This is a genomic window from Streptomyces sp. NPDC026500, from assembly GCF_055567635.1.
On record NZ_JBVHQB010000001.1, the window covers coordinates 112,415 to 170,085 of the forward strand.

The following is a 57,671-nucleotide window of genomic DNA, read 5'->3' on the forward strand; positions in this document are numbered from 1 at the left end:
GCTGGATAGAACGGTCCCCCGACCCGGCCGACAAGCGCTCACGCATCCTGCGCCTCACCGAGGCCGGCCAGGAGCGGCTCGACGAGCTCTCCCTGCGTACGTCGCGGCTGCTGGCCGACCGGCTCAGCCACTGGTCCGACCACGAGGTCGGACTGCTCATCGAGCTGATGGGCCGGCTGCGCGAGAGCTTCGGCGACTGCCGCTCCCCGCAGCGGACGCCCGCGCACCCTCCCCCGTATGCGACAGACGTATCAGAACTGACCACCCGTACACCCGCGTAAGTACGTAAGAAAAGGAACCCCATGGCAACGACCACACCAGCCGGTGTGCGGGGCTCTCACGCCAAGCACGGAGGCGCCGCCGACGGCACTCCGATGACGCACCGGCAGATCATGGAGGCCCTCTCCGGGCTGCTGCTCGGCATGTTCGTCGCGATCCTGTCGTCGACGATCGTCACCAACGCGCTCCCCGAGATCATCGGCGACCTGGGCGGCGGCCAGTCCGCCTACACCTGGGTCGTCACGGCCTCGCTGCTGGCCATGACCGCGACCACGCCTCTGTGGGGCAAGCTCTCCGACCTGTACAGCAAGAAGGCGCTCGTACAGATAGCCCTCATCATCTACGTGTTGGGATCGGCCGCCGCCGGGCTGTCCCAGAACCCCGGCATGCTCATTGCCTGCCGTGTGGTCCAGGGCGTCGGCGTCGGCGGTCTGTCCGCCCTCGCCCAGATCGTGATGGCCGCGATGATCTCCCCGCGTGAGCGCGGGCGCTACTCCGGCTACCTGGGCGCGACGTTCGCCGTCGCGACCGTCGGTGGCCCGCTGCTCGGCGGGGTCATCACCGACACGAGCTGGCTCGGCTGGCGCTGGTGCTTCTACGTCGGTGTGCCGTTCGCGGTCATCGCGCTGATCGTGCTGCAGAAGACCCTGCACCTGCCCGTCGTGAAGCGGGACGTGAAGGTCGACTGGGGCGGCGCGTTCTTCATCTCCGCCGCGGTCTCGCTGCTGCTGGTCTGGGTCACCTTCGCCGGTGACAAGTACGACTGGGTCTCGTGGCAGACGTACACGATGGTCGGCGGCGCGATCATGCTCGGCCTGCTGTTCGTACTGGTCGAGTCCAGGGCGAGCGAGCCGATCATCCCGCTGCGGCTGTTCCGCAACCGCACCATCACCCTCTCCTCCCTCGCCTCGCTCTTCGTGGGTGTCGCGATGTTCACCGGCACGGTCTTCTTCAGCCAGTACTTCCAGCTGGCGCGGGACAAGTCCCCGACGATGTCGGGCGTCATGACCATCCCGATGATCGGCGGCCTGTTCATCTCCTCCACGGTCTCCGGCCAGGTCATCACCAGGACCGGACGGTGGAAGTACTGGCTGGTCGGCGGTGGCTTGCTGGTCACCGCGGGCCTGGGCCTGCTCGGCACGATCCGCTACGACACGACCTACTGGCACATCGCGATCTTCATGGCGCTGCTGGGCCTCGGCGTCGGCATGATGATGCAGAACCTGGTGCTCTCCACGCAGAACCAGGTGGCGCCGTCGGACCTGGGCTCGGCCAGCTCCACGGTCACGTTCTTCCGTTCCCTCGGTGGTGCGATCGGTGTCTCCGCGCTCGGCGCGGTCATGGCCACCCGGATCACCGACTACGTCAAGGACGGGCTGACCGACCTCGGCCCCAAGTACGCCGCCCTCGGCTCCGGTTCGGACTCCAGCTCCACCATCCCGGACATGGACAAGCTGCCCGCGCCGCTGCGCACAGTGATGGAGAGCGCGTACGGCCACGGCATCGCGGACGTCTTCCTGATCGCGGCCGGCATGGCGCTGGTCGCCTTCCTCATCGTGCTGTTCATCAAGGAGGTCCCGCTGCGGACGTCCGGCGCGATGGCCCAGGCCGCCGCGGAGAAGTCCGGGGAACCGGTCTCCGAGTCCCCCGTGGCCGAAGCCGTCGAGGCCGCGGCCACCGCGACCCTCGCCCCGGCCGTCGTCGCCGTCGCCACCGCGACACGGGAGAGCGCCGCGCAGCCCGCGTCCGGCGGCATCAGGGTGCACGGTCACGTCCGCGGCACCGAGAGCGCGCCCGTCCCGCAGGCCGCGGTCACGCTGATCTCACCGGCGGGACGCCAGCTCGGCCGCTCGGTCGCCCAGGCCGACGGCTCCTACGCGGTGGACGCGCCCGGTGTGGGCTCCTACGTCCTCATCGCCTCCGCCGACGGCTTCCAGCCGCAGGCCTCGACGATCGTCGTGAACGACGAGCCGCTCGCGTACGACATCCTGCTGAGCGGTACCAGCGGGCTCAGCGGAGTCGTCCGGGCCGCCGAGGGCGCTGCCCCGGTCAAGGACGCGATGGTCGTCGTGACCGACGTCCGCGGTGATGTGCTGGCCTCCGGAACCACCGGTGAGCAGGGCGAGTTCGCCTTCGCCGAGCTGGTGCCCGGCGTCGTGACGGTCGCGGTGAACGCCGCGGGCCACCGGCCGCGGGCCCTGCCCGTCGAGGTCGGCGGTACCGGCGTCACCCGGATCGAGGTCGACCTCGACTCGGGCGCCCAGGTCCAGGGTGTCGTACGGGCGCCGCACGGCCCTCTGTCGGACGCCCGCGTGACGCTGGTGGACGCGGCCGGCAACGTGGTCGGCACGGCCAGGACCGGCAGCGACGGCGCGTACGCGTTCACCGACCTGGACGGCGGCGAGTACACGGTCATCGCGGCGGGCTACCCGCCGGTTGCGACCGCGCTGACCGTCGGCGGCCGTGGCGTGGACGACCACCACATCGAACTCGCCCACCCCGGCGAGTAGTCCGAGCCCCGGCCCGTGGGGTGCGCGCGCTCTGAGCGGAGGTGCGCCCCCCACGGGCCGGTTTTCATTGCTGCATCGCAAGGAGTTACTGCCATGGGACTGACCGCGAAGATCCGGACGCGGGACGGATGGGCCGTGTCGCACGCGGTCGTCACGGTGACCGACGCGGCCGGCGCGCAGGTGCTGCGGGCCGAGGCGGACGCCGACGGGGCCGTGCACGACACCACGAGCCTCGCGCCGGGCGCCTACACGGTGATCGTGACCGCGCTCGGGTACGCGCCCGCCGCGGCCGGCGCGATCGTCACGGCGGCCGGCCGTGCCGAGGTCGGCCAGGTGACGCTGGCCCGCCAGGGCGGCACAGAGCTGCCCCCGCCGGGACCGTGGACCATCGACCCGGCGCACTCCTCCGTCGGCGCGGCCGCCCATCACCTGGGCATCTCCAGCGTGCACGGCCGCTTCACGGACTTCGCGGGCCGTATCGAGATCGCCCCGGACGAGGTGGCCAAGTCCCGGGTGGAGGCGACGATCACGGCGGCCTCCATCGACACCGGCAACGGGATGCGCGACGGACACCTGCGGTCGCCGGACTTCCTCGACGTCGAGAAGTACCCGCTGATCACCTACCGCTCGACGGATCTGACGCCGTCCGGCTCCGACCGCTGGACCGTGCACGGTGAACTCACCCTGCACGGTGTCGTACGTCCCGTCGACCTCGACCTCGCCTACCTCGGCACCGGCGCCGACCCCTGGGGCGGCACCCGTGCCGCGTTCCGCGCGACGGCCGAACTCCACCGCGAGGACTTCGCCCTGCACTACAACCAGATCGTCCAGGCGGGCATCTCCGCCATCGGTACGACCCTGAAGGTGGAACTGGACATCCAGGCGGTGCAGGGGGAGTCGTTGCCGGCCGCCTGAGCGCGGCTCACTCGCCCCGCTCTCCTTGCTCGCCCTACCCGGTCTCGCCGGCGTCCACGATCCGTCGGGCCAGGTCACGGAGCTTGACGTTCTCTCGCTGGGAGGTCCGCACGAGGCTGTCGAAGGCCTCGGAGGCGTCGATGTCCAGCCGCTCCATGAGGATGCCCGTGGCCTGCCCGATCAGATCCCGGGTGCGCATCGCCTCGGTGAGCTGTTCGCGCAGGGTCGCCGAGTCCAGCGCGATGCCGACGTGGGCGGTGAACAGCCGGCCTATCCGGGTGGCCGACTCGTCGAAGGCGCGGGGCGTCCGCGCGTACGCCGTCAGGACGGTGAGCCGGCGACGGTCGGCACGCAGCCGCATCGACAGCACCGACCGCAGCCCGAGACCCGACAGCGCGAGATCCCCGTCCTCGTCCGCCGAGGCACTGTCCTCGATCCGGGCCACCGGCGCGGTCCACAGCCGGCTCCAGTACGGGTGATGCTCGCGGCCCGCGTTCAGGGCGTCGGCGGTGCGCACGACCTCGTGCGTCCAGGCCAGGGTCTGTCTGTGTGCCTTGTGCTCGATGACGGAGATCCCGGCGTGCTCGGCACCGGGCAGGATGTGCACGGCCAGCCGGACCGCGGTGCGCAGGGTGGCATGGGGACTCGATGTCTCGTGCAACTGCTGAGCGGCGACCGTGAGGCCTTCGGCCAGCTCAAAACCCGTAGCGAAACGGGGCAATTCAGAAAACTCGGACGCAGTCACCACGAACCTCTTCGGCATGCACGGCCAAACGGCCATGCGCAGGAGAGCTCCGCAGCACATTCCCGACTGCGAGCACAGGACAAAGAGCACTTTAGCTGCTCCGATGAGGGCGGTGCCGCCCACCGGCCCAGCCCGCGGGCGACCGAGGGGCACCCGGCCTAGGCTGATCGCATGGCACCCAACATCGCGACGAACACCTCTGTCTCCCTCGACGAGTTGCTGGACTTCGTACGCCCCCGCCACCGGGCCCTTCTGCTCACCCGCCGCGCCGACGGCGGTCCCCAGGGCTCTCCGCTGACCTGCGGTGTCGACGACTCGGGCCGCATCGTCGTCTCGACGTACCCCGAGCGCGCCAAGACCCGCAACGCCAAGCGGGACGAACGGGTCAGCCTCATCGTCCTCAGCGCCGAGTGGAACGGGCCCTGGGTCCAGATCGACGGCACCGCCGAGGTCCTCGACTCCCCCGACTCCGTCGAGCCCCTCGTCGAGTACTACCGGAACATCGCCGGTGAGCACCCCGACTGGGCCGAGTACCGCGAAGCGATGCGCAAGCAGGGCAAGTCGATCATCCGGATCACGCCCACCCGCTGGGGCCCGGTGGCAACCGGCGGCTTCCCGGCCCACCTGGCCCCCCAGGACTAGCGGGCCGGGCAACAGCTTTCCTTCGCCCCCTCCGGCCCTGCCCTCCCCCAAGGTCTCGGCTTCACTCGGCCAGGGGGACCCCATCGTCCCTGGAACTCCGCCCCGGACCCCGTTCCTCGAACGCCGGAGGAGCCGAGTTCTCCTGTGGCACGGGGCTCAGCCCCGTGCCACCATCGCCTCGATCCCCGCGATCAACAGCTCCAGCGCGAACGCGAAGTCCCGCTCCCGCATCTCCGACACGGTGTCCCCGCCCCGCGCCTCCATGAGATCCGCCGCACTCTCGAAGTGCGCCGCGAACCGCGGCTGTTCGCCGATGGTGCTCATGGCCTGCCGGAAGTACTCGTCCTGCGACGTCTCCGCCGAGGCGCACCGCTGCACGAAGTGCCCCTCGATCGTCCCGAACCCGTACACGAACTGGAACACCGCCGACATCGCCCCCATCTGCCCGTGCGCCGGCATCCCGGTGTTCCGGATCACCTCCTGCACGCGCAACGAGAACGCCATGGAGGACGGCCCGATGTTCAGGAAGTTCCCGATCAGTGTCGACACCCACGGGTGGCGCACCAGCAGCGCCCGGTACCCGACGGCCAGCGCCCGCAGCTCATCCCGCCAGCCTTCCCCCGACTCGGCGTCCGGCAGCTCCAGTTCACCGAAGACGGCGTCGAGCGCGAGCTCCAGCAGATCGTCCTTGGTGTCCACGTACCAGTACACGGACATCGCCGTGACGTTCAGCTCCGCCGCCAGCCGCCGCATGGAGAACTTCGCCAGACCCTCCGCGTCCAGCAACCGCACCGTGGCCTCCGTGATCCGCTCCCGGTCGAGCCCGGACGGCTGGCCACCGCCCCGGGAGGCCCCGCCACGGGGTGCCTTGCCCTCCAGCCAGACACTGGTCCGCGCCGGTCGCTTCGCCCTGTCGGCTGCCCTCACCATGGCGCACCCTCCTCGGAACTCGAACCACGGAGCGGGCGGAACTCCCCGGTCCACCCTCCTCGATGATGCCAAGCGGGCACTCCCCGGAGAACCACGCGGGGGACCCCGGGCGCCCTCACACGGACATCGCCACCGCGGAGTCTGCCCCTTCCGTCCGCCGCGGCAACGCCACCGCAAGGAGCGCGTCGGGGCAGCGGCGCCGCAAAAGGGCGGTGGCCCGGAGCGAACGCTCCGGGCCACCGCCCACCCACCGGACCACGGCCCACCCACCGCACCACGGTCCGCGTACGGGATCACCGCCCGCCTGCGGAACCCGCGGCCGGCTGCCGGTCAGCTGCTGCTCGTCGGCTGTGTCAGGTCGTAGAAGGTTGCCGAACCCACCGTCACCTTCTTGAAGTTGGCCGTGACCCAGGAGCTGATCTGCGAGGAACTGGACGTGGTGCCGGAGGTTCCGCCACCGTCCGTGCCGCCGCCCATCCCGCCACCCATGCCGCCGCCCGAGATGAAGTAGTGGATCTTGCCGTCCGTCACGTACTTCTTGAACTGGGCGAGGGTCGGGGACGGATCGGTGCCGTTGAAGCCGCCGATCGCCATCACCGGCTTGCCGGTGGCCAGTTGGTAGCTCGCGGAGTTCTGGGAACCGACCGCGGCAGCCGCCCAGGTGTAGTCCTCGGCGTTCTTCGAGATCAGCGTCTTGGCCGCGGAGCCGACGGTCGCGCCGTTCAGCAGGCCGCCTGCACCGCCACCGCCGCCCATGCCGCCCTCACCCATGGCGCCGCCGGGCATGAAGCCCTGCTGGTTCTGGCCCCGGGTATTGCCGTTGCCCTGCTGGTTCTGGCCGGGGAAGCCACCGGCGCCGCCCGTCGGGGGCTGCCCCATGCCGCCGCCCTGCTGCCCGTTCTGCGTGGTGCCGTTGCCGTTCTGCTGGTTCTGGCCGCCGCCGGGGAACCCGCCCCGCATGCCACCGCCGCCGCCGGGACCACCGCCGCGGCCGCCCATCATGCTCGCCCCGGCCGGACCGGCCGTCACGATGGAACCGGTGTGCCCGGTGTTCACCGTGGAGAGCGTGTACGCCGTCGGACCCGCGACCGAGGCCACGAAGCTCAGCCCGACCGCCGCGAGGGCGAGTCGCCTGCCCAGCCTGCCCGCGAAGATCAGGCCGAGCGAGCCGACCAGACCGCCGACGAGGACCAGCCACTTGAGCCACGGAAGGTAGTCGGAGGTGCGGTTGAGGAGGACGTACCCCCAGACCGCGGCCGCGGTGACCGAACCGGCGAGGGTGAGCGACGCCCACGCCTTGCCCCGCTCCTCCCACAGCACCGTCGCGCCCATGCCGACCACGGCGGCGATGTAGGGGGCCAGGGCCACCGTGTAGTACTGGTGGAAGATGCCGGCCATGTAGCTGAAGACCAGCGTGGTCATCAGCAGCGCGCCGCCCCAGGCGAGGAAGGAGCCACGGACCAGGTCGGTCCGCTTCGCCTTCCGGGTGAGGACGATGCCGGCCACCAGCAGGATCAGGGCCGCCGGGAGCAGCCACGAGATCTGGCTGCCGATCTCGGAGTTGAACATCCGGTTCCAGCCGGTCTCACCCCACATCCCGGTGCCACCGCCGCCGCCACCGCCGCCGACACTGCCGGTCTCGTCGCCGTTGATACGGCCGAGGCCGTTGTAGCCGAAGGTCAGCTCCAGGAAGGAGTTGTTCTGCGAGCCGCCGATGTACGGGCGGGAGGACGCGGGCCACAGTTCGACGATCGCGACCCACCAGCCGCCGGCGACGACCATCGCGAGAGCCGAGAGGCCCAGCTGCGCGAACCGCTTCCGCAGCGCCACCGGCGCGCAGACCGCGTACAGCACGGCCAGCGGCGGCAGGATCAGGAAGGCCTGGAGCGTCTTGGCGAGGAAGGCGAGGCCGACCGCGACGCCCGCCCAGAGAAGCCACTTCGTGCGGCCGTCCTCCAGGCCGCGGATCACGCAGTAGACCGTGACGGTCATGAGCAGCGCGAGCATCGCGTCCGGGTTGTTGAACCGGAACATCAGCGCGGCGACGGGAGTGAGCGCGAGCACCGCGCCCGCGATCAGACCTGCCGCCGGGCTGAACCGGCGGCGTACGGCCGCGTACAGGACGCCGACCGTGGCCACGCCCATCAGAACCTCGGGAACGAGGATCGCCCAGGAGCTGAGACCGAAGATCCGTACCGACAGGGCCATCGGCCACAGCGAGGCCGGGGGCTTGTCGACGGTGATGGCGTTGGCCGAGTCGAGCGAGCCGAAGAAGAAGGCCTTCCAGCTCTGGCTGCCGGCCTGTACGGCCGCGGAGTAGAAGGAGTTGGCGTACCCGGAGGCGCTCAGGCCGTACAGGTACAGCACCGCGGTGGCGAGCAGCAGAGCGAGGAAGGCGGGGCGCGCCCAGCGCGGGTCCTCCGGCCGGCCTCTCCAGGCCCGCCGGAAGAAGGGCTGCTCGGGCTCACCGGCCCCGGGGGCGGCGACCGCGGGCGGGGCCTGCTCCGGGGGAGGCGTCGAGGCGGCCGGTCCCCAGGCGTGACCGGAGCCGCGGCTCGTACTCGTGCCGGCGCTCGTACCGGCGCTACCGGTGCTGGTACCGGTGCTGGTGTTGGTACCAGCACCGGTACCGGTACCGGTGCTCGTGTCGGGCTGCGTCGTCATCGCGCGTTCCTCGGGTCGTGATCGTGCGGGCGCACCGCCTGCAACTGCATGGTCGAATCCCGCCAGGAGCGGTCCGCGGCTTCACCGGCGCGGAACTGGGCTGTGTCGTACGGGGCCGTGTCGTACGGGGACGAGGGCGTCGCCGGGCGCTGCGGCAGCGGCGGATACGCGTCCGCTCCCTGCCGTACGGCCGTCGGGTGGACCGGCGGGGCCGGCTGGTGCGAGGCCGGCACCGGGGACGGCGCCGGTGTATCGCCCGGCCGGTCGGGGAAGACCCAGGCACGGAAGAGCAGGAAGCGCAGCACGGTCGCCGCGAGGTTGGCGGCGATGAGCACCGCCAGTTCGGTGGAGTGCGCGGGATCGCTCGTCCCCGCGTTCAGGGCGGCGAGGGAGCCGCTGGTCAGGGCGAGCCCGATACCGAAGACGACCAGGCCCTGCGCCTGGTGCCGGACGGCGCCGCCCCGGCCGCGTACGCCGAAGGTCAGCCGCCGGTTGGCCGCCGTGTTGGCGACCGCCGACACGAGCAGTGCGAGCGCGTTGGCGACCTGGGACCCGGAGAAGCTGCGGAAGCCGCTGTAGAGCAGCAGGTAGAAGAGTGTGGACAGGCCGCCCACGACACAGAAGCCGACGAGCTGGCGGGCCAGGCCCTTGGGTACGTCGGTCAGTTCGCGGTCGCGCGGGTCGTCCCCGAAGGGCCGGGCGAGCCGGTCGAGCGACAACGAGCCGGTGGCGAGAGCCCGTCCGACCCGCCACACCCCCTTGAGGTCGTCTGTCGCGGTCTTCACGATGTGGACGGTCGAGTCCGGGTCGTCGACCCAGTCGACCGGTACCTCGTGGATGCGCAGTCCGGCCCGCTCGGCCAGCACCAGCATCTCGGTGTCGAAGAACCAGCCGGTGTCCTCGATCAGGGGCAGCAGTACCTGGGCCACATCACGGCGGATCGCCTTGAAGCCGCACTGCGCGTCCGAGAATCGGGCCTGGAGCGAACCACGCAGGATCAGGTTGTACGTGCGGCTGATGAACTCCCGCTTGGCGCCCCGCACCACACGCGAGGAGCGGGACAGCCGCGAGCCGATCGCGAGGTCCGAGTGACCGGAGATCAGTGGGGCCACCAGCGGGAGCAGCGCGTTCAGATCGGTGGACAGGTCCACGTCCATGTACGCGAGGACCGGCGCGTCGGACGCCGACCACACGGTCCGCAGCGCCCGGCCGCGGCCTTTCTGCTCCAGCCGGAAGGACGTGACCTCCGGGATCTGTGCCGCCAGCCGCGCCGCCACCAGCGGGGTGGTGTCCGTGGACGCATTGTCCGCCACCGTGATGCGGAACGCGTACGGGAACGTGCGCTTGAGGTGCTCGTGCAGTCTGAGCACACATGGTTGGAGGTCCTTCTCCTCGTTGTAGACGGGGATCACTACGTCCAGGACAGGCGTACCGGCGTCTCCGGCCGGGAGGTGCTCCCGCGCCGGCAGGTTGCCGGGAGAAGAGTCGGTTCGCATGGGAACGACTCTGGTCAAGCGCCCTGTTGCACCCATGTGGTGGCGCTGTGCTGTGCCTGTGAGTGCGGTTGCCACGACGTTTCGAGGGCCATCGCGGGCAGATGCAGGGTGAACACGGTCCTGCCGGGGACGCTGTCCACGGTCACCGCGCCGCCGTGCGCGGCCGCGACGGCCTGCACGATGGCGAGCCCGAGACCGGTCGAGCCGGAGGAGCGCGAACGCGACGAGTCGCCTCGCGCGAACCGCTCGAAGACGCGGGGCAGCAGATCGGCCGGAATGCCCTGTCCGTCGTCCTGGACGTCCACGCACAGCCACGGCCCCTGCCGGTGCACCCGCGCGGTGACGGTCGTCCCCGGTGGGGTGTGCGTGCGCGCGTTCGCGAAGAGATTGACCATGACCTGCTGCAGGCGTGCGGCGTCCGCCGACACCAGCGCGGGCTCCTCGGGCAGTTCGAGCCGCCAGTTGTGATCACGCCCGGCGGCCCGCGCGTCGCTCACGGCGTCGATCACCAGGGGTACGAGGTCGGTCTGCTCGTACTGCAACGGCCGCCCGGCGTCGAGCCGCGCGAGCAGCAGCAGATCCTCCACGAGCAGCGTCATCCGGCCGGCCTCGGACTCGATCCGCCCGAGCGCGTGCCGGGTGTCGGGCCCGGTCTCCTCCCTGCCGCGTCTGGTCAGCTCGGCGTACCCGCGGATGGACGCGAGCGGCGTCCGCAGCTCATGACTGGCGTCCGCGACGAACTGCCGTACGCGCATCTCGCTCTGCTGCCGCGCGTGCAGCGCGCCGTGGATGTGGTCGAGCATGCGGTTCAGGGCCGCCCCGACCTGCCCGACCTCGGTGTGCGGATCGGACTCGGACTCCGAGACCCGCTCGTAGAGAGTGACCTCGCCGGTGTGCAGGGGGAGTTCGGAGACCCGGGTGGCGGTGGCGGCGACCTTGCGCAGGGGGCGCAGGGCGAGGCCGACGATCACGCTGCCCGCGATGGTGGCGGCGATGAGCCCGGCACCGGTGATACTCGCCTCGATGAGGATGAAGTTGTTGATCGTGTTGTCGACGGACTCGGTGGGCAGGGCGATGTAGTAGCTGCCGTGCGCACCGGTCACATACATGGCGTAGTAATCGCCCAGGCCGGGGATGTCCACGGTGTGCGCCTTGCCGTCCTCGGCGACGGAGGCGAGCGCTGCTTTCTGCGCGGTGGTGAGCGCGACGGCCCGATTTCGCGGGAATCCGTCACCGTCGCTGGCCCCGTCGGCGGAGACGACCGCCTTGGCGACTCCGCCGTCGGTGCCGACCTCGGCCGCTATGGTCTTCGTCTGTGTCGGGCCCATGGTGACGAAGGCGTGGAGCCGGTCCTCGCTGGACAAGCTGTCGGCGGAGCCCGCCGAACCGTCGCCACTCGGGTTGCCGGGATCCTGGCCCTCGTCGCCCGGGTTCGCGCCCCGCGGGTTTCCGAGGGGACCCGAGAGCCGTCGGCCGGCATCGGTGATCTGCGATTCCAGCTGCGTGTACAGATGCTGGCGCAGCGCGATGGTCGTCACCGTGCCGATCACGGCGCAGACCACGGCGATGAGCGCGACCGCCGAGACGACGAGCCGCGTCCGCAGGGTGCGCGGCTGTCGTCCTCGCCTCTTCTGCGCTCGTGGCCGTCGTCGTCCGCTCATGACACGGCGGGCTTGATCAGGTATCCGGCCCCACGCCGGGTGTGGATCATCGGCTCACGCCCGGCGTCGATCTTGCGCCGCAGATACGAGATGTAGAGCTCGACCACATTGGCCTGCCCACCGAAGTCGTACGACCACACACGGTCGAGTATCTGTGCCTTGCTCAGCACCCGGCGCGGATTGCGCATCAGGAAGCGGAGCAGCTCGAACTCGGTCGCGGTGAGGTGGATGTTGGCACCGCCCCGCGACACCTCGTGACTGTCCTCGTCCAGGGTGAGGTCCCCGACGACGAGCACCGACTCGGACCGCCGGTCGGCGGCGCCGGAACGCCGGATGAGACCGCGCAGTCGGGCCACGACCTCCTCCAGGCTGAACGGCTTGGTGACGTAGTCGTCGCCCCCGGCGGTGAGCCCCGCGATCCGGTCCTCGACCGCGTCCTTCGCCGTCAGGAACAGCACCGGGACATCGGGCAGCTCCCGGCGGAGCCGGCCCAGCACCGTCAGCCCGTCCATGTCCGGCAGCATCATGTCGAGAACGACGGCGTCGGGCCGGAACTCGCGCGCGGTCTGCACCGCGCCCGTCCCGTCGCCCGCGCTGCGGATCTGCCAGCCCTCGTAGCGGAGGGCCATGGACAGCAGCTCGGTGATCGACAGCTCGTCGTCCACCACAAGCACCCGGACGGGGCTCCCGTCCGGCCTCAGCAGTTCGGTGCGCCCCTGGGGCGAGGTCGTGGTCATAGCGGACACCTTGGTGGGCGCCGCTGAGAGCATCCTTTCGGCAACCTGTGAATTCCCTGAGAAACACACAGGTGTCTCTCAGGGAACTCCTGGGAAGATCACGCGGTTCCGGGCAGAGGCCCGGCGCCGGGGCTCCACGCCCCCTGCCGGGCCCTTCGCCTCGCCCCCGTCGACGTCAGCCGCGGCCTTCGAGGCCGAAGAGACGTGCGCCGTTCTCGAAGCAGACCGCCCGCAGCCAGTCGTCCCCCAGCTCGAGCCGTTCCAGCGCGCGCAGCTGGTGGACGTACGGGTACGGGATGTTCGGGAAGTCGGTGCCGAGGAGCACCCGGTCCCCGAGGTCCGCGAGCCTGGGCAGGAGTTCGGGCGGAAACGGCGCGAGCCGCTCGCTGAAGTCCGTGAACGCCATGGTCGTGTCGAGCCGCACCTCGTCGTAGCGCTCGGCGAGGCCGAGGAAGTCCTCGTACTCGGGCATCCCCATGTGCGCGAAGACGAACCGGAGCCGGGGATGCCGGCCGAGAACGGCCGCGACGGGTCCAGGCCCGGTGTGCTTGCCGGGTGAGGGTCCCGATCCGCAGTGGATCACGACAGGAATGCCCGCCTCGGCAAGCAACCCCCAGGCCGGATCGAGGAGTTCGTCCCCCGGGTCGTACGCCCCCACCTGCACATGCGCTTTGAAGACACGCGTACCCGACTCCACCGCCTCGCGCACGTACCGCTCGACGCCCGGCTCGGGGAAGAGGGTGGAGGTGTGCAGGCAGTCCGGGGTCCGGCGGGCGAAGTCGACGGCCCAGGTGTTGAGCCACTCGGCCATGCCGGCCTTGTGCGGGTAGAGCATCGCCGTGAAGGCGCGCACCCCGAACTGTCTGATCAGCTCCAGCCGTTCGTCCTCGTCCGCGCGATAGGTGATCGGCCACTCGACGCCTCCGGTGAGCTCACCGAGCCCGTCGAAGTAGTCCCAGACCTTGCGCAGCACCCGTTCGGGCATGAAGTGCGTGTGGACGTCGACGAGTCCGGGCAGCCCGAGCCCCTCCCAGAAGCCCCGCACTTCCCCTGCTTCGTCACGCACCACCTTGGCGTCCTCACCCCGTACCACCATGGCCTCCTCGCCCCGCGCCTCCCGCGCCTCCTGGGGCGCCCGGCTCCGCAGCCTGTCATGCATCTCCCCGGCGCCGGCCGCGCCCTCCCGTTCAGTCGCGGGCACGCTCGAACCCGTGGCTCCGCTCGACCTTGGCGATGTGCAGGGTGTACCGCTCGTACCACTCGGCCCGGCCGCGCCGCTGTGCCGCCCGGTGCTCGGCATGCGCACTCCACTCCTTGATGGCGTCCTCGTCCCGGAAGTACCCGACGGTGATGGCCAGTCCGCCCGGCGTCCGCGCGTGATCCATCCCCAGATAGCCCGGTATCTGCTCCACCAGCTCCTCCATCCGCTCGGCGGTCTCCCCGTACCCGGCGTCGTCCTCCATCCGTACGTAGGTGAACACGGCGACGTAGTAGGGCGGCTCATGGGCTGCGACAGGCGCTTGAGAGTGATCGCTCATGTCCGACACTCTCCTTCCGGCCGTCCCCCGTCGTCCAGCACCTTTCCGAACGGGATCCGAAAGGGATCGAAGTCTTGACCATGGGGGCCCCGCGCGGGCCGCCGTCTCAGCAGGCCCCGCCTCACCCTCCCGTCCCTCACCCGGCCCCGCTCAGAAGAGCCCGTCCTGAACACCGGCGTCCGGCGCCCGCGACTCCCGTACGGGAAAGGTGATTCCAGAGCCCCCGTCCCCGTCCCGGTCCTCGCCCCTCTCCCCGACGCCTGTCAGGTCCCACCCCGTCATCAGCCGGGTGTCGAGTACGACGACTCCGCGTCCGGTGAGGAGATGGAGATCGGGACCCGCGGCACCGCACAGCTCACCGCTGATCACGCCTCCCGCGACCAGTTCGCGCACGACCCCCTGCTCGGGAGGAAGTCCGGCCAGTCCGAACACGTCCGTGTGGTCGACGGGTTCGAAGGGCGCGCGCCGGAGCGACTCCGGCCAGCGGTCGAGATCCCCGACGCGGGCGTGCAGCTCCCGGATCTCGGCGACGCGCTCCTCGGGCCCCGGGAGTGCCGCCCGCACGGCCCGCTTGTCGGCGTACGGAATCCGGTCCGGCACCTTGAGCGCGGCCCGCAGCAACTCCTCGGCGCGGCGCGCCGCCATCAACGGCCCCTGCCCCAGCCAGCTGAAGGTGACGGCGCCCTGCTCGAGGAGACGCGTGGAACCCCGCTCGACCCGCGTGATCCCCACCTTCACCATGCCGGGCCCGAACCACGCGAGATACACGTGGTACGGCCGCGGATCATCGGCCAGCGTGTCGGCGGCCACGGAGTGCGCGCGGTCCAGCCGGGCGCACTCCTCGCACCGCCCGCCGGTACCGCGCGGCGACACGACGGCCCGCACGGGACACGCGTTCCCCCGCGCCCCGACGCAGGTCCGCACACCCCCGTCCACCACGCCGAACGCGACCCGCCGTCCCGGAGCCAGCGGACTCGCCCGCCCCCCGCCCCACTCCAGCACGGGCCCGTCCCCCGACCACCGCAACCCCGAACACACCCACACCCGCCGCACCCTCACAACAGTAGAGCCGGCCACTGACAAGCGCCCTGACCAGCCGGAACGCCTGGAGGGCCACCGGCGAACCAGCTGCACAGCACCCGCGGTCCCCACAGCCGAGCAGCCGAGTAATGGCAAGGACAGAAAACCCTCTTGGGAATGAGACCAAATGGCGGGAAAGTGCGACTTACAGGCGAACTTGCGAATTACTCACCGAATCCATGTCAACCGGCTGCCACACAGTCCAACGTTTCGGGCCGTCGTCGTCGTGCCGTTGACCGATAACGAGGACACAGGAGTCCACGTGGGCGACACCTCTCCGCCCGCCTTCCGCCGTCGGAGTGAATTCGGTTGATGGAAAATTCGCCGGCTCACCACCTCCCCCACCCTCTGGAGAGTCCACATCATCCACTTCGGAAGAATTTTCGGATGATCGGAAATATCAATCGAGTTCAGTAACGAATTGTTGCACCACCCGAATGAGAAAACGCAACCCACTCTCCCTCTTGGCGTCGCCGGAAGAACGTTCGTGCGTAATATGCCGCAGCAGGACAAGGCTTCCCGGGCAATCGGTAGGGCCCGGTACGCCACGGCCCCCCACAGAGAATGGCCCTCGATGAAGCTGAAAATCCCTCATGCGGCTCCCGGCCGCACTTTGTCCGGCTTGCTGGCCCCGGCCCTCGCCGCAACGGTTGCCGCCGCGATGGTCGTCCTGACGCCGACGCAGGCAAGCGCCATTACAACGCCCGTTCCTCTCGGTGCCGCCACCAGCTTCGCGGAACTGGGCGGCGCGGCGGTCACCAACACCGGTTCGTCGCTGATCAGCGGAGACGTCGGGGTGTCGCCCGGGACTTCGGTCACCGGGTTCTGTACACCTCCAGCGCCTGCAACCCCCGCACCTCCGCCGTGTGCCAACGTGATCAACGGCACCATCCACATCACGGACGGGCCGGCCAACAACGCCCATGCCGCACTGCAGAATGCGTACACCGTCGCCGCGGGTCGGACCCCCGTCGACGGCACCCTCGGCTCGGAACTCAGCGGAGCGGGCGGCCCGACTGGGCTGGCACCCGGCTTGTACGGCTTCGTCGACGGCGTGGTCACGAACTCGGGCACGCTCACACTGAACGGCGGCCCCGACTCCGTCTGGGTATTCCAGGTCCCCACCGGACTGACGCTGGCACCCAACAGCCGCATGCAGTTCACCGGCGGCGCCACGGCGTGCAATGTCTTCTGGCAGATCGGGAGTTCCGCCACCTTCCAGGCCAACTCCTTCTCCGTGGGCACCTTCATGGCCCACACCTCGATCACCATGACGAACGGAGCGACGGTCGAGGGCCGGGTGCTGGCCGGTGCCGTGGACGAGTCCGGGATCGTGACGATGGACACCAACACCATCACCCGGCCGACGTGCGCGACCAGCACCACCGGCGGTACGACGGCCGGCACCACCACCGGCGGTACGACGACCGGCACGACCACCAGCGGCGGGCTGCTCGGCGGCGGCCTGGTCAGCGGTGGCCTGGTCACCGGTGGCGTCCTGGGCGGACCCATTGTGGACGTCACGAGCGGCGGCACCTCGGGCAACACCGTCGGCAACACTGCCGGCAGCACCGAGGGCAACACGGCCGGCAGCACCGAAGGCAACACCGCCGGGAACACCGCCGGCAACACCGCCGGGAACACCGTCGGCGGGAGCACGGGTGGTGGACCCGAGCACGGCGGGAAGCACGAACGTCCGCACCACGGCGGCAAGCACGAACGTCCGCACCACGGCGGCAAGCACGAACGTCCGCACCACGGCGGCAAGCACGAAGAAGCCGACCACCACGGCGGAAAGTACGAAGGTTCGGACCACGGTGGGAAGTACGAAGGTTCGGACCACGGTGGGAAGCCGGACCAGGGGCATGGTGTCGCGCCCGAAAAGCCCGGCTACGGCAAGCAGCACGACGAGAACTACGGCTACGCCGACGTGCCCCACGGCCAAGAGGCGGACGCCCACTCCGAGGGCTACGAGGGCTAGAAGCACCGGAGCTGACCCGTTCGTCGGATGACGGCGCACGGCGGAATCCCCATCGGATCCGCCGTGCGCCACCGATGGCAGCCCTCAGAAAAGGACAGGCGCGAGCAACTGACATGAGAAAGACAGAGTGGGCGGTGTCGAGGGGAATCGAATCGACCGACGTGAAGGAAATCCAGCATTCTGATTCCGCTCCGGCCACGCAGGAATGCCCTGCCGACGCGCCCACGCGGGCCGGTCGGTCGAGATTTTCTCGGACACTGAATACCGGGCTGTCCATCGCAGTGATCCTGTGTGTGGCGACAACTCTCGTCCATGTCGCTCTGGTATTCCTTCATGTGGCGCCCACCAACACCGTCTCCAAGCGATACAGTCCGCTGATCAATTCCTGGGTCTATCCCTTCTTCGAACAGAACTGGCGGCTTTTCGCCCCGGACCCCGACTCCGTCAACCGACAGATCCTGGCGAGAACCGCACACACCGGGTCCGGCGGATCGGTTCAGGTGAGCGGCTGGTTCGACCTGACGGCCGTGGACAATGCCGCCGTCGAACACGACCCGTTTCCGAGCCACACGGCGCAGAACATGTTGCGCCGCGCCTGGACGTCCTACGTCGATACCCACGGAGGGGACGACAAGGCGCATACGGCACGCGCCCTGATGATGCAGAGGTATCTGAGCAACATCGCCGCACAACGCGTCGCTGCCCGCGGCGACGGCACGTTCGACTTCATTCAGCTCCGCGTCGTCACGCTGCCGATCGCCGCCTCCGGTCCCACTGCCGGAAACCGCCCCCCGACGAGCACCGAAACCCGGCTACTGCCCTGGTGGAAGGCAACCCCCCATGGGAAATGAGCTGAACTCCGCCGTAGCTCGTACGGCACCAGTGCCCCAGCGGCCGACAGGGCAAATCAGTACGGCCCCTTCCGCTGCCCAGAGACTCGTCGACCGGATCGCTGCCGTGGGCGAGCTGCTGACCGGCCGACCCGTGTCGCTGTACGCCGCGTCGGTGCTGCGCATCGGCTACGGCCTGCTCTACCTGGTCTTCCTGCTGCGCGAGTTCCCGCACCGTGACGAGATCTGGGGCCCCGCCTCCCCCTGGACACCCGCGCTGGCCCAACAGCTCTTCGCCCAGACGGGCTGGAACAGCGTCCTGACCCTGTCCGACAGCCGCGCCTACTTCGAGCTCTGCTACGCGCTCGCCGTCGCTACGTCCGCGCTGTTCATGCTGGGCTGGCGAACCCGCGTCCTGTCCCTCCTCTTCGCCGTCGTGGTGATCTCGTTCCATGCCCGAGCGATCTTCATGACGGACGGGGGCGACAACCTGGTCCTGCTGATGTCCATGTATCTCGTCCTCACCGCGTGCGGTCGGCGCTGGTCCCTGGACGCGCGCAGGATCCGGCTGAAGACGGCTCGTGCGGGCACCTCACCGCAGCGGGTGAAGGGAGAGACCGCACAGCAACTCCGGGGTGCCCTGACCACCTTGACCACGGTCGTGCACAACTGCGGCATGTTCGTCATCGCGGCGCAGGTCTGCTTCCTCTACGGATCAGCAGGCCTGTTCAAGGTCCAGGGCGCTTCGTGGGGCGCCGGCACCGCGCTCCACTACGTGCTGAACCTCCAGCTCTTCCAGCCCTGGCCCGCGCTCTCCCACTTCGTGGACGGGCACACGATCCTGATCGCCGTCGCCGGCTATATGACGGTGCTCTTGCAGGTGGCCTTCCCGTTCGTGCTCTTCGGCAGGCTCAAGTACCCGGTTCTCGTCATGCTGTTGGGCATGCACATCGGCATCGCCGTACTCATGGGGCTGCCGCTCTTCTCCGGCGCGATGATCATCGCGGACGCCGTGTTCCTTCCCGACCGCTTCTACGCCGCCCTGCCCCGGCTGTGCCGACGCGCGGCGCCGCGGACAGGCGTGCGGCATCCGATGCCCTCCCCGGCCGCAGAATCCGGATCGGTACCGGCACAGGGCGGGCCCGGTCTGCCCGGCCCGAAGCATCCAGCCGCCTCGGCAGGACAGGAGGACACCCCGCTCTCCACCGAGCTCGCGTCCGACGAGAAGAGCTGAGGTTCGGGCCGGTGAGGACTTGGTGGTGAATCGCCGTCAAAGCTGCCGTCAGGCAAGAGCCGGAGGCCCCGTGGAGTGCTCCACGGGGCCTCCGGCATGCCGGCACCAGCAGGCTTCGAACGCCTGCGCGACAACGGCAGGCCACCCGCCGATAGCCGGTAGTGACTGTCGGCCACTTCGTCCTCGCTGGCATCGCGGCGGCCGTGGCAGCCGTCATGGTGGCGCGGCGATGCGATGCGGGCGCGGCGGGATTCAAGATCGCCGACAACGGATCGTCCTCGGGCCCGTTTCTGTAAACCCGGGAAGACGCAGGAGGCCCCTCTGTAAACCCGGGTGACGCGAGAGGCCCCGGATCTCTCCGGGGCCTCTTACCTGTGTGCACTGGGCAGGATTCGAACCTGCAACCTCCTGATCCGTAGGCGGGTGCAGCACCATCACGAACCGCTCGCCGAGGGATGTGCCGGGGCCCGTTTCCGATGTTCGTCGATCAGGTCGGAGGCGTGTTCGGAGGCGTGTGGGGTGGGTCAGAAGCAGCCGGGCCCGGTGGAGGGGTTGACGCAGGCGTTGAGGCCGGGGCCGCCGTCGTTGGTGTTGGTGCCGGGGCCGCCGAAGAGCGCGTCGTCGCCGGGACCGCCGAAGAGGGCGTCGTTGCCGTTGTTGCCGTTCAGTTTGTCGGCGCCGTTGCCGCCTTCGATGCGGTCGTTGCCGTCGCCGCCGGACAACGAGTCGTTGCCGTCGCCGCCACAGATGAGGTCGTTGCCACCGCGGCCGTCGACCACGTCGTTGCCGCCGAGAGCGAAGATCACGTCATTGCCGGGAGTGCCGACCAGGACGTCGCCGCCGTTGGTGCCGGTGATGGTCGGCGTGGCGGTCGCGCAGGTGGGGGGCGGCTCGTAGGTGATGGTCACCTGGGCCGCTCCCGCGGCAGGTCCGGAGGTAGCTCCCGACGGGACGAGGTTCGACCCGCCGCCGCCACCACCGGAACCCAGCGTGCCATTGGAGGCGATGGCGTTGCAGCCTCCGCCTCCGCCGCCTCCGAACCAGCCGCCGCCTCCGCCGCCTCCCCCGAAGCCGCTCCCGCCGGTGCCGGCGGCGCCGGCCGTACCGTTGGTGCCGGCGGTGGATGGGTTCGACGGGCATGTGGCTCCGCCGGTGCCGCCGGTGGTCTGAGTACCTCCGCCACCGCCGACGCCGCCTTGCGGTCTGTCGCCGCCGGGCTGGCCGGTGTCTCCGGCGTCTCCGCCGGTGGACTCAGGCCCGGAAATGGTGAAACCGCCGTGGCCGCCGCCTCCGCCGCCGCCCGCGACGATGAGGCGGGGGTCAGTACCGGGGACGCCGGTCAGGACACAGCTGACGTTGGCCGAGCTGCAGGTGCGGACGTCGCTGGAACCGCCGCCGACACCGCCCGCGGCGATCCCGGTGACTGTGCCGCCGCCGGTGTCGACGTTCACGAACAGGGTGTTGCCCGGGGTGGCGGGGACGGTGCCGGTGACAGTGGCGCCGTTGCCGCCCGTGCCGCCGTTGCCCCCGTTCTGGCCCGCGGCACCTGTGGCGGTGACGGTCAGTTGGGTGACGCCGGACGGGACGGTGAAGGGCTGGTCGGCGCCGGCGTTGAAGGTGACCGTCACGGGCGCCGCCGCGGCGGGGGTGGCCGAGGGCACCACCAGTGCCGCCGGCAGCGCCACCGTGGCGAGCAGGACGGCAGCACGCCTGGCCGGGCGCCTCCGCTCACCTGCGGCTCCGGCGCCACGTCGATGGAACATGGCATGTTGCAGGGTCGGTCTCACGATGGGGACTCCTCGACAAGGCGCGCGGCACTCAGCACGTGCCACGGACGTCGGTTGGTGTTCAGGCCCCTGCCGGGACCGCCCGACGATCAAGCCACACGCACCCGGTGCGGGCGTACAGACACACCGTCATACCGCCCGCGATCCACCGACCAGACGCTGTCCGACCTCGAACTCGGTCGTGTGATCCGTTGGCGCGCGCGTTTTCCAACCGCACCCGGCCAAGCCCCTGTCCTGGCTTGGTGCAGCAGGAGTCAGGCTTGACCGCGAGTCCGCGCTTGCGGTTCGTCGTGGGCGCGTGGCCGGACATGCCCGATGGGGTCGGCGACCGGCCGGCGGACGTGTGGGAACCCCTGCTCGCCATCGCGGACGCGGCCTGCGGGAACTCATCTTCGGTACCCCGAAGACGAAGCGTTCCGTGCGCACGATCTCGCTGCCTCAGCGCTGCGTGCGCGGTCTCTCCGCGCACCGGGAGCTCAAGGAGTCGACGCCCGCACCATCATGGAGACCCTGGGGCACAGCACGATCAGGATGACGCTCGACAGGTACGCGCATGTGATGGGAACGGCCCTGCGGGCCGCGTCCGATCGGATGGACGACGTGTTCGGCCCCGATCTTTCCGAAGATGATCCGGAGGGGGAGAGCGCAGCCTGATCGGCGATATTCGGGGGCGTTGATGTCACCCGTCGATGTCAAAGGCCCCGCCGGTTCAACCGGCGGGGCCTTTGAGCTGTGTGCACTCGGCAGGATTCGAACCTGCAACCTTCTGATCCGTAGTCAGATGCTCTATCCGTTAAGCTACGAGTGCTTGTTCTGTTGTGCTTCTGTCTTCGCTTCCCGGGTTTTTGACCCGCTCGCGGCGACAGGAAGAACATTACATGACTGCCGCCGCCATGTGAAATCCGTTTGCCTCACCCCTTGTGAGCTGGGCAAACGCACTTCTGAGCCTTCACGAGCACCCTCGACGCCAGCGTGCTCCGCGGCCCTCACGGACACCCGGAAGGCCGAAGCCCCGGTCCACTGGACCGGGGCTTCGGATCTTCGCGCGGAGGCGGAGGGATTTGAACCCTCGATGGGCTTGAAGGCCCAAACCGCATTAGCAGTGCGGCGCCATAGACCGGACTAGGCGACGCCTCCCGCACAACCACTCACGCGAGCGCAAGTGGTGCGTGCAGATGATGACACAGTCGAGCGCGGTGTCACCAATCGCCCCCCACGGTACTAGGCAGATACGCCGCACTGCAAAGCCCCCACCGGCACGCAACCGGGTGGGTCGCCCCGCGTTAGGCAGGTCATGTTGCGCCGACTGCTCCTCACCGCCGCCGTGTCCGCCACCGCCGCGCTCTCGACCGTGCCCAGCGCCACGGCCGGCACCCCCTCCGACGCCCCCGGGGCGTTCCCCGTACCCGGGGCGTTCCCCGTACCCGGGGCGTTCCCCGTACCCGGGGCGTTCCCCGTACCCGTGGCGTCCCCTGTCGGAGTGTCGTCGCTGTTCCCCGCCGGAGCCTCGTCGCTGTCCGCCGCCTACGGCGTCGCCCTGCCGGCCCTCATGCCCCCGCCCGCCCGCCCGGAGGACTCCGCGGACCGTCTGACGGTGACCGTCCACGACGTGGGCGGCGGTGCGGACGGGACGTTCGAGCTGGCGTGCCACCCCGCGGGCGGCGGCCACCCGCACGCGGCGGAGGCCTGCGACCGGCTGGACCGGATGACCACCTGGGGCAAGGACACCTTCGCCCCGGTGCCGCCGGACACCCTGTGCACGATGGAGTACGGAGGTCCGGCCACCGCGCATGTCACGGGAACCTGGGCGGGGCGCCCCGTCGACGCGCGCTACGACCGCTCGAACGGGTGCGAGATCTCGCGCTGGAACGCCCTGGTGCCGCTGCTGCCCGGCGCCCGCCCCTAGCTCGAACGGGGCGCGGACAGGGCGAGGACAGGGCGAGCACGGGGCGAGGACAGGACGAGGACACGGCCACATCACGGTGCTCTCACGGTGCTCTCACGGTTCCGCGAGGTGAAATGCGTGGTCACAGGTTCTACGCCGGTTCTGCGTCTCATATGTGTGCGACCTCCCTCTCATCCGGCATCGCGAGCGCAACCACTGCCCGTAGACTCCCTCGCGTGACACGCCGTGGGCCGGTTGGCAAGATGGCCTCCGCGGTCGGCAAGGTGCGGTAACAGGGAGGAAGCGTCTCGTGAGCAGCAGGCCATCCCGAGGCGCTGCTCGCCTCGCAGCCATACTGGACGCGCTGCCCGATGCGCTGGTCCTGGTCAACGCCAACGGGACCGTCGTCAACGCCAACACGATCGCCCTGGAGGCCTTCGAGACCCCGGGCACGGCTCTGGTGGGCCGCGGGCTGCTCGACCTGCTGCCCGAGTTCGACTCCCGGCTGATCCCCGGATCCATGCGGCGCCCCGACACGACCGACGAGCGCGGGCGGACCAAGCCGACCCGGATGATCGCGCGGCGGACCGACGGCACGGAGTTCCCGGTCGAGGTCACCAGTGCGAATCTGGAGAGCGGCCAGCAGGCCTACGACAACTACGGCCCCACCCCCGACGAGCTGCTCATGCTCGTCGTACGCGACCTTTCCGGCACCGTCGACACCGAGGCCGAACTCGCGCGTTCGCAACGCCAGACCGAGATGATCCTGCGCGCGGCGGCCGAGGGTGTCGTCGGGACGGACACCGAGGGACGGGTCGTCCTCGTCAATCCCGCCGCCGCCCAGATCCTCGGATACCGGGCCAGCGATCTCGGCGGCAAGGACCTGCACGCCCTGATCCTGCACTCGCGGGCGGACGGCGAGGCCTTCCCCTATGCGGAGTCGCCGCTCGCCGACACCCTGCGCTCCGGGCGCAAGCACCGGGTGCGCGGGCAGGTGCTCTGGTCGAAGTCCGGGGATCAGGTGCCGGTCGACCTGACGACCTCTCCGGTGCGGGACGGCGACCAGCTCGTCGGCGCCGTCATGACCTTCACCGACCGCCGGCCGTACGACACCCTGGTCGAGGAGAAGGACGCGGCCGCCACCCGGCACGCCGAGGAACTGGAGCGGATCGGCGAGGAGCACGCCGCCGAGCTGGCGGAGCTGCGCGAGCGGCACACCGCCGAGCTCACCGAGCTGACCGAGGGCCACGAGGAGGAACTCGCCGCCGGCGACGAGCGGTACGCGGCGCTCGGCGAGCGGGAGAAGGACCGCTACGAGGCGCTGACCGGCCGGCACGAGCAGTTGCTCGCCGTCCTCGGCCAGTCGCTGCGCGGGCCGCTCGACCAGCTGCGCGCCGAACTCGCCAAGCTCGCCGCCGACGACGCGGGGCAGCTGTGGCCGGAGGCCAACCAGGTGCTCCACCACCTCTCGGCCGGCTACTCGCGCATCACGACACTCGTCGACAACGTCCTCGGCTACCAGCGGCTGGATGCCGGCGTCGAGACGATCTTCCGTACGAACGTGATGCTCGACGCCGTCGTCGCGGCCGGTGTCGACGGGGCCGTCGACCTGATCGGGCCCGGACGCGTGCAGTTCGCCGTGCACGCGCCGCCCATCGAGGCCGAGGTCGACCCGCAGCGTCTCGCGGGCGCCCTCGCCCACCTCATCGCGGACGTCGCCGGAGTCGACGCGACCGGCAATGCGCCGGTGTCGGCGGGCGGTTACATGGACAACACGGTCGTCGTGGCGGCGGCGCAGCGCGGCGAGGTCGTGCGGATCGAGGTGCGCGGGCCGTACGCCGGGGGAGACCCGGTGCACGAGCCGATCGTGCGCGGGATCGTGCGCGCGCACGGCGGTGTGCTCCAGACGCACGAGGTGCCGGGGATGAGCGGCAGCGCGTACGTCCTCGAGGTGCCCATCGGGGGCGGGGCGGGCTCGGTTCCGCTCGCCACCGGACCCGCGGTCTCCACCGAGGTCGCCCTTCCCGAGCAGACCCCCCAGCAGAGCGGTGGCAGGCGGCGGGCCCGGCGGTCCTCCGTGGACGCCTTCCTGGAGAGCGAGGAGACGGGGGAGTCCGGCCCGAAGGCCGTCGAGGCGGCCGGCGCCGGTACGACCGCTCCCACCGGGCGCCGTCGCCGGCGTGCCGCCGAGGAGCAGGCGGCCGGCGAGCTCCCGGCTGCCGCGCAGGAGCAGACGGCCGAGAGCGCCGACGACGGCTCCGGCGGTACCGGGCGACGCCGTGGCCGGCCCAGCCCCGCCGAGGACACGGGCGACGCCGCGGCACAGGGCGCGCCCGACGGCGTCTCCGAGGGCGCGGTCGTGATGGCGGGCGAGCACGGGGCGGGAACCGCGGCCGTGGGATCCGGGCTGGGCGGGACGGTGCCTCCGCAGGGGGTGCCGGTGCCTTCCGGACGACGCGCACGCCGGGACGGCGAACAGAACGCACTGCCCGCGGCGTTGCCGGCGGCGACGGCGCCGGGCGACGGCCCCGACGAGGACGACGGTGCCACCGACGACGCGGGCCGGCCGAGCGGGCGGCGCCGTCGTGCGCTGGCCGCGGCGGCCGAGCGTGCGGCCGCGCAGGAGACGGGCGCCCGTGCGGTGTTCGCGCTGCCGCCGGCGGAGGCGGACCGCTCGCCGGAGTACGTCCAGGCCGAGGCCCAGGCGCAGGCCGCCCAGGCACACGCCGTTCAAGCCCAGGCCGCCCAGGTCCAGGCCGCCCAGGCGCAGGCCGCCCAGGCGGCACAGGCTCAGGTAGCGCTGGCCCAGCAGCCCGACGGCCGCCATGACGCGATGTCGCACAGCCCCGACGACGATCACACCCCGCCGCAGCCGCACCCCGCCTCCGCCCCGACGGGCCGCCGCCGCGCCCGTCAGGTCGCTGCCCCGGGCCAGCCCGTGGCGGCGCCCGGACAGGCGCTCCCGGCGCAGGGCGTTCCCGGTCAGCCGGTCCCCGCGCTCGGGCAGACGGTTCCGGCGCAGGGGCTTCCCGCGCAGAACGTCCCGGGCGCGACCGGCGCCGGTCAGCCGGTTCCCCCCGGCCTGCCCGCCGGTGCCGCGCAGGCCGCCCCGGCCGGTGCCGCGCCCGCTCCGGCGCCCCAGTCCTGGCCCGACGCGAACACCACCACCGGCGTCGGCATCCCGTCCGCCGGGGCCCCCGGCAGGCCGGTGCCGTCCGGCGCCGGTGCGCAGCCCGCGCTCCCGGCGGCGAACGCGGCGGCTCCCGCCCAGCCGGTCCCCGCCCCGCTCCCCCCGGAGCGCCCGGTCCCGCGGGTCGCCCAGCCGCTGCCGGCCGAGGCGACGCCCGCGTCCGCCCCGGCCGACCCCAACTCGACGCAGGGCCGTGCCATAAGCGTGCGCACGCTCGGCCAGGGCGTTCCGTTCGCCCGCCAGGTCGCGACGGCCCAGCCGGGCGGCGGCGTCCAGGCCCCGACGCCTCCCCCGCACGGGACGAACGGCGGGGGCCGCCGCCGCAAGCTCGGTACTCCGCCCGAGCCGGTCGTCGAACGCGCGGAGACGGCAGCGCGCTCGCTTCCGCAGGGCGGTCAGCCAGGTGGCGGGCCCCGGCGGCCCGGCACCACCGAGGGCGCCGGACGGTCGTACGCCATAGGAGCACCGGACGAGAACGCCGCCGAGGGCCCTGAGCCGCTCGACGGTCCCGGCGGTGCCGTCGAGGTCGCCGACCAGCCGCAGCCGCGGCCCGTGGACGACGAACTGCCCCCGGAGCCGCTGGACAACCCGCGGCGGCTGCTCGTGTGGCCGGCGCCCGACGCCACCACCCAGCAGGCGCTGAGCGACCGCGGCTACCGGCCCGTCATCGTGAACTCGCGCGAGGAGGTCGACGCGCAGATCGCCGCGTTCCCGGCCGCGCTGTTCGTCGATCCGCTGACCGGCCCGATCACCCGCACGGCGTTGCAGTCGCTGCGGCAGGCCGCCGTCGCCGCCGAGGTGCCCGTCCTGGTGACGGCCGGACTCGGACAGGCGACGCGCGAGGCGGCGTACGGCGCCGACCCCGCCGTACTCCTGAAGGCGCTCGCGCCCCGCGACTCCGAGCAGCACCCGCCGCGCGTCCTGCTCATCGAGGAGCACGCGGAGATCGCGCTCGCGCTGACGGCGACGCTGGAGCGGCGCGGGATGCAGGTCGCGCGCGCCTCGACGGACGAGGACGCCGTCACCCTGGCCTCGCAGATGCGGCCCAACCTCGTGGTGATGGACCTGATGCAGGTACGGCGCCGACGGGCCGGAATCGTCGACTGGCTGCGGGCGAACGGGCAGTTGAACCGCACACCGCTCGTCGTCTACACCGCCGCCGTCGACCCGGCCGAACTGCCGCGGCTGGCCGCGGGGGAGTCGGTGCTGTTCCTCGCCGAGCGTTCCACGAGCGCCGAGGTCCAGGACCGGATCGTCGACCTCCTGGCCCGCATCGGCACCAACTAGCCGTAGGCGAGCCGGCCGCACGTCCGAACGAGTCGTCCGTGCGGCCCTGGGCCCGCCGGGCCGTACGGACCGTCCATGCGCCTGCACGTCGGTGAAGCGCGTGTACGCCGGACGGGGAGCCCTGGGGCTCCCCGTCCGGCGTACGTGTGATGGTCTCCGGGACCGGCCTCGGCCGCCCGGTGGCGCGTCAGAGCTTGGTCACGTCCAGGCTGCCGTCCGCGTACTTCTTGCGGATCACCTTCTTGTCGAACTTGCCGACGCTCGTCTTCGGGACCGCCTCGACGATCGACCAGCGCTCCGGGAGCTGCCACTTGGCGATCCTGCCCTCGTCGGCGAGGAAGGCCCGCAGCGTCTCGAAGTCCGCGGTGGAACCTTCCTTCAGGACGACGGTGGCCAGCGGCCGCTCGCCCCACTTCTCGTCGGGGACGGCCACGACCGCGGCCTCGGTCACGTCCGGGTGGGACATGAGGGCGTTCTCCAGGTCGACCGAGGAGATCCACTCGCCGCCGGACTTGATGACGTCCTTTGCGCGGTCGGTGAGGGTCAGGAAGCCGTCGGGGCTGATCGTGCCGACGTCACCGGTCTTGAGCCAGCCGTCCTCGCTGAACTTGTCGGCGGGGCGCAGCGGTTCCGCGCCGTCGCCGCCGTAGTAGGCACCGGCGATCCACGGGCCGCGGACCTCCAGCTCGCCGGCCGACTCGCCGTCCCACGGGAGCCGTTCGCCGCCGGGGCCGGTGAGGCGGGCCTCGACGCCCGCCGGGAAACGGCCCTGGGTGAGGCGGTAGGCGAACTCCTCGTCCGTGCCCACGGCGTGGGCCGGCGGGCGGGCGATGGTGCCGAGCGGGGAGGTCTCGGTCATGCCCCAGGCGTGACAGACGATCATGCCCAGCTCGTCGAAGGCGGCCATCAGCGAGGGCGGACAGGCGGAGCCGCCGATCGTCACCTGGGTGAGGGAGGAGACGTCCCTGGGCTTGGCGGTCAGCTCGGCGAGCAGTCCCTGCCAGATGGTCGGGACGGCGGCGGCGTGCGTCGGCCGCTCGCTCTCGATCATCTCGGCGAGGGGCGCGGGCTGGAGGAATCGGTCCGGCATCAGCATGTTGATGCCGGACATGAAGGTCGCGTGCGGCAGGCCCCAGGCGTTGACGTGGAACTGCGGGACCACGACGAGAGTCGTGTCACGGTCGGTGAGCCCCATCGACTGGGCCATGTTCACCTGCATGGAGTGCAGGTAGATCGAACGGTGGGAGTAGACGACACCCTTGGGGTCTCCGGTGGTCCCGGAGGTGTAGCACATGGCCGCGGCCTGCCGTTCGTCGATCTCCGGCCAGTCGTAGACCGTCGGCTTCCCGGCGATCAGCTCCTCGTACTCGTGCACCCGCACGCTCGTCCCGTCGAGCAGCGAACGGTCACCGGGACCCGAGACCACCACGTGTTCCACCGTCGGAAGGTGGGGGAGGAGCGGCGCGAGCAGCGGAAGCAGCGAACCGTCGGCGATGATCACGCGGTCGGCCGCGTGGTTGACGATGAAGACGAGCTGCTCGGCCGGGAGGCGGAGGTTCAGGGTGTGCAGCACCGCGCCCATGGAGGGGATCGCGTAGTAGGCCTCAACGTGCTCGGCGTTGTTCCACATCAGGGTCGCGACCCGCTCGTCGCCCGTCACACCGAGCTCGTCGCGCAGGGCGTGGGCGAGCTGGTTCGCGCGCTCCCCGGCCTCACGGAAACTGCGGCGGCGCGGCTCGCCCTCGCCCGTCCAAGTCGTGATCTGCGACTCTCCGTGCACCAGCGCCCCGTGCACCAGAATGCGGGTCACAGTCAGCGGTACGTCCTGCATCGTGCTCAGCACGGCGTCCTCCCGGGGGCGACATTGCCAACGCGGTAGTTATGGGTTGCGCTGATTCTGCGCACATACCGCGCGGTATGTCACTAGCCGCAGGAATGATCGATCAGCTAACGGCCTGCTCGGCGGGCTGTCGGGGGGCTTCCTGACGCACGGGGATCAGCTCGGGGTCGTCGCGCAGTTTGCCCAGCGCACGGGAGACCGCCGACTTGACCGTGCCGACGGAGACCCCGAGGACCTCCGCCGTCTGGGCCTCGCTCAGATCCTCGTAGTAGCGCAGCACCACCATCGCCCGCTGCCGCGCCGGCAGTTTCGTGATCGCCCGCCACATCGCGTCGTGCAGCGCCTGCTGCTCGGCGGGATCGGCGGCGGGCAGTCCCTCCGGCTCCGGCAACTCCTCGCAGGCGAACTCGTCGACCTTGCGCTTGCGCCACTGCGACGTCCGCGTGTTGAGCAGAGCGCGCCGCACATAGCCGTCCAGCGCACGGTGGTCCTCGATCCGGTCCCAGGCGACGTACGTCTTCGTCAGCGCCGTCTGCAACAGGTCCTCAGCGTCGCTCGGGTTCGCGGTGAGTGACCGGGCGGTGCGCAGCAGAACGGGCTGCCGCGCCTTCACGTACGACGAGAACGACGAGTACGAACGGGTCCGCGTCGCCCTTGTGGCGGCGTCCGAGGCGCTCGTGCAGACGAGTGTGGTCATGGCTCCACGCTAGGTTCGCCCCCTCCTCCGGCGGATCGGCCGCAGGTCCCGAAGCCATGTCCGCCTCAGGTTGTAGAACTGGGGTCAACCTCACCTCCTGAAGGTGGACAAGCGGGGCCCGCCCTCTGAGGGTTCACCCCTGAGAGACGACCACCGCGGGAGTACTCGGGGCAGCGGGAAGCGAGAACGACACGCGAGGGAAGCACCCGGGTGCAGCACTCCGGGAAGCACGGGAGCCCCGTACGCCGGGAGCCGCCCGCCCGCGACGCACGGGTGCCGTACGCCCCGGGGGCCGCCCCAGGCACACGGAAGCGGCCCCCTCAGGCAGCGGCGCCGGCCCACGCGCGACGGAGACGGGGACGGCGGGGGGACGCGGGTCCCGGACGACGACGGGACGCGGTCCCGAGACGATGGCAGCGGCACGCGGGCCCCGGACAACGGCAGGACGCCGGCCCAGGACAACGACGGGACGTGGGTCTCATCCGTCGGTCCCGAGGATCAGGCCCGACGTGGGAACCCCGGTTCCCGCGGTCACCAGGACGCGCCGGGCGCCCGGTATCTGGTTCACCGACGTGCCCCGCAGCTGCCGTACGCCCTCCGCTATTCCGTTCATCCCGTGCAGATACGCCTCCCCGAGCTGCCCTCCGTGCGTGTTCAGCGGCAGTCTCTCCTCGGCGACGAAGTCCGCGGCCTCCCCCGGCTTGCAGAAGCCGAACTCCTCCAGCTGCATCAGCACGAACGGCGTGAAGTGGTCGTACAGAATCCCCACGTCGATCTCCGCCGGGCTCATTCCCGCCGTCCGCCACAACTGCCGGGCCACCACGCCCATCTCCGGAAGCCCCGTCAGCTCGTCCCGGTAGAAGCTGGTCATCTGCTCCTGCGCCCGGCCCGCACCCTGGGCGGCGGCCGTGATCACCGCCGGGGAGTGCGGCAGATCGCGGGCACGCTCCACGGAGGTGACCACCAGCGCCTGGCCGCCGTCGGTCTCCTGGCAGCAGTCCAGCAGCCGCAGCGGCTCCACGATCCACCGCGAGGCCGCGTGCTCGGCGAGCGTGATCGGTCTGCCGTGGAAGTACGCCGCCGGGTTGGTCGCCGCGTACTTCCGGTCGACCACCGCGACCTGCCCGAACGCCTCGGATGTCAGCCCGTAGGTGTGCAGATACCGCTGGGCCGCCATCGCCACCCAGGAGGCCGGGGTGAGCAGCCCGAACGGCAGGGCCCAGCCGAGCGCCGCGCCCTCCGCCGACGGCTCCCGCCGCTGCACGCCCGAGCCGAATCTGCGGCCCGACCGTTCGTTGAACGCCCGGTAGCAGACCACGACTTCGGCCACTCCGGTCGCCACCGCGAGCGCCGCCTGCTGGACGGTCGCGCACGCCGCTCCACCGCCGTAGTGGATGCGCGAGAAGAACGACAGCTCCCCCATTCCGGCCGCCTGCGCGACGGTGATCTCCGGGCTGGTGTCCATCGTGAACGTCACCATCCCGTCCACGTCCGCCGGTGTCAGCCCCGCGTCGTCGAGCGCGGAGCGCACGGCCTCCACCGCCAGCCGCAGCTCACTTCGCCCCGAGTCCTTGGAGAACTCGGTGGCCCCGATACCGACGATCGCCGCCCGCCCGCCCAGGCCGTCCCGCTTGCGCACGCTCATGCGGCACCGCCGTCGGACGGCGCGTCGACGGGGGCGAAGGCGGCGGAAGGGCCGGGCGCCGCTTCCGGAGTCGGGACCGTCACCGTCACCGTGCCCATGACGTGCCGGCCGACGCCGTTGGCACCGAGGATCCTCACCGTGGCCGTGTCGCCGTCGACCTCCTCGATCGAACCGGTCAACACCATGGTGTCTCCGGGATGGTTGGGAGCGCCCAGCCGTATCGCGACCTTGCGCAGCACGGCGGCCGGGCCGAAGTGGTCGGTCACATACCTTCCGACCAGGCCGTTGGTCGTCAGGATGTTCATGAAGATGTCCGGCGAGCCCTTCGCCCGCGCCAGATCCGCGTCGTGATGCACGTCCTGGTAGTCCCGTGAGGCGATCGCCCCGGCCACGATCAGCGTGCGGGTGATCTCGATCTCCAGAGGCGCCAGTACGTCGCCCACCCTCATGTCCCCACCTCTCCGTTCGCGATCAACTCCCCCAACTCCTGCAGCACTTCGCCGCCGCACCCCAGATATGCGTCCAGCTGCCGGCCCCACAGGAAGTGCCGGTGCACGGGGTGTTCGAGGTCGGCGCCCGCCCCGCCGTGCAGATGCTGGCCCGTGTGCACGACCCGCTGCCCGGCCTCGGACGCCCACCAGGCGGCCGTCAGGGCGTGCGACGCGTACGGCAGCCCCTCGTCGCGCCGCCATGCCGCCTCGTACGCCGTCACCCGTATCGCCTCGGTGTCCATGTACGCGTCGGCGGCCCGCAGTTGGACGCCCTGCTTGGCGGCGAGCGGGCGCCCGAACTGCTCGCGCGTGTTCGTGTGCTCCACCGCCCGCGCCAGCGACCCGGCGCACACCCCGGCCTGGAGTCCGGCGAAGGCGGTACGGGCCGTGGCCAGCAGGTCGTCGTACGCCCCCTCGGCGCCCAGTGCCTCCCCCGGCGTCCCGTCCAGCGTCAGGCGCCCCGCCGACCAGGGCGCCGTCAGCTCGACAGGCTCGCTCGCCGCCGCCTCCGCGACGCGGACCAGCCAGAGCCTGCGCCGGTCGTCGGCGACGAGCACATGGGTGGCGTCGCGCAGCCACGGCACGACGGGCACGACCCCGGTCAGCTGCCCCGGCCCCGGCTCATGCCTCCCCGGTACCGGCTCCCGCGTCTCAGGCACCTGCTCACGCCTCCCCGGCGCAGGCCCCGATCCGGATATCGCGCCGGCCACCACCACCGTCCCGTCGGCGATCCCCGGCAGCAGCCGCTCGCGCTGCTCGGGCGAACCGTGTGCCGCCACCGCGAGCAGTCCGTACACACAGCTCGCCGCGAACGGCACCTGCGCCGTGGTGCGCCCCTGCTCCTCCAGCAGCAGGACGAGACCCAGGAGCCCGATGTCCGCGACCGCCCCCACCAGCCCGGCGGCGCACAGCTCCTTCCACAGTCCGGCGTCACTGCCCGTCCCGGCCGCGGTGAGCCGCTCGTGGGTGGAGAGGTCGCCGAAGATCCGCGCGGCCAGGTCCCGGGCGGCCGCCTGATCCTCGGTGGGTGTGAAGTCCATGTCAGCTCCCCCCACCCGAGCGGCCGGCGAAGGAGGCGGCCGGGCGGACGGAACCGCCGGGCGAGCGCGCGGCCGAGTCGCCGGGAACGCCGTCGCCGCCGGACCCCTCCTCGGCCCGGAAGACCGGCAGTTCCAACTCATCGTCGTACCGCTGGAATTCGAGCCGGACGGGCGTGCCGATCCGCACCTTGTCGTGCGGTACGCCCACCACGTTGCTCACGATCCGCACGCCCTCGGCGAGCTCGATCAGCGCGACGGCGTAGGGAGGGTCGAAGGCCGGGAAGGGCGGGTGGTGCATGACGACGTACGAATAGACGGTCCCCGCGCCGCCCGACTCGACGGTGTCCCAGTCCGGGCAGCCGCACGCGCCGCACCCCGGCAGCCACGGGAATCTCAGCGCCCCGCACGCCGTGCAACGCTGGATCAGCAGCCGGTGCCGCTCGACGCCCTCCCAGAAACCGGCGTTGTCCCGGTTGATCACCGGGCGCGGGCGCAAGGGCCTGCTCCTCGCCTCCGCGGTGTGCCTCTCCGGGGTGTGCCTCTCCGCGGCGTTCACCTCCGCGGTGCCCGACGCGTCCCTCGTCCCCGCCGGACCCTTCGGATTCGGGTGCGCCGGAACGTACTTGAGAATGCGGAACCGGTGCGTCCCGGCAAGTTCGCCCCCCGCTCTGATGTCCATCCGCGTGGTGAGGAAGTACCCCGTGCCCAGCTTGGTCGTCTTGCGGTCCGAGACGGACTCGATCACCGCGTCGAATGTGATCTCGTCCCCGGGGCGCAGCGGGCGCAGATACTCCTGCTCGCAGTCGGTGGCGACCACCGAGGTGTACCCCGCGCCGTCGAGCAGCCGGAGCAGCTCGTCGTACGCCCCGGAGCGGCCGGGGTGCCCGCCGAGGCCGCCCATCGTCCACGCCTGGAGCATGGTGGGCGGGGCCACGGCCTCCGGCCCGTCGTACGCCGGATTGGTGTCTCCCATCGCCTCGCACCAGTGCCGGATCATCGGCGCGTTGACCGGGTCCTTGCCGACGCCCCCGACGGTGGCCGCGCGTCCCTCGTACCCCTTCAGACGCGTCGACAGATCGCCCCCGTCGCTGTCGGGCACGACGCCGGGCACGGCGCCGTCATCCGCTGCGGTGCCCCCGCCGCCCGCTCCCCGGCCGCTCACCGCCGACCCCTCTTCATACCGAGCCGCATCGTCGCGACGATCTCCCGCTGCACCTCGCTCACCCCGCCCCCGAACGTGTTGATCTGCGCCGCCCTGTTCATCCGCTCCAGCTCGCCGGCCCCGAACGCCCCCGGTGAACCGGAGCGGACCAATGCGTCGGCTCCCACGATGTGCTGACATATTCGGAACACCGCGACGGCGGATTCGGTTCCCATGACCTTCACGCCGCTCGCGTCTCCGGGCGCCGGCCCACCGGCTCCCAGATCCCCCACCAAACGCCAGTTGAGCAGGCGTGATGCCGCCAGTCGGGCATGCACTTCGGCCAGCTGGAAACGCACCCACGGCTCGTCAACCCTGCGCCGCCCGGTCACCGGATCAGGTGTACGGGCCGCCTCCAGCGCGGCCGCGTAGAAGTCCTCGGCCTGCATGCCGATCGCGGCGAGCGCCACCCGCTCGTGGTTGAGCTGGCTGGTGATGAGCCCCCAGCCGCCGTTCTCCTCGCCGACCAGGTTCCCGGCCGGGACACGGATCCCGTCGTAGTAGGTCGCCGTGGTGGTCTGGCCGCCCACCGTCTCGATCGGTGTCCACGAGAAGCCAGGAATGTCGGTGGGGACGAGCAGGATCGAGATGCCCCGGTGTTTCGGCGCGTCCGGGTCGGTCCGGCAGGCGAGCCAGATCCAGTCGGCGTTCTGGGCGTTGGACGTGAAGATCTTCTGCCCGTCGATCCGCCAGTACCCGGCCCCGGCGCCTGCCACTCCCGTGCTCCCCCCAGCCCGGGCCCCGGCGCCTGCCACTCCCGCGCCCCTCCCGGCCTCGCCCTCCCGTACGGCGCGCGTCCGCAGCGAGGCGAGGTCCGTGCCGGCCGAGGGCTCCGAGTACCCGATGGCGAAGACGAGGTCCCCGCTCAGGATGCGCGGCAGGAAGAAGTCCTTCTGCTCATCGCTGCCGTATTTCATGAGCGTCGGTCCGACGGTGTTCAGCGTGACCATCGAGACGGGCGCACCGGCCCTGTAGGCCTCGTCGAAGAAGACGAACTGCTCGTCCGCGCCGCGCCCCTGCCCCCCGTACGCGACCGGCCAGCCGAGCCCGAGCAGACCGTCGGCGCCGATGCGGCGCAGCAGCGCCCGCTGTCGTGCGGGGTCGTCGGCGGGTGGTGGCCCGTCCGGCATCAGTTCCCGGAAGTACGTGCGGAGTTCGGCGCGCAGCCGCTGCTGGCGCTCGGTGGGGGCGAGGTGCACGGCGGCGGCCCTCCCGGACCTCGTACGAACAAGGTTTTCTGACTGTCCGTCAGATACCGTTGCCTGTCAAGGTCACGGGCACCACCCCGGGCCACCCACGGGCTATCGGCGCGAGCCACCCCTCCGACACCCCGCACGCGACTGCGCGACGGTGCCGCAGCACCGTCGCGCAGTCGTTGTGAAACCCCCGCAGAGCACTACCCCACGCAGAAGCCCCCGGGCCGATGGGAGCGCATCGGCCCCCGGCTCACCAGAGCTTGACGAAGTTGACGAGGACGTTCTCGTTTCCTTGGTTGATGGCCGTGAACGCGGAACCCGTCACTTGGGCGGTATTGCTCTGATTCGTGGCCCCGGAGCCGACCGCCTGCTGTTGAGTGGTGGAGGAGTTGCCTCGGTTGTCGTGTCCGACCCCGCTGCCGCTGGAGGTCGCCACTCCCGCGTTCGACCCGGTGTCCGCGAAGGAGCCGTTGTCGGCCGACGCGACTCCGGAGAAGAGGGCGGCGGTCAGGGGCAGGGCCGCGACGGCGGCGAGGACGCGAGCGGTACGGATGCTTGCCATGTGAATTCCTCCAGAACCGGTTGTACGCACCGGCGGTGAGCCGGGATGTACGGGAAATACGGCTTGTTCCAAGGCGGTTGGCCGGCCGCCTCGGCGTTGTCCACGACGTCGCGAGTCCAGAGTTGCCCACCGCATCCCCGGCGAACCACCCCGGAAGCCGTGATTCCCCCTCAAGCGTGAGGACATGTCGATAAACCACCTTCACGCCCACAAAGCCCCTGCTCAGACCCCCGCCGACCACTCAACCCCAAGTGCCGCAACAGGCGAAGCGTTCCGGCACTTTTTCGGCCGATCTCGCCCACGGGCCACCTCGCGCCCTCGCGCGCCGGGATAGCCCTTCCCTTTTTCGAACACTCGTACGAACATGAATGCATGGCCACCATCGACCGGCGGGCCACCACTCTGGCCCTGGCCCACGCCCTGTCCGCAGCCGAGCGCGGACTGGCGGTGATCCCGCTGTCCCGTACGAAGCTCCCGGCCCTGCGCTCCCCCCACCGCGACGACCCCGATCCCCTCCCCTGCCACGGCGAATGCGGCCGCTTCGGGCACGGCGTGTACGACGCCTCGACCGAGCCCCGGCGCATCCGCGAACTGTTCGCCGCCGCCCCCTGGGCCACCGGCTACGGCATCGCCTGCGGGCTGCATCCGCACCACCTCATCGGCGTCGACCTCGACACCAAATCCGATACGGACTCCTCGACGGCCCTGCGCGAACTGGCACTGCGCCATCTCTTCACGATCCCGGACACGGTCGTCGTCCTGACCCCCAGCGGCGGCCGCCATCTGTGGCTGAGCGGACCGCCGGACGTCGTCGTCCCCAACTCGGCCGGCCGGCTCGCCCCCGGCATCGACATCCGCGGCGCCGGCGGCTACCTCGTCGGCCCCGGCTCGCGCACCGAACACGGCGTGTACGAGACGGCCCCCGGCACCGCTCGGCTCGCGCCCGCACCCTGCCCGCCCGAACTCCTGCGCCTGCTCCTGCCGCCGCCCGCGCCCCGCGCCCACCACCCCACGCCCTCCGCGAGCGACCGGCAGGGCCAGGGCCTGGTCCAGTTCGTTCTCGCCGCGCACGAGGGCCAGCGCAACACCCGCCTCTTCTGGGCCGCCTGCCGTGCCTACGAGAACGGCATCGGCCCCCAGCTGATCACCCCGCTCGTCCAGGCCGCCGTCAGCACGGGCCTCACCGAACGAGAGGCCCGCTCGACGATCGCCTCCGCGGCACGGATGACGGTTCCTTCGTCCCGGCAGCACTGAGGCGACACCACCGCCGGGGCGTGGACGCGGTGCGACGGCCGCGTCACCCGGCGGCTGGATGGGCCGGGTTCGGGCCGGAGCGCGGCAGCCGACCGGGACTTCTGCCCCTGGAGGCAGAGCACCGTCGACACCGCGACCGATCTTGGATCCACCGCCGGGACGTCATGCGGAAGGGGTGCCCCTCCGGAGAGTGGCACCCCTTCTGACCTGCAGCCTTCTGAGCTGCTACGCGGTGGGTGTGGGATTTGAACCCACGGTGACTCGCGCCACGACGGTTTTCAAGACCGTTCCCTTAGGCCGCTCGGGCAACCCACCCCGCTCCCGCCCAGCCGGGTGGAGCGGATACAGCGTACCCGGCTCCGAGCGTCTCGCGGAGGCATGGTCCACACCGGGGCCACCAGCGCTGATCCGGCTCACCGACGTCATCGGTGTCATGCCTACGGTGCCCGGCCGTCACCGCGCGGGAGCTCGTCGGCTCGGGTACACAAAAAGCCGCTTTCGTGAATACTTCCGGCGTGCTGCGCTCACTCGATTGCCACACATCTGAAAGAGGGGGAGCGGCGTTAGCGGAATATGGCGAAAGCAAGTTCTCTCGCTCCACCTGCCTCCGGACCGACGGCGGAGGGCCCGGCCGCGGCCCGTGCCGTGGCGGCCGGGCGATACATCTTCACGCCCGCCGCCGCGTACACATCGCCTGACGCCTGCGGCACCTTGCACGGAGACGGCGCGCGCATCGAGCTGTGGGGCACCGAGTCGCTGCTCGGCGATTTCCTGACGGTGCTGGACGCGGTCCAAGAGGAAATCAACCAGCGGTGGAACGGCCAGGGACGCTCCGGCCGCCACAGCCCTCACGTGACTGGGACGAATTTCCGTGAATGACGACTATCCGAATCTATCCTTCGCCCGGTACGGACAACATCCCGGATACCCCACCGGGGCGGAGACCGGTCAGTACGGCGATCCTGGGGAGGCTCTGCACGAGCAGGGCTGGGACCCGGTCGAGGAACTCACCTACCTCCTGCAGGATGCCGCGGCGGCGGAGCAGGAGGTCATCGTGCCTCCACCGCGCAGCGAGCCGACGTACGCCGACGAATTCACCAGTGACCCGATGGACAACCTGGTTCAGCTCACTGCCGAGTTGCCGCCCATCCGGCGGTCCTCGACCGGACATCGGAAGGTACGAGTCCGCAATCCCCGCTTCAACTGGCTGCAGACCGTCAGCTTCGTGATCGCCGCACTCGCCGCGGCCACCGTGTCGATGGTGAGCGTCTTCAGCGGCATGGTGGCCTACACACCTCTGCAGCACATCGCGTCCAACGCGCAGAGCGGTACGGGACCTTGGTGGCCTCTTCTGGTCTACGGCCCCTGGATGGTGGCCTCGCTCTCCATCCTGAGAGCCGCCCTGCACCAGCGCCGGGCCGTGCACTCGTGGTACGTCGTTCTGCTGTTCTCCTCCGTCGCCATGATGTTCTGCGTCGCCGACGCCCATCAGACCATCACCGGTGTGGCCACGGCCCTCGTACCGGCCCTCGCTTCCTTGACCTGCTTCCAGCAGCTGATCCGTCAGATCACGCTGACCCGCCCGCCGCGCCAGACCGCGTCCCGCCATCGGCAGCGCCCCTGCCCGAAGGCGCCTTCGGAGCACGCCGAGAGCAAGAAGGGTCCGGCCGCCGCAAAGACGTCTCGCGCTTGATCCGTCCCGAGGGTCTTTCCGGCCGAACGGGAACAGCCGACACGCAGAAGGGGTGTCTCCCGTGGGAGACACCCCTTCTGACCTGTACGTCTGCTGACCTACTAGTTGTCGCCCTGTCGGGAACCGAGGGTGAGGTCGACCGTGTGGGTCTTGCCGTCGCGCGTGTAGGTGAGCTTGACGGTGTCGCCGGGCTTGTGGGTCCAGATCGCACCGATGAGGGTCGGGCCGCTGTCGACCACCATGCCGTCGAGCTTGGTGATGACGTCGCCGGGCTTGAGGCCCGCCTTGGCGGCGGGGCCGCCGGACTCGACCGCCGCCGAACCGCTCGCGCCCTGCTCGGTGATCTTCGCGCCGCCCGTGCCGTCCTCCAGGGAGACCGACGCGCCGATCTTCGCGTACACCGGCTTGCCGGTCTGGATCAGCTGCTGGGCGACGTACTTCGCCTGGTTGATCGGGATCGCGAAGCCCAGGCCGATGGAACCGGACTGGCCGGAGCCGCCCAGACCGCCGCTGGTCGACGACTGGATCGCCGAGTTGATGCCGATCACCGCGCCCGAGGCGTCGAGCAGGGGACCGCCGGAGTTGCCGGGGTTGATCGAGGCGTCCGTCTGCAGGGCGCTCATGTACGAGGACTTGCTGCTGGCGCTGCCGTCGCTGGAGGCGACCGGCCGGTTCTTCGCGCTGATGATGCCCGTGGTCACCGTGTTGGAGAGACCGAAGGGCGCGCCGATCGCGATCGTGGAATCGCCGACGGCCACCTTGTCGGAGTCGCCGAGGACCAGCGGCTTCAGGTCCGAGGGCGCGTTCTTCAGCTTGATGACCGCGACGTCGTACCCCTGCGCGTGACCGACCACTTCGGCGTCGTACTTCTTGCCGCTCGGGAAGGTCGCGGTGAGCTTGCCGCCGTCGACCGCGTCCGCCACCACGTGGTTGTTGGTGAGGATGTGGCCCTGCTTGTCGAAGACGAAGCCCGTGCCGGTGCCGCCCTCGCCGTTGGTGCTCTGTGCCTCGATGGTGACGGTGCTCGGCAGCGCGTTGGCGGCCACGTTCGCCACGGTGCCCGAGGCACGCCTGACTTCACCGCTGTTGCTCGGAGCGGAGACCGTCGTCGAGTCGGTGGAGTTGTCGTTGTTCTTGGCCAGCGAGTAGCCGATGCCGCCGCCCACGCCGCCTGCGACCAGCGCGGCCACCAGGACCGCGGCGACCAGGCCGCCGCGCCCGTTCTTCGGCTTCGGCGCGGGCTGCTGGTAGGAGGAGCCCCAGCCGCCGGTGCCCGAGCCGCCGCCGTCGGCGTACGAAGGGGTGGCGGGCGGCGGAGGCGGCCAGCCCGCCTCCGGGGCGGAGCCCTGGGTCGCGGCCTGTCCGTAGGGGTCGCCCCCCTGCCCGACTCCGGCCGACGCGTACGCCGGCATGCCTGCGGGCGCCGACGCGTGCTCCGGTGCGCCGGGGGTGCCGGGCACCGCGGGGATCGGAGCGGTCGGCGCGCCCCCCGCGTGCGAGGCGCCCTGCTCGGAAGCAGCGGGAGTTTCCACCGGCACAGGAGGTGCGGACGGGGCCGGGGGTACTGCGGTGCCCTCGTTCTCGGTGCTCACAGCTCTTCTCCTCGATCCACGGCTGTTGTTCTCGGTCGCACTCGGTCACGCCCACTCACGCTTGTCGATGCCCGGCGCGATTCAGCTGTGCATGTGCTTTTGTACGCCGTCAGCTTTTCCCACAGGGCGTCAGGGCACCATAAGCGGTGGCTGTGCGTCCGAGGCCATCCTTTATAACGGACCTTTGCCGTCGAAAGGAATTAATTGGGACGCATCTCACCTCACGCTCACCCCGCGACGATGGCACCATGACGCGGTGACCCTCGCACGACAGCACCCGATTCAGGTCGTCGCTCACCGCGGAGCCTCCGAAGAGGCCCCCGAGCACACCTTGGCCGCGTACAAGAAGGCGATCGAGGACGGTGCGGACGCCCTCGAGTGCGATGTACGGCTGACCGCCGACGGCCATCTCGTCTGTGTCCACGACCGCCGCGTGAACCGTACGTCCAACGGCCGCGGAGCCGTCTCCGCCCTGGAGCTCGCCGAACTCGCCGCACTCGACTTCGGCTCCTGGAAGAACCGCGACGAGTCGCCCGACTGGGAATACGCTCCCGGGGACCTGGAGGACACCTCCGTCCTCACTCTGGAGAGACTGCTCGAACTCGTCGCCGACGCCGGCCGCCGCGTCGAGCTGGCCGTCGAGACCAAGCACCCGACCCGCTGGGCGGGCCAGGTCGAGGAGCGGCTGCTGCACCTGCTGAAGCGTTTCGGCCTGGACGCCCCCGCGTCCGCCGACGAGTCCGCGGTGCGCGTCATGAGCTTCTCGGCCCGCTCGCTGCACCGCGTCCGGGCCGCGTCCCCGACCCTGCCGACGGTCTATCTGCTGCAGTTCGTCTCGCCCCGGCTGCGGGACGGACGACTGCCCGCCGGTGTCCGGATCGCGGGTCCCTCGATGCGGATCGTACGCAACCACCCCGGCTACATCGAACGACTGAAACGAGCCGGACATCAGGTGCACGTCTGGACCGTTAACGAGCCCGAGGACGTCGATCTCTGCGTTGAGCTGGGCGTCGACGCCATCATCACCAACCGCCCGCGCGCGGTACTGCGACAACTGGGCCGCTGACCTGGCCTTGCCCAGGGCGGGCACCCCACGGAAAACCCCACGGTCACCCCTCGAAAACCATCGAGAATCGGCCACGTGATTACAGGGAGTGCTCCGGCGCGTTCGTTCCGCATTCGATCGTTACGAGTGCGTCAGCAGACGTCGATTGGCCGGTTTCCGGTCCAGCCCAAAGGGGCATCCACTCCGTGGCGTGGGGCAAAGGAGGTCTCGGGGGTGGCGTTGGTGGTGGCACGGGAGGTGCCCACGTCGTCGAGCATGGCCGTACCCCATGGCCCTGCGGGCGTGGGGGAAGCAAGACACCGGATGCGGGAGCAACTGCGCGCCGGCGGTGTGGCGGAAACGGTCATCGACGATGCCGTACTGATCCTTTCCGAACTGCTCAGCAATGCCTGCCGACATGGCCGGCCCTTGGGGGACGCCCTCGCGGGCGACGGCGATGTGCGCGCGACATGGCGTATCGACCCGGCGGGACGGCTGACGGTCGAGGTGACGGACGGCGGCGGCCCGACCCGCCCGGTTCCCGCCACCCCCTCCGTCACGGCGCGGGGCGGCCGCGGGCTGAACATCATCACGGCACTGGCCAAGGACTGGGGAGTACGGGACGACATCCACGGCGAGGTCACGGTGTGGGTGGTCATCCAGGGCGACGTGGAAACGGCGCGTCGGCACGACGACTTCGCTACGCGCGTCGCGTCACCGAGGGTGTCCGGCATACCCGATCGGGACTTCGTGGACGCCTTCGACGACCTCGACTGAGGCGGGACCGAGGCACGCGGACCGGCCGCCGGGTTCGTGGACGACGCGGTGCGTTGTCCACAGGATCCCGTCGGTCCCCGTACGAACGACTAGGCTCGCGCCAGTACGAGACGAGCCGTGATCGGGAGACACCCACGATGGCCAAGAAGCGACCTCAGACGAAGGCCAAGCAGCCGCAGTTGAAGGACGGCGGCGAGATCCCGGTTGTCGGCGCTCGCGAGCCCTGCCCGTGCGGCAGCGGCCGCCGCTACAAGGCCTGCCACGGCCGGGCTGCCGCGCACGCCGTGACCGAGCTGGTGCACCGCCCGTTCGAGGGCCTGCGCGGCGAAGGGGACTGGGTCGCGCTGCGCGAGCTGGTGCCCGCCGCGACGGTCGAGCTGAAGCTCAAGGAGAGCCTGCCCGAGGACGTCCCCTCGGTCACCCTCGCCACCGTCCTGCCGATGGCGTGGCCCGCGCTGCGCCGCGAGGACGGCTCGGTGCTGCTCGGCCTGCAGAACGACACGTCGTCCGGCGACATCAGCCGCGACCTTGCCGACACCCTCCAGCGCGCGCTCGTCGCGCCGCCCGGCACCCCGGTCGAGGGTCGGCGCGCCCCGGCCGGCGGTCCGCGGCTCCAGGACCTGCTCGACCCCGAAGGCACGTTCGAGCCAGTTGTGCACAGCGGCTTCGAATTCTGGGTCCCCGACGCGGAGAACGCGACAGCCGAGGTGACCGCCTCGCTGGAGCGGGCCAACGCCGCCGCCATCCCGACGGTGAAGCTCTCCGGGGTCGACGCCGCCTACTGGTGCGAGACGCCCGACAAGAACCACCTGCGCTGGGTCATGCCGTACGCGGAGGAGCAGCTTCTGGACGCCCTCGCGCGACTGCACGCCGAGGGCCGGTCCAGCCTCGGGGAGGGCACCCGGCTGGTCGGTTCCTTCCGTGCGCACGGGCTCACGGTGCCGGTCTGGGACCTGCCGACAGGTGTCACGGCGGACGACGTCGAGAAGCCGGCGGCAGAGTTCGCCGAGCGCCTCACCACCGCTCTGGCCATGGACGCGCCGCTGACGGCGGACGAACGCCGCGCGCGCGGCGGGCTCACCAACCGCCAGGTGACGCTCAGCTGACCCACAGCGGAAGCACAGATCGGGAAACTGACCGACCAGTCAGCTGGTCAGGCCCTCGGAAACGGGTGACTCCTGTCACAACTCCCCGTTGTGACAGGTAAATCCGTGTCCGAATAGCCGAGATCGAATTTGCGAACCGCCGATCTCTTGTTACCGTTCGAGTAGCCCGGTTGCTGGTGCATCCCCCGTCGCCAGCAACCGGGTCTTTCCATGTTCGGAACCCCGTGGGGCGTCAACCGCCTTGCTAACGGCCCGAGTTGCTCCCAGAACGTAGCAGCAGCGGCCCCTCGGAGCCGGCACTCCCCGCGAACTCCGCGACAGCCGAATACGCCCCCGGATCCCCCGCCGTACGCTCCCTGGGCGTCTCGCACGCCCCCGGGTCGTCCTCCGCGTCCACCGCGCAGTTCATCTGCACCGTGCGTCCGCCGGGGCCCATCAGACTCAGCACCGAGCTCAGCGCGTCGCCGGTCGCGTTGCGGTAGTAGGTGCGCGCCCAGGTCTCCTCGCCCTGCGTCAGGACACACGTCTGCGCCTCGACGCCGTCGGGCGAGGAGAGCTCGGGACCGCACCGGGCGGCGGTGGCGAGACCGAGGCCGAGCAGCAGGGGAGAGCGCCGGGGTTCGGGCGCCCGCGGCCGCTCGTCCGCGCGAGCAGCCGCGCGTACGGCCCTGGAGTCGTCGTCGCCCACGGAGCCTGCCGATGCCACGGCCAACGGCAGGCCGAGGACGAACGCCACGACACCCGCCAGCGCCACCAGCCGAACTCTTCGGGGATCCGGCCCGCCGCACGGCGGCGTTGAGGCCCTGTGCCCCCGAGAATGACGCTGCATAGGCGGACGATAACGAGCACGGGCGGGCGCGCGGCTCGCCGCGCGCCGGGCGCCCCTACAACTCGGGCGCGCTCACACCCGTACGAGTGAGTGCCTCGACGACGGCATCCACAACGGCCTCCACGTCGGGCACCCAGGGGGCGGCCGAACCGGGCAGCGGAGCGCGCTCCCAGCGGATCTGGCCCTGTCCCGTCTCGGACGGCGGCAGCGCGATGTAGCCGCCCTCTCCGTGGAAGCGCAGCGAGCCGGGAACGAAGTCCTTGGCGTAGAGCAGTTCGCCGAGCTGCTCCATGGAGTACGGGGCGACGAGGATCGCCCAGCGGGTGGGGGACGCGACGACCGGGCCGAGGCGCATGCCCGTGCGGTCGAGGGCGTCGAGAGCGCGGGCCGCCGCGAGGGCGGGCAGGCTAACCGCGCACGGGGCCCCGCCTCCGGTGGCCAGCACGATGGGGGCCGACGGCCGGTTGGTCCACCACCAGCGCACCATGCGCTGGTCGGTGGTGGCCGCGAGGAGGCCGGGGTCGAAGGGATGGGCGCCGGGCACCGTGCACTCCGGGTCGGGGCATCCGCAGCGGGCACGCCCCTGCGGGTCGGCCGCGACGCCCGGGAGTACGGGCCACCGCCATTCGGTCGCGAAGGTCAGGGCCGCGCTGAGCATCTCAGGCCTCCCGTTGTTCCGCCTGGACAGGAGCCTGCGTCGCCTTCCGAGGATCTCGCGCATGAGCGCTCGTTCCTTTCCGTTGCACGCCTGGCAACACCGAGGATCACATCACACCATGTGTCGATCACTTCACTGTGCGTACCTGCTGGCGCATCACACCCCTGCTGAGGCAAGGGGAACCCCTCTGGGCCGAGCATGTGGCTGTGTCCGCGCCCATACTGCGTGTATCCAAAGCATGGGCATGGCGTGGGGTGGCGGCGCCTGGCGTTTCACGTCCCGCGTATTCCTTGCCGCCTCCGCCACGGGAGGATGGGGCACGGTCGTCGGTGGTTAAGACGCCCGGGTCCGTCGCCAGGTTCCGGGCGGATCTCAACCACCCCTGGCCTTCACCGAGTACGTACCCATCACGACCGCTGTGACGCTCCGTCGAACGAGGTCAGTCGACCTCAATAAGCCGTTGCCCGAGTCAGTTTTAGGCCAATTTTGATTTCCCGCAAGGGTTACCACCGGTCTCACGGACACCAGGAATCCCAGCAGGACAATGCTGGACATCCCCTCACGAGTACGTGTACATGTGGAGACACCGCTAGCGGCGCAGAACGACATGGGGGTTTGCGATGCTATTGAGCAATACGCACCGGTCGGAAAGCCGGACGTCATGAACGCCCCTCACCTTCCGAAAGTGGCCGGAATCGATTCAACGGTTCCTTCGCCCGCACACACTGTCGCGCCGACGCCCGCTCCCACGGGTGTCTCTTCGGCCACCTCGCCGACCGGCCCGGGAGCCGCTCTCCAGGATCGCCTCGCGGGCTGGGTCTCGGATCTCACCACGCTCCACGAACTCACCGAGCGCCTCGCACGCACCGCGACACTGAGCGACGCGCTGCAGGAACTCCTGCGCGCCGGAGCCGCCCTCGTGGGCGCCCGGCGCGGTCTCGTCGTCATGGAACCCGGCGACGGCCTCGGCCCCGACACCACGATCGGCCTCGGTCTCGCCCGAGCGGATCTCGGCCACATCGAGACGGTGCCGCGCAGCTCCATGTCGTACGGGAAGATCCTGGACGGGCTGCCGGGCGGCGAGGGTGAGATCACCCAGCCGGACCTCCTCTCGGAGGACGGGCTCGACCCGCGCCACCGCGAGGTGGCCGCCCGGCTCGGTTACGCCGCGAGCTACGCGCTGCCGCTGTCCACCGAGGCCGCGGGCCGCCTCGGTGCCGCCGTGTGGCTCTACGACGAACCCGCCGAACCGGTGGAGCGTCAGCGCCACCTCATCGGCCTCTACGTCCGCTACGCCACGGAGCACCTGGCGCGGCTGCTGGAGCTGGAGCGCGCGCGTGCGTGTGTGACGACGATGTCCGCGGAGCTGCTTCCCCCACGGCTGCCCCGGGTCCCCGGCGTCCAACTCGCCGCCCGGCACCGCACCGGCCCGCGCGGCGGCGGCGACTGGTACGACGCGCTGCCGCTGCCCGACGCCGCGCTCGGCCTCGCGGTCGGCTCCGTCACCGGGTCCGGTCCCAGCGCGGTCGCCGCCATGGGCCGGCTGCGGGCCTCCCTGCGGGCCTACGCCGTCATGGAGGGCGAGGACCCCGTCGCCGTGCTCTCCGACCTCGAACTGCTGCTGCGGCTGACCGAGCCCGCGCGTTCCGCGACCGCCCTCTTCGCGTACTGCGAGCCCGCCCTGCGCAAGCTCACGCTCGCCGGTGCCGGACACAGCCCGCCCCTGGTGATCGGCCCGCGTCGCACCGAGTTCGTGGAGACCTCCCTGTCGGCGCCCCTGGGCATGCTCGCCTGCTGGGAGGCCCCCAGCGTCGAACTGACCGCCGACCCCGGCGAGACCGTGCTGATCTACACCGACGGCCTGCTGCACCGCACCGGCGATCCGATGGACCGCGCCTTCGCCCGGCTGCACGCGGCGGCGGCGAGTGTCCCGAGGGCGCTTTGCGAGGACCCCGGCGCGATCGCCGACCACGTGCTGCGCGGTGTGCTGCCCGACGGTCTCGACGAGGCCGACAGCGACGAGGACGTCGTCCTGCTGGCGGCCCGGTTCGAGTGAGCACACGGATACCCGGTGTAACAGGCCTTCCGGCCCTGGGCCCCCTTCAGTACGACCGTACGATGGGGGAGGTCCAGAGTCGTATCAAGGAGGCAGACCGTGTCGGAGGCGCTCACCCCGGAGACCCCGGAAGCCGTGCTCGACGAAGCCGCTGACGAAGCGGGCGAGGAAGAGCCCATCAAGCAGCGCAAGAACGGCCTGTACCCGGGCGTGTCCGACGAACTGGCCGACAGCATGAAGTCCGGCTGGGCCGACACCGAGCTGCGGGGCCTCGAGCCCATCGCGCAGGCCGGGTACACCGCGGCCCGCCGCGCCGCGCTGTCCGCGCGCTTCCCGGGCGAGCGCCTGGTGATCCCGGCGGGCAACCTGAAGACCCGCTCGAACGACACGGAGTACCCCTTCCGTGCCTCGGTCGAATACGCGTACCTCACCGGCAACCTCACCGAGGACGGCGTCCTCGTGCTGGAGCCCGCCGCCGACGGCCACAAGGCGACGATCTACCTGCTGCCGCGCTCCAACCGCGAGAACGGCGAGTTCTGGCTGTCCGGACAGGGTGAGCTGTGGGTCGGCCGCCGCCACTCCCTCGCCGAGGCCGAGCAGCTGTACGGCATCCCGGCATCGGACGTCCGCGAACTGCCGGCCGCGCTCAAGGAAGCCACCGGACCCGTCCGGGTCGTGCGCGGCTACGACGCCGCGATCGAGGCCGCCCTGACCGACAAGGTCACCCGCGAGCACGACGACGAACTGCGCGTCTTCCTCTCCGAGGCACGGCTCGTCAAGGACGAGTTCGAGGCCGGCGAGCTGCAGAAGGCCGTCGACTCCACCGTGCGCGGCTTCGAGGACGTCGTGAAGGTCCTCGACAAGGCCGAGGCCACCAGCGAGCGCTACATCGAGGGCACCTTCTTCCTGCGCGCGCGGGTCGAGGGCAACGACATCGGCTACGGCTCGATCTGCGCCTCGGGACCGCACGCCTGCACGCTGCACTGGGTGCGCAACGACGGCCCGGTCCGCTCCGGCGATCTGCTGCTGCTGGACGCGGGCGTGGAGACCCACACCCTCTACACCGCCGACGTCACGCGCACGCTCCCGGTCAACGGCACGTACACGGAGATCCAGAAGAAGATCTACGACGCCGTGTACGAGGCCCAGGAGGCCGGTATCGCGGCCGTGCGGCCGGGCGCCAAGTACCGCGACTTCCACGACGCCGCACAGCACGTGCTGGCCGAGAAGCTCGTCGAGTGGGGCCTCGTCGAGGGACCGGTCGAGCGCGTCCTGGAGCTCGGCCTCCAGCGCCGCTGGACCCTGCACGGCACCGGCCACATGCTCGGCATGGACGTCCACGACTGCGCCGCCGCGCGCACCGAGACGTATGTCGAGGGCACGCTGGAGCCGGGCATGTGCCTGACCGTCGAACCGGGCCTGTACTTCCAGGCGGACGACCTGACCGTGCCGGAGGAGTACCGCGGCATCGGCGTCCGTATCGAGGACGACCTCCTCGTCACCGAGGACGGCAACCGGAACCTGTCGGCCGGCCTGCCGCGCCGCTCGGACGAGGTCGAGGCCTGGATGGCGTCCCTCAAGGGCTGACACAGTGCCCGCGAGGGCTGATACGAGACTGCTGGCCGGGCGCCCTCCAGGGTGCCCGGCCAGCGGTGTGTCCAGGGGGCGGCGGCGGTCTCCCGGACTTCGGCGTGCCTACGGGCTCAGCCAGCCGTACGCCCACGGGTTTTCGGTGTGCCTAGGGAGGCGGCTTTTCGTGGACGACGACTTCTGGTCCGGTGTCGGAGTGGACCTGCATCTGGAACCGGACGCGTCGGCCGGGCGCAGGGCCGGGCTGGAACGGGCCCTGCGGGACGCCGTCCGCGCCGGACGGCTCACCCCGGGCACCCGGCTGCCCGCGACCCGGCGGCTCGCCGCCGAACTCGGCATCTCCCGGGGCACGGCCAAGGCGGCGTACGACCAGCTGATCGCCGAGGGCTATCTGACGGCCCGGCAGGGCTCGGGCACCGAGGTGGCATCGCTCCCGGCCGACGACGCGGCGGCGGACGTACGGGCACCACGCGCGCGTGCACCGCGTTTCGATCTGCGCCCCGGCAGTCCGGACGTCGGCACGTTCCCGGCGGCGGCCTGGCTGCGGGCCCTGCGCCGCGCCATCGCGACGGCGCCCTCCCCGGCGTACGGCTACGGGGATCCGCGCGGCCGGATCGAACTGCGGACGGCGTTGTCGGGCTACCTGGGACGGGCCCGCGGGGTGATCGCGCCGCCCGAGCTGATCGTGATCACCTCGGGCTACGTCCAGGGTCTCGCCCTCCTCACCCGGGTGCTGGACGGCGGAACGGTGGCCATGGAGGACCCGGGGCTGCCGTTCCACCGGGACGTGGTGCGCAAGGCCGGCGGCAATGTGGTGCCACTGCCCGTGGACGAACACGGCGCCCGCGCCGACGGGCCGACGGCGCTCGGGGCGGACGCGGTCGTCGTCACGCCCGCGCACCAGTACCCGACCGGCGTCACGCTCCATCCCGAACGGCGGCGGGCGCTGACCGACTGGGCACGCACCCGGAACGGGCTGATCATCGAGGACGACTACGACGGGGAGTTCCGCTACGACCGGCAGCCGGTCGGTGCCCTCCAGGGAATGGCACCGGCGCACACCGTGTACCTCGGCACGGCGTCCAAGACGCTCGGTCCCGCGCTGCGTCTCGGCTGGATGGTGCTGCCTCCTCATCTGGTCGACCCGGTCGTGGACATCAAGCTGCACAGCGACCACCACACCGAGTCCATCGGCCAGTTGGCGCTCGCCGAGATGATAGAGAGCCATGCGTACGACCGCCATGTGCGCGCGTCCCGGCTGCGCTACCGGCGCCGCCGGGACCAGCTCCTCGACCGGGTGGGGGCGCGCAGGAGCGTTCGGGGGATCGCCGCTGGGCTGCACGCGTTGGTGGAGGTGGCGGACGAGTCGCGGGTGCTGGCGCGCGCCGAGGAGGAGGGGCTCGCGGTCGGATGCCTGGGCGACCACTGGCACACCCCGGGCGACGACCGGCCGCAGGGCCTGGTGGTCGGATACGGGACACCGCGGGAGCGGATGTATCCCGAGGCGCTGGAGGTGTTGGGGCGGGTGCTGGAGGGCGCCGGGCGGCTGGACTGAGGCCGAGGGGTCGGCGGGCGACCAGAGAGGCGGCCGGCTGAGGGGTAGGGGCGGGCCCTGAGCGAGAAGCGAGGTTCCTGATCGAGGGGTGGGCGGGCCGAGGGCTGGGAGTGGGAGCCCTTCGAGAAGCGGGCGGGCCGAGGCCGAGAGGCGGGGCCCTGGGCGTGAAGCGGGCCGGGCCGACGGCGGGGCGAGAAGCTGGTCGGCGAACGGCACGGACGGGCCGGGGAGTTGGCCGTCAGACGGTCGTCACCGGGAGCGCGTCCACGAACAGCGCGCCCGCCAGCAGGGCGCCGCTGCCCCGGGGACTCCACCCGCGCGCGTGGAGATCGTCGTCGAGGGCGGCCAGACCCGCACGCCCCGCCTCCGTGGACGTACCTCCCGCTTCCAGCACGCCCCGGGCGCCCGCCTGGACATGTCGGAGGCCATGGGGACCGGCGGTGTACAGCAACTCGGTGTCCTGGAGGGTGGACATGACGGTGAGGAGGGCGTCGAGACGGGCGCGGGGTTCGGGCACGCCGGCCGCGCGGGCCGTGGCGAGCGCGTCCAACGCCCGTCGCACGTGCGGGAATCCCGCACGCGCCTCGCCGCGCGCACCGGCCGCGCCGTACTTCGCCGAGACGGACGAGCCGCGGGAGGGCCGCCGCGGTGCCCGCCGGTCGGCGTGCGCCGCGATCCGCTTGGCGGTCGCGGTGACGTCGTGTCCGGTGGCCCGGGGATCCAGGGCCGCCGCGGCGACCAGCAGCCCGAGAGCCCACAGGGCGCCGCGGTGACCGCCGCCCGTCAGGGCCACCGAATGCTCGGTGCACCGGCCGATCGCGCCCAACTCCGCGCGGAGTTCGGGCGTGGCACCGCCGCTACGGCGGGCGGCGGCGGCCATGGCCGCGAGGCCGGGCGTCAGCGCCTTGGCGGACCAGCGCAGGGAGCAGAGGTCCCGCCGGGTGGCCCGAGCGCGGAGGTCGCGCGGGTCGGGCAGTCCGGGTTTGGGTGCCAGCTCCAACTGCCGGGTCAGCGCGGCCACGGCGGCCCGCGCCAGCGCCTCGTCGTCCTCGCGGCTGCTCATCGACGTACCCCTTCTCATGAGGACGCCGGCAGTGAAGGCACCTGGAGACGAGGCCGGCTGCGTGCGAGGGAAAACTAGGCACATCAGCCCTCAAGAACCTGGGTGCACGCTGTGACGGGCCTGTGGGCTCCACGAAAGCCGGAGCCGCGGCCGTGGAGTGGGGGGGCGCCCGGCGGCCGCGGTTCCCTCGGCGGTGGAACGGGGGGTTCGCACGGTGGCCGCGGTTCCCTCGGCGGTGCGGTCGGACGTCGTCGCGGCCCGGCGCATCAAGCCGGCAGCAGCGAGGGGGCCTTCTTCCACTTGAGGATCTTGTCGAAGCTCACCACCGCACCGCCGCGCCCAGGCTTGTTGCCGATGTGGACGTGGTCGGCGAGCTCCCGGATCAGGCACAGTCCCCGCCCGTGCTCCGCGTCCTCACCGGCCCGGCGGAGCAGTGCGCGGGTGTTCCCGGCGGGAAAACCGGGACCGGAGTCGGCGACTTCGATGCGGCACTGATCACCGTCGAGGTAGGCCGTCACGCGGTATGCCTCGCAGGAGGCGCCGCGCACGGAGTCCCCGCCGTGCTCGACGGCGTTGGCACAGGCCTCGGTGAGAGCGACGGAGAGGTCGTACGAGATGTCCGGGTCGACACCCGCGCTCTCCATCGTGCCGAGCAACAGGCGTCTGGCGAGCGGAACACTCGCAGCCTCGCGCCGCAAATGGAGTGACCACCAGATGCTCATGCTCCAGCCTCCCGGCCGCGGCTCGACATACCGTTACGTATTGCCGCAACCACCCGTGCGCAATCGCATACACGACGTGATGCCGCCCATACGGCCGATGCGCTCACCTGAGGGGGCGGTGTATGCACAAGCGAGTTGACGCCGGATGACGGCCTTTCGGCCGTACGCCGCGTTGCGGACGGACCGGCCACATGCCGTCAATCGGACCTGCCGCGTGAGGCCCTGGCGCCCAGTGCGATGATGACCCCGCCATGACTGCCCCCCACCAGCGTTCGGCGCGCTCCGGAGCAGGCCTCCGGACCCTGAGGGCCGCGGTGTTCGCCGCGGTCTGCGTCGTGCTGGCCGCGGCCGGTCACGGGATCGCCTCCTGCGCCACGGTTCCCCTGTGGACGCTGGGCGCCGGCTTCCTCGCGGTCTTCGCCGTCGCCGCGGCGCTGGCGGGACGCGAACGCGCGCTGCCGGGCATCGTGGCGTTCCTCGCGTTCGGCCAGACCGTGCTGCACACACTCTTCGGACTCGGTCTGCAGGCCGGTACGACGGCCACCGGGTCCATGGGCTCGATGGCCTCGGGGATGTCGATGTCCGACGCCTCGCTCGTGGCACGGGCCGCCCGCCTGGTGTGCGGTACGGCCGCGGCGGCGATCAGCCCCGCGCAGGCCCAGAAGATCCTCGCCGACGCGCGGATCGACACGGGCATGACGAGCATGACGGGCATGCGCCATGCCGCGGACGCCGTACCGGCCGCCGCGGGCGCCCCGATGCAGGTGCTGCCCTCCCTGCCGATGCTGCTCGGCCACGTCCTCGCGGCCGTCGCCGCCGGGTGGGTGCTGCGCCGCGGCGACCTGGCGCTGCTGCGTCTCATGCGGCTCTCGGCGCAGGGAGTCACGGAAGCGGCGCTCGTACGGTCCTTGCGCGCCGCCCTGACACTCGTACGCGCCCTGCGTACGGGACTTCCCGGGGCGCCCGAAGTCGCGCGTTCGCCTCGCACCGCGCTGCTCGCGCCCCCCGCCCCACGGACGACCGCGCTTCAGCACACCGTCGTCCGCCGCGGGCCGCCCGTCTCCTCCGCACTCGTCCTCGTCGCCTGACACGACGCGCCGCCTCACGGAATCCACGGAATCCCCGAGTCCCCGGAGTCCCCGACTTCACGGACCTCACGGGCTTCACGGACCTTCTCGAAAGGGACGCGGTCGTGCCGCACGCGCGCGTGCCCGCCGGGTCTCCCCCCGGGCTCCGTTTCGCCCCTTCCACGGGACACCGAGGCGCACGCGCGTCCCCTTTGTCACTGGACCGAAAGTGGAGTGTTCCGTTCCATGAAGGCTTCTCGTCTCGCCGCCGTCGGCACCGTCGCCGCCACGGCCGTTCTCGCCCTGTCCGCCCCCGCGTTCGCGCACGTCAGCGTGCAGCCCGAGGGTGCGGCCGCCAAGGGCGGCTACGCCGTCGTGAACTTCAAGGTGCCCAACGAGCGCGACAACGCCTCGACCACCCAGGTCGAGGTGAACCTCCCGGCGGACCACCCGCTGGCCTCCGTCATGCCGCAGCCGCTCGACGGCTGGACCGTGAAGGTCACCAAGTCCAAGCTGGACAAGCCGGTCACCGCGCACGGCGAGAAGATCGCCGAGGCCGTCACCAAGGTCATCTGGACCGCCGACGGCAAGGGGATCGAGCCGGGCTTCTTCCAGAAGTTCCCGCTCTCCATCGGCGCACTGCCCGAGGACACCGACGCACTCGTCTTCAAGGCCGTCCAGACGTACTCCGACAAGGATGTCGTGCGCTGGATCGAGCCGCAGAAGGAGGGCGCGGAGGAGCCCGAGAACCCGGCTCCGGTGCTCGCGCTCTCGGCCGCGACCGAGGAAGGCCATCACGGGTCCGCCGTCGCGGAGGACGCCTCCGACACCGAGAAGACCGCCAAGGGCACCACCGAGGCGGCCTCCTCCCCGGACGGCAGCGACACCACCGCGCGCGTGCTCGGCGTCGTCGGCATCGCCGTCGGCCTGGCGGGCGTGGCGTACGGCGTTCTGGCCGGTCGGCGGCGTACGAACGCCTGAGGTGCCGGTAAACACCTGAGGTACTGAGACACAACCGCTCCCGGTGCGCACCGGAGGGTCGCGGACGCGGCTCTCCGGACCGACCGGCCCGGCTCGGCCCGAACGGACCAGGCCGGCCCGGACCGGCCCCGATCCCGTCCGACCTGGCCCTTCGGCCTCGTTCGACCCCCGGTGCGCACCGGAGCGCTCACATCTGGGACATTTTTCTATGCGCAAGAAGACGTACGCGATGGCCGCCCTGTTCGCCGCCGCCGCTCTGACCCTCTCCGCCTGCGGCAGTGGGGACGACAGCAACAAGCCGGTCGCCGTCGTGTCCGCCGAGGCGGGCTCCGGCAAGGCCGCGACGGTCCTCGACAATCCGTTCGAGAAGCCGGACCTCGTGCTCACCGACACGGCCGGCAAGAAGTACGACCTGCGCGCGCAGACCAAGGGCCGGCCGACGCTCATCTACTTCGGCTACACCCACTGCCCCGACGTCTGCCCGCTGACGATGAACAACCTCGCGGTCGCCAAGAAGCAGCTGCCGAAGGCCGAACAGGACAAGCTGCGCGTCGTGTTCGTCACGACCGACCCGGCCCGCGACACCCCCGCCGCGCTCGGCGCGTGGCTCAAGGGCATCGACTCCGACTTCATCGGCCTGACCGGCGACTTCGCCACGATCCAGGCCGGCGCCCGCTCCCTGGGCATCACCATCGAGCCGACCACGAAGGACAAGAACGGCAAGGTCGTCTCGGTGCACGGCACCCAGGTCATCGCCTTCTCGCCGAAGACCGACGCGGGCTATGTGCTGTACGGCGAGGGCGCCACCGTCGACGACTACACCAAGGACCTTCCCAAGATCGCCGACGGGAAGAACCCGTGAGGCGCCGTCCGGGTCGTCGCGCAGGGCTCCTCGCCGTCGGCGCCCTGGTCATGGCCGCCGCGGGGACACTGGTGGGCTGCGGTTCTGGCGACTCCCCGTCGTCCTCGTCCTCTTCCGCCGGGCCCGAACTCAAGGTCACCGGCGCCTACATGCCCGCCCCGAGCATGGACACCATGGCGGCGGGCTTCTTCACCGTCACCAACTCCGGCGGCACCGACACCCTCACCTCGGTCACCAGCGACCTCTCGGACGAGGTGACGATGCACGCGACCGAGAACGGCGCGATGCGGGAGAAGAAATCATTCGCCGTGCCCGCCGAGGGCACCCTGGACTTCGCGAGCGGCGGCAACCACCTCATGTTCGCAAAGCTCACCCACAAGCCCGAACAGGGCGAGAAGGTGTCCGTGGAACTGCACTTCGCCAAGTCCGGCACGGTCAGGATCTCCATGCCGGTGAAATCCGCGACGTACAACCCGAAGACCGGGCACTGAGGGAGGCATCACCGTGACACTGACCATCGCCCCCCGCTTCCGGACCCTCCTGCTGCTGTTCCTCGCCGTCTGTGGCGCGCTCCTGGCGGGCGCCGCGCCCGCCTCCGCGCACGCCGCGCTGACCGGGAGCAACCCGACGCAGGGATCGGTGGTCGACAAGGCACCCACCCAGGTCTCGCTCACCTTCTCCGAGCAGGTCTCGCTGAACGACGGCTCGCTCCGCGTGCTCGACCCCAAGGGCAAGCAGGTCGACGCCGGCGGCGCGAGCGACCTGGGCGGCGACACGTACGGCCTGAAGCTGCGCCCGGGTCTGCCCGACGGCACGTACACCGTCACGTACCAGGTGGTGTCGGCGGACAGCCACCCCGTCTCCGGTGCCTTCACCTTCTCCGTCGGCGCCCCCTCGCAGACCTCCGTCGCGTTGTCCGACCAGGCGGTGGGCGGCGGCGTGGTGGGCTTCCTCTACGGAGCCGCGCGTTACTTCTCGTACGCGGGATTCATTCTGCTCGTCGGCGGCGCAGCCTTCGTGCTGGGCTGCTGGCAGCGGGGCTCCGGCGTCCGTCCGGTGCAGCGGCTCGTGGTCTCCGGATGGCTCACGCTGACCGCCTCCACGCTCGCCCTGCTCCTCCTGCGCGGTTCGTACGTGGGGTCCGGAAAGGTCGGTGACATCTTCGACCTGACCCTGCTCGGGGAGGTGCTGCAGACCAAGTCGGGCGCGGCGCTGGTGTCGCGGCTGCTGCTGCTCGCCGCGGCGGCGCTGTTCATCGCGGTGCTCTTCGGCGCGTACGCCAAGCGCGACGAGGACGAACGGGCGGCGTCCACGGCGCGAGCCGGGGACACCTCCGCGGCGGAGACAGCCGGGCTGGAAGCGGCCGACACGGAGACCGCCGGCCAGGAGACGGCCCGCACGGAGACAGCCGGCACGAAGGAAGCCTCCAAGAACGCGGACACCAAGACCGTCGCCGCGAAGGCGGCCGGCACCAAGACGGTTGTCGCGAAGGCGTCTGGCACGAAGGCGGCGCGCGGCGGACCGGCCGAAGGGGCGGACGGCGGCCACGAGGGCGCCGCGGACGCCGACGACCTGGCCGCTGAGAAGAGCGACCTCACCTTCGGACTCGCCATCGGCGGCGCGGTCGTCGCGGCCGGCCTCGCCGCGACCTGGGCCATGGCCGAGCACGCCTCGACCGGCGTCCAGCCGGGCATCGCGATGCCCGTCGACGTCCTGCACCTGCTGGCCGTCGCTGTCTGGCTCGGCGGTCTGTCGACGCTGGTGGTGGCCCTGTTCCGGGCACCGGCGCACGCGCAGATCGAGACGACGGCCGTGCGCCGGTTCTCCCGCCTCGCGTTCGGCGCCGTCCTCGTCCTCGTGTCGACCGGGATCTACCAGTCATGGCGGCAGCTCGGCTCCTGGTCGGCGCTCACCGACACGACGTACGGACAGCTGCTGCTCGTCAAGGTCGGCCTGGTGGCCCTCCTCGTGGGCATCGCGTGGATCTCTCGGCGCTGGACGGCCCAGCTGGCCGAGGCGACGGCCCCCGAGGCCGCCGCCGTCGTGGAGCAGCGCCCCGCGCCGAGGACGCCCGCCACCGTTCCCGCCGACTCCCGGCGGGCCGCCCAACTGGCCCGGCAGCAGGCCGCCGTGACCTCCACGCGCGAGAAGCGGGTCCGCGACGCCGACCCGCACCGCTCGGGACTGCGCCGCTCGGTGCTCGCCGAGGCCGGGGTCGCGGTCGTCCTGCTCGCGGTCACGACCGCGCTGACGACCACCGAGCCGGGGCGTACGGCGGAGGCTGCCCGGCAGGCCACCGCGTCCGCCTCGCAGCGCTCCGGGCCGCTGTCCCTGAAGATCCCGTTCGACACGGGCGGCGAGGACGGCAAGGGCACGGTGGAGGTCACCCTCGACCCGGCCCGCGTCGGCGGCAACGAGATGCACGTCTTCGTGGTCCGGCCGAACGGCAAGGCCTTCGACGTCCCCGAGGTGAAGGTCGCCTTCACGCTCGCGGCGAAGGATGTCGGCCCGCTGCCCGTGACCCCCGACCGGGTCGCCACCGGACACTGGGCGGCGAGCGGAGTACAGATCCCCATGGCGGGCGACTGGAAGATCGCGGTGACCGTGCGCACCTCCGACATCGACCAGGCCACCGTGAACAAGAACGCGCAGATCGGCTGAACCTGACCATGGCTGACCACTCCACCTCCGGGACCTCCTCCCCCTCCGCCCGGAAGGCACCCTCCCCCGAGGCGTCGCCCGGCATCGCGTCCCCCGG

47 protein-coding genes, 3 tRNA genes and 1 pseudogene (2 of these 51 running past the window's edge) are annotated in these 57,671 nt (G+C 71.2%); 25 read left to right on the top strand and 26 right to left on the bottom strand.

Going from position 1 to position 57,671, the window contains the following annotated elements:
- The 3 genes from ACZ4N5_RS00535 to ACZ4N5_RS00545 form a co-directional block, all read left to right on the top strand.
- Positions 1 to 281, top strand: the 3' portion of a protein-coding gene (locus ACZ4N5_RS00535; RefSeq protein WP_467754963.1) for a MarR family winged helix-turn-helix transcriptional regulator. It extends 226 nt beyond the left edge of the window; 281 of the gene's 507 nt are visible here — the last part of the coding sequence; its start codon lies beyond the left edge, outside the window; its stop codon occupies positions 279 to 281.
- Positions 282 to 374: 93 nt separating this feature from the next.
- Complete coding sequence (locus tag ACZ4N5_RS00540) at positions 375 to 2,789, top strand: MFS transporter (RefSeq protein WP_467755375.1); 2,415 nt, start codon at positions 375 to 377, stop codon at positions 2,787 to 2,789.
- A gap of 93 nt (positions 2,790 to 2,882) precedes the next feature.
- Positions 2,883 to 3,704 carry a YceI family protein gene (locus ACZ4N5_RS00545; RefSeq protein ID WP_467754964.1) on the top strand — a complete coding sequence of 274 codons (822 nt, stop codon included), beginning with the start codon at positions 2,883 to 2,885 and terminating at the stop codon, positions 3,702 to 3,704.
- Positions 3,705 to 3,738: 34 nt separating this feature from the next.
- Here ACZ4N5_RS00545 and ACZ4N5_RS00550 read toward each other — a convergent pair whose 3' ends face one another.
- Positions 3,739 to 4,467: a GAF and ANTAR domain-containing protein gene (locus ACZ4N5_RS00550; RefSeq protein ID WP_467755376.1), complete on the bottom strand. Its 729-nt coding sequence runs from the start codon at positions 4,465 to 4,467 to the stop codon at positions 3,739 to 3,741.
- A gap of 153 nt (positions 4,468 to 4,620) precedes the next feature.
- Between ACZ4N5_RS00550 and ACZ4N5_RS00555 the strand changes: the two genes are divergently transcribed.
- Positions 4,621 to 5,091, top strand: coding sequence for a PPOX class F420-dependent oxidoreductase (locus ACZ4N5_RS00555; RefSeq protein ID WP_467754965.1), 471 nt, complete (start codon positions 4,621 to 4,623; stop codon positions 5,089 to 5,091).
- Positions 5,092 to 5,247: 156 nt separating this feature from the next.
- On the opposite strand, the gene ACZ4N5_RS00560 is transcribed toward ACZ4N5_RS00555, so the two are convergent.
- The 8 genes from ACZ4N5_RS00560 to ACZ4N5_RS00595 form a co-directional block, all read right to left on the bottom strand.
- Positions 5,248 to 6,021, bottom strand: coding sequence for a TetR/AcrR family transcriptional regulator (locus ACZ4N5_RS00560; protein WP_467754966.1), 774 nt, complete (start codon positions 6,019 to 6,021; stop codon positions 5,248 to 5,250).
- A gap of 330 nt (positions 6,022 to 6,351) precedes the next feature.
- A complete protein-coding gene (locus ACZ4N5_RS00565; RefSeq protein WP_467754967.1) occupies positions 6,352 to 8,685 on the bottom strand; it encodes an ArnT family glycosyltransferase in 2,334 nt (777 codons plus the stop codon).
- Positions 8,682 to 10,181, bottom strand: coding sequence for a bifunctional glycosyltransferase family 2/GtrA family protein (locus ACZ4N5_RS00570; protein ID WP_467754968.1), 1,500 nt, complete (start codon positions 10,179 to 10,181; stop codon positions 8,682 to 8,684). The genes ACZ4N5_RS00565 and ACZ4N5_RS00570 overlap by 4 nt, the downstream gene beginning before the upstream one ends.
- A 14-nt stretch (positions 10,182 to 10,195) precedes the next feature.
- A complete protein-coding gene (locus tag ACZ4N5_RS00575; protein WP_467754969.1) occupies positions 10,196 to 11,842 on the bottom strand; it encodes a sensor histidine kinase in 1,647 nt (548 codons plus the stop codon).
- Positions 11,839 to 12,579 carry a response regulator transcription factor gene (locus ACZ4N5_RS00580; RefSeq protein ID WP_467754970.1) on the bottom strand — a complete coding sequence of 247 codons (741 nt, stop codon included), beginning with the start codon at positions 12,577 to 12,579 and terminating at the stop codon, positions 11,839 to 11,841. The genes ACZ4N5_RS00575 and ACZ4N5_RS00580 overlap by 4 nt, the downstream gene beginning before the upstream one ends.
- Positions 12,580 to 12,754: 175 nt before the next feature.
- Positions 12,755 to 13,675, bottom strand: coding sequence for an amidohydrolase family protein (locus ACZ4N5_RS00585; RefSeq protein ID WP_467755377.1), 921 nt, complete (start codon positions 13,673 to 13,675; stop codon positions 12,755 to 12,757).
- 91 nt (positions 13,676 to 13,766) lie between these two features.
- Complete coding sequence (locus tag ACZ4N5_RS00590) at positions 13,767 to 14,117, bottom strand: antibiotic biosynthesis monooxygenase family protein (protein WP_467754971.1); 351 nt, start codon at positions 14,115 to 14,117, stop codon at positions 13,767 to 13,769.
- Positions 14,118 to 14,267: 150 nt separating this feature from the next.
- Entirely contained in the window at positions 14,268 to 15,170 is a 903-nt protein-coding gene (locus ACZ4N5_RS00595; protein ID WP_467754972.1) for a DUF2797 domain-containing protein, read from the bottom strand.
- 649 nt (positions 15,171 to 15,819) lie between these two features.
- Here ACZ4N5_RS00595 and ACZ4N5_RS00600 point away from each other — a divergent pair.
- The 3 genes from ACZ4N5_RS00600 (at position 15,820) to ACZ4N5_RS00610 (ending at position 19,242) form a co-directional block, all read left to right on the top strand.
- On the top strand, positions 15,820 to 17,178 hold the full coding sequence (locus tag ACZ4N5_RS00600; protein WP_467754973.1) for an ice-binding family protein: 1,359 nt from the start codon (positions 15,820 to 15,822) through the stop codon (positions 17,176 to 17,178).
- Between the two features lie 113 nt (positions 17,179 to 17,291).
- Complete coding sequence (locus ACZ4N5_RS00605) at positions 17,292 to 18,029, top strand: DUF5819 family protein (RefSeq protein ID WP_467754974.1); 738 nt, start codon at positions 17,292 to 17,294, stop codon at positions 18,027 to 18,029.
- Positions 18,019 to 19,242: an HTTM domain-containing protein gene (locus tag ACZ4N5_RS00610; RefSeq protein ID WP_467754975.1), complete on the top strand. Its 1,224-nt coding sequence runs from the start codon at positions 18,019 to 18,021 to the stop codon at positions 19,240 to 19,242. Before ACZ4N5_RS00605 ends, ACZ4N5_RS00610 begins: the two co-directional genes overlap by 11 nt.
- 524 nt (positions 19,243 to 19,766) lie before the next feature.
- Here the strand turns inward: ACZ4N5_RS00610 and ACZ4N5_RS00615 are convergent.
- The gene (locus tag ACZ4N5_RS00615; RefSeq protein ID WP_467754976.1) at positions 19,767 to 21,005 is read right to left on the bottom strand and encodes a calcium-binding protein; all 1,239 of its coding nucleotides are present in this window, start codon (positions 21,003 to 21,005) and stop codon (positions 19,767 to 19,769) included.
- Positions 21,006 to 21,316: 311 nt separating this feature from the next.
- On the opposite strand from ACZ4N5_RS00615, the pseudogene ACZ4N5_RS00620 reads away from it, so the two are divergent.
- A pseudogene (locus ACZ4N5_RS00620) lies at positions 21,317 to 21,415 on the top strand (DUF3631 domain-containing protein); the annotation flags it as partial.
- A gap of 349 nt (positions 21,416 to 21,764) precedes the next feature.
- Here ACZ4N5_RS00620 and ACZ4N5_RS00625 read toward each other — a convergent pair.
- A tRNA-Arg gene (locus ACZ4N5_RS00625) sits at positions 21,765 to 21,837 on the bottom strand.
- Between the two features lie 238 nt (positions 21,838 to 22,075).
- Positions 22,076 to 22,166: transfer RNA gene (locus tag ACZ4N5_RS00630), tRNA-Ser, on the bottom strand.
- 157 nt (positions 22,167 to 22,323) lie between these two features.
- On the opposite strand from ACZ4N5_RS00630, the gene ACZ4N5_RS00635 reads away from it, so the two are divergent.
- Together ACZ4N5_RS00635 and ACZ4N5_RS00640 are read left to right on the top strand one after the other, a co-directional pair.
- Positions 22,324 to 22,935, top strand: a complete 612-nt coding sequence (locus tag ACZ4N5_RS00635; protein WP_467754977.1) for an SSI family serine proteinase inhibitor — start codon at positions 22,324 to 22,326, stop codon at positions 22,933 to 22,935.
- A gap of 289 nt (positions 22,936 to 23,224) precedes the next feature.
- The gene (locus ACZ4N5_RS00640) at positions 23,225 to 27,391 is read left to right on the top strand and encodes a hybrid sensor histidine kinase/response regulator (RefSeq protein ID WP_467754978.1); all 4,167 of its coding nucleotides are present in this window, start codon (positions 23,225 to 23,227) and stop codon (positions 27,389 to 27,391) included.
- A gap of 187 nt (positions 27,392 to 27,578) precedes the next feature.
- Here the strand turns inward: ACZ4N5_RS00640 and ACZ4N5_RS00645 are convergent, their stop codons facing one another.
- From ACZ4N5_RS00645 to ACZ4N5_RS00680, 8 genes are all read right to left on the bottom strand, one after another.
- On the bottom strand, positions 27,579 to 29,234 hold the full coding sequence (locus tag ACZ4N5_RS00645; protein ID WP_467754979.1) for a long-chain fatty acid--CoA ligase: 1,656 nt from the start codon (positions 29,232 to 29,234) through the stop codon (positions 27,579 to 27,581).
- A 100-nt stretch (positions 29,235 to 29,334) separates the two neighbouring features.
- Entirely contained in the window at positions 29,335 to 29,928 is a 594-nt protein-coding gene (locus tag ACZ4N5_RS00650) for a SigE family RNA polymerase sigma factor (protein ID WP_467754980.1), read from the bottom strand.
- A gap of 478 nt (positions 29,929 to 30,406) precedes the next feature.
- Positions 30,407 to 31,573, bottom strand: coding sequence for a lipid-transfer protein (locus ACZ4N5_RS00655; protein WP_467754981.1), 1,167 nt, complete (start codon positions 31,571 to 31,573; stop codon positions 30,407 to 30,409).
- Positions 31,570 to 32,022 carry a hotdog family protein gene (locus tag ACZ4N5_RS00660; RefSeq protein WP_467754982.1) on the bottom strand — a complete coding sequence of 151 codons (453 nt, stop codon included), beginning with the start codon at positions 32,020 to 32,022 and terminating at the stop codon, positions 31,570 to 31,572. Before ACZ4N5_RS00660 ends, ACZ4N5_RS00655 begins: the two co-directional genes overlap by 4 nt.
- On the bottom strand, positions 32,019 to 33,104 hold the full coding sequence (locus ACZ4N5_RS00665; protein WP_467754983.1) for an acyl-CoA dehydrogenase family protein: 1,086 nt from the start codon (positions 33,102 to 33,104) through the stop codon (positions 32,019 to 32,021). The genes ACZ4N5_RS00660 and ACZ4N5_RS00665 overlap by 4 nt, the downstream gene beginning before the upstream one ends.
- Position 33,105: 1 nt before the next feature.
- Positions 33,106 to 34,266: a bifunctional MaoC family dehydratase N-terminal/OB-fold nucleic acid binding domain-containing protein gene (locus ACZ4N5_RS00670; protein WP_467754984.1), complete on the bottom strand. Its 1,161-nt coding sequence runs from the start codon at positions 34,264 to 34,266 to the stop codon at positions 33,106 to 33,108.
- Positions 34,263 to 35,504 (bottom strand): acyl-CoA dehydrogenase family protein, encoded by a 1,242-nt coding sequence (locus tag ACZ4N5_RS00675; protein WP_467754985.1) that lies wholly within the window; start codon positions 35,502 to 35,504, stop codon positions 34,263 to 34,265. Before ACZ4N5_RS00675 ends, ACZ4N5_RS00670 begins: the two co-directional genes overlap by 4 nt.
- Positions 35,505 to 35,751: 247 nt before the next feature.
- Positions 35,752 to 36,063: a hypothetical protein gene (locus tag ACZ4N5_RS00680; RefSeq protein ID WP_467754986.1), complete on the bottom strand. Its 312-nt coding sequence runs from the start codon at positions 36,061 to 36,063 to the stop codon at positions 35,752 to 35,754.
- 372 nt (positions 36,064 to 36,435) lie between these two features.
- Between ACZ4N5_RS00680 and ACZ4N5_RS00685 the strand changes: the two genes are divergently transcribed.
- Entirely contained in the window at positions 36,436 to 37,317 is an 882-nt protein-coding gene (locus tag ACZ4N5_RS00685) for a bifunctional DNA primase/polymerase (protein ID WP_467754987.1), read from the top strand.
- Between the two features lie 230 nt (positions 37,318 to 37,547).
- Here ACZ4N5_RS00685 and ACZ4N5_RS00690 read toward each other — a convergent pair.
- Positions 37,548 to 37,632 (bottom strand) — tRNA-Ser (locus ACZ4N5_RS00690).
- A gap of 330 nt (positions 37,633 to 37,962) precedes the next feature.
- Between ACZ4N5_RS00690 and ACZ4N5_RS00695 the strand changes: the two genes are divergently transcribed.
- Positions 37,963 to 38,196, top strand: coding sequence for a hypothetical protein (locus tag ACZ4N5_RS00695; RefSeq protein WP_467754988.1), 234 nt, complete (start codon positions 37,963 to 37,965; stop codon positions 38,194 to 38,196).
- Complete coding sequence (locus ACZ4N5_RS00700) at positions 38,189 to 39,010, top strand: DUF2637 domain-containing protein (RefSeq protein WP_467754989.1); 822 nt, start codon at positions 38,189 to 38,191, stop codon at positions 39,008 to 39,010. The genes ACZ4N5_RS00695 and ACZ4N5_RS00700 overlap by 8 nt, the downstream gene beginning before the upstream one ends.
- A gap of 101 nt (positions 39,011 to 39,111) precedes the next feature.
- Here the strand turns inward: ACZ4N5_RS00700 and ACZ4N5_RS00705 are convergent, their stop codons facing one another.
- A complete protein-coding gene (locus ACZ4N5_RS00705) occupies positions 39,112 to 40,602 on the bottom strand; it encodes a S1C family serine protease (RefSeq protein WP_467754990.1) in 1,491 nt (496 codons plus the stop codon).
- Positions 40,603 to 40,858: 256 nt separating this feature from the next.
- Between ACZ4N5_RS00705 and ACZ4N5_RS00710 the strand changes: the two genes are divergently transcribed.
- The 3 genes from ACZ4N5_RS00710 to ACZ4N5_RS00720 all read left to right on the top strand — a co-directional run bounded on the left by ACZ4N5_RS00710 (position 40,859) and on the right by ACZ4N5_RS00720 (position 43,530).
- A complete protein-coding gene (locus ACZ4N5_RS00710) occupies positions 40,859 to 41,668 on the top strand; it encodes a glycerophosphodiester phosphodiesterase (protein WP_467754991.1) in 810 nt (269 codons plus the stop codon).
- Positions 41,669 to 41,794: 126 nt separating this feature from the next.
- Complete coding sequence (locus tag ACZ4N5_RS00715) at positions 41,795 to 42,424, top strand: ATP-binding protein (protein WP_467754992.1); 630 nt, start codon at positions 41,795 to 41,797, stop codon at positions 42,422 to 42,424.
- A gap of 137 nt (positions 42,425 to 42,561) precedes the next feature.
- Complete coding sequence (locus ACZ4N5_RS00720) at positions 42,562 to 43,530, top strand: DUF5926 family protein (RefSeq protein ID WP_467754993.1); 969 nt, start codon at positions 42,562 to 42,564, stop codon at positions 43,528 to 43,530.
- Between the two features lie 244 nt (positions 43,531 to 43,774).
- On the opposite strand, the gene ACZ4N5_RS00725 is transcribed toward ACZ4N5_RS00720, so the two are convergent.
- Both ACZ4N5_RS00725 and ACZ4N5_RS00730 read right to left on the bottom strand, forming a co-directional pair.
- Entirely contained in the window at positions 43,775 to 44,359 is a 585-nt protein-coding gene (locus ACZ4N5_RS00725; protein WP_467754994.1) for a hypothetical protein, read from the bottom strand.
- Positions 44,360 to 44,414: 55 nt separating this feature from the next.
- Positions 44,415 to 45,080, bottom strand: a complete 666-nt coding sequence (locus ACZ4N5_RS00730) for a bifunctional DNA primase/polymerase (protein ID WP_467754995.1) — start codon at positions 45,078 to 45,080, stop codon at positions 44,415 to 44,417.
- 481 nt (positions 45,081 to 45,561) lie between these two features.
- On the opposite strand from ACZ4N5_RS00730, the gene ACZ4N5_RS00735 reads away from it, so the two are divergent.
- The 3 genes from ACZ4N5_RS00735 (at position 45,562) to pdxR (ending at position 50,218) form a co-directional block, all read left to right on the top strand.
- Entirely contained in the window at positions 45,562 to 47,073 is a 1,512-nt protein-coding gene (locus ACZ4N5_RS00735) for a PP2C family protein-serine/threonine phosphatase (protein ID WP_467754996.1), read from the top strand.
- 99 nt (positions 47,074 to 47,172) lie between these two features.
- Complete coding sequence (locus ACZ4N5_RS00740) at positions 47,173 to 48,660, top strand: aminopeptidase P family protein (protein WP_467754997.1); 1,488 nt, start codon at positions 47,173 to 47,175, stop codon at positions 48,658 to 48,660.
- Positions 48,661 to 48,829: 169 nt separating this feature from the next.
- Positions 48,830 to 50,218, top strand: a complete 1,389-nt coding sequence (gene pdxR / locus ACZ4N5_RS00745) for a MocR-like pyridoxine biosynthesis transcription factor PdxR (protein WP_467754998.1) — start codon at positions 48,830 to 48,832, stop codon at positions 50,216 to 50,218.
- A gap of 238 nt (positions 50,219 to 50,456) precedes the next feature.
- On the opposite strand, the gene ACZ4N5_RS00750 is transcribed toward pdxR, so the two are convergent.
- Entirely contained in the window at positions 50,457 to 51,281 is an 825-nt protein-coding gene (locus tag ACZ4N5_RS00750) for a triphosphoribosyl-dephospho-CoA synthase (RefSeq protein ID WP_467754999.1), read from the bottom strand.
- Between the two features lie 266 nt (positions 51,282 to 51,547).
- Entirely contained in the window at positions 51,548 to 52,003 is a 456-nt protein-coding gene (locus ACZ4N5_RS00755) for an ATP-binding protein (protein ID WP_467755000.1), read from the bottom strand.
- A 251-nt stretch (positions 52,004 to 52,254) separates the two neighbouring features.
- On the opposite strand from ACZ4N5_RS00755, the gene ACZ4N5_RS00760 reads away from it, so the two are divergent.
- The 6 genes from ACZ4N5_RS00760 to efeB form a co-directional block, all read left to right on the top strand.
- Entirely contained in the window at positions 52,255 to 53,091 is an 837-nt protein-coding gene (locus ACZ4N5_RS00760) for a hypothetical protein (RefSeq protein ID WP_467755001.1), read from the top strand.
- A gap of 225 nt (positions 53,092 to 53,316) precedes the next feature.
- Positions 53,317 to 54,051, top strand: a complete 735-nt coding sequence (locus tag ACZ4N5_RS00765; protein ID WP_467755002.1) for a YcnI family copper-binding membrane protein — start codon at positions 53,317 to 53,319, stop codon at positions 54,049 to 54,051.
- Positions 54,052 to 54,259: 208 nt separating this feature from the next.
- Positions 54,260 to 54,913 (top strand): SCO family protein, encoded by a 654-nt coding sequence (locus ACZ4N5_RS00770; RefSeq protein ID WP_467755003.1) that lies wholly within the window; start codon positions 54,260 to 54,262, stop codon positions 54,911 to 54,913.
- Complete coding sequence (locus tag ACZ4N5_RS00775) at positions 54,910 to 55,404, top strand: copper chaperone PCu(A)C (RefSeq protein ID WP_467755004.1); 495 nt, start codon at positions 54,910 to 54,912, stop codon at positions 55,402 to 55,404. Before ACZ4N5_RS00770 ends, ACZ4N5_RS00775 begins: the two co-directional genes overlap by 4 nt.
- A 13-nt stretch (positions 55,405 to 55,417) precedes the next feature.
- A complete protein-coding gene (locus ACZ4N5_RS00780; RefSeq protein WP_467755005.1) occupies positions 55,418 to 57,574 on the top strand; it encodes a copper resistance CopC/CopD family protein in 2,157 nt (718 codons plus the stop codon).
- Positions 57,575 to 57,582: 8 nt separating this feature from the next.
- Positions 57,583 to 57,671 carry the beginning of an iron uptake transporter deferrochelatase/peroxidase subunit gene (efeB, locus tag ACZ4N5_RS00785; RefSeq protein ID WP_467755006.1) on the top strand. It continues 1,231 nt past the right edge of the window, so 89 of the gene's 1,320 nt are visible here — the first part of the coding sequence; the start codon lies at positions 57,583 to 57,585; its stop codon lies off the right edge, out of view.

Bases quoted from the DNA above. Each gene is read 5' to 3' on its own strand.
- ACZ4N5_RS00540 (WP_467755375.1), top strand. From the start codon at position 375: ATGACGCACCGGCAGATCATGGAGGCCCTCTCCGGGCTGCTGCTCGGC.
- ACZ4N5_RS00545 (WP_467754964.1), top strand. From the start codon at position 2,883: ATGGGACTGACCGCGAAGATCCGGACGCGGGACGGATGGGCCGTGTCG.
- ACZ4N5_RS00550 (WP_467755376.1), bottom strand. From the start codon at position 4,467: ATGCCGAAGAGGTTCGTGGTGACTGCGTCCGAGTTTTCTGAATTGCCC.
- ACZ4N5_RS00555 (WP_467754965.1), top strand. From the start codon at position 4,621: ATGGCACCCAACATCGCGACGAACACCTCTGTCTCCCTCGACGAGTTG.
- ACZ4N5_RS00560 (WP_467754966.1), bottom strand. From the start codon at position 6,021: ATGGTGAGGGCAGCCGACAGGGCGAAGCGACCGGCGCGGACCAGTGTC.
- ACZ4N5_RS00565 (WP_467754967.1), bottom strand. From the start codon at position 8,685: ATGACGACGCAGCCCGACACGAGCACCGGTACCGGTACCGGTGCTGGT.
- ACZ4N5_RS00570 (WP_467754968.1), bottom strand. From the start codon at position 10,181: ATGCGAACCGACTCTTCTCCCGGCAACCTGCCGGCGCGGGAGCACCTC.
- ACZ4N5_RS00575 (WP_467754969.1), bottom strand. From the start codon at position 11,842: ATGAGCGGACGACGACGGCCACGAGCGCAGAAGAGGCGAGGACGACAG.
- ACZ4N5_RS00580 (WP_467754970.1), bottom strand. From the start codon at position 12,579: ATGACCACGACCTCGCCCCAGGGGCGCACCGAACTGCTGAGGCCGGAC.
- ACZ4N5_RS00585 (WP_467755377.1), bottom strand. From the start codon at position 13,675: ATGGTGGTACGGGGTGAGGACGCCAAGGTGGTGCGTGACGAAGCAGGG.
- ACZ4N5_RS00590 (WP_467754971.1), bottom strand. From the start codon at position 14,117: ATGAGCGATCACTCTCAAGCGCCTGTCGCAGCCCATGAGCCGCCCTAC.
- ACZ4N5_RS00605 (WP_467754974.1), top strand. From the start codon at position 17,292: ATGAGAAAGACAGAGTGGGCGGTGTCGAGGGGAATCGAATCGACCGAC.
- ACZ4N5_RS00610 (WP_467754975.1), top strand. From the start codon at position 18,019: ATGGGAAATGAGCTGAACTCCGCCGTAGCTCGTACGGCACCAGTGCCC.
- ACZ4N5_RS00615 (WP_467754976.1), bottom strand. From the start codon at position 21,005: ATGTTCCATCGACGTGGCGCCGGAGCCGCAGGTGAGCGGAGGCGCCCG.
- ACZ4N5_RS00635 (WP_467754977.1), top strand. From the start codon at position 22,324: ATGTTGCGCCGACTGCTCCTCACCGCCGCCGTGTCCGCCACCGCCGCG.
- ACZ4N5_RS00650 (WP_467754980.1), bottom strand. From the start codon at position 29,928: ATGACCACACTCGTCTGCACGAGCGCCTCGGACGCCGCCACAAGGGCG.
- ACZ4N5_RS00655 (WP_467754981.1), bottom strand. From the start codon at position 31,573: ATGAGCGTGCGCAAGCGGGACGGCCTGGGCGGGCGGGCGGCGATCGTC.
- ACZ4N5_RS00660 (WP_467754982.1), bottom strand. From the start codon at position 32,022: ATGAGGGTGGGCGACGTACTGGCGCCTCTGGAGATCGAGATCACCCGC.
- ACZ4N5_RS00665 (WP_467754983.1), bottom strand. From the start codon at position 33,104: ATGGACTTCACACCCACCGAGGATCAGGCGGCCGCCCGGGACCTGGCC.
- ACZ4N5_RS00680 (WP_467754986.1), bottom strand. From the start codon at position 36,063: ATGGCAAGCATCCGTACCGCTCGCGTCCTCGCCGCCGTCGCGGCCCTG.
- ACZ4N5_RS00685 (WP_467754987.1), top strand. From the start codon at position 36,436: ATGGCCACCATCGACCGGCGGGCCACCACTCTGGCCCTGGCCCACGCC.
- ACZ4N5_RS00720 (WP_467754993.1), top strand. From the start codon at position 42,562: ATGGCCAAGAAGCGACCTCAGACGAAGGCCAAGCAGCCGCAGTTGAAG.
- ACZ4N5_RS00725 (WP_467754994.1), bottom strand. From the start codon at position 44,359: ATGCAGCGTCATTCTCGGGGGCACAGGGCCTCAACGCCGCCGTGCGGC.
- ACZ4N5_RS00730 (WP_467754995.1), bottom strand. From the start codon at position 45,080: ATGCGCGAGATCCTCGGAAGGCGACGCAGGCTCCTGTCCAGGCGGAAC.
- ACZ4N5_RS00735 (WP_467754996.1), top strand. From the start codon at position 45,562: ATGCTGGACATCCCCTCACGAGTACGTGTACATGTGGAGACACCGCTA.
- ACZ4N5_RS00750 (WP_467754999.1), bottom strand. From the start codon at position 51,281: ATGAGCAGCCGCGAGGACGACGAGGCGCTGGCGCGGGCCGCCGTGGCC.
- ACZ4N5_RS00755 (WP_467755000.1), bottom strand. From the start codon at position 52,003: ATGAGCATCTGGTGGTCACTCCATTTGCGGCGCGAGGCTGCGAGTGTT.
- ACZ4N5_RS00760 (WP_467755001.1), top strand. From the start codon at position 52,255: ATGACTGCCCCCCACCAGCGTTCGGCGCGCTCCGGAGCAGGCCTCCGG.
- ACZ4N5_RS00765 (WP_467755002.1), top strand. From the start codon at position 53,317: ATGAAGGCTTCTCGTCTCGCCGCCGTCGGCACCGTCGCCGCCACGGCC.
- ACZ4N5_RS00770 (WP_467755003.1), top strand. From the start codon at position 54,260: ATGCGCAAGAAGACGTACGCGATGGCCGCCCTGTTCGCCGCCGCCGCT.